The 57,067-nt window shown below is 58.4% G+C and carries 50 protein-coding genes and 3 pseudogenes; 18 read left to right on the top strand and 35 right to left on the bottom strand.

Annotated elements, in window-relative coordinates:
• Positions 1-241 precede the first annotated feature (241 nt).
• A pseudogene (locus AACY18_RS28175) lies at positions 242-1,372 on the bottom strand (HAMP domain-containing protein); the annotation flags it as partial.
• 376 nt (positions 1,373-1,748) lie between these two features.
• Here AACY18_RS28175 and AACY18_RS19315 point away from each other — a divergent pair.
• Complete coding sequence (locus tag AACY18_RS19315) at positions 1,749-2,276, top strand: hypothetical protein (protein WP_339465774.1); 528 nt, start codon at positions 1,749-1,751, stop codon at positions 2,274-2,276.
• Positions 2,277-2,356: 80 nt separating this feature from the next.
• On the opposite strand, the gene AACY18_RS19310 is transcribed toward AACY18_RS19315, so the two are convergent.
• The 6 genes from AACY18_RS19310 to AACY18_RS19285 all read right to left on the bottom strand — a co-directional run bounded on the left by AACY18_RS19310 (position 2,357) and on the right by AACY18_RS19285 (position 9,775).
• Positions 2,357-3,265 carry a GNAT family N-acetyltransferase gene (locus tag AACY18_RS19310; RefSeq protein WP_339465772.1) on the bottom strand — a complete coding sequence of 303 codons (909 nt, stop codon included), beginning with the start codon at positions 3,263-3,265 and terminating at the stop codon, positions 2,357-2,359.
• On the bottom strand, positions 3,253-4,554 hold the full coding sequence (locus AACY18_RS19305) for an AMP-binding protein (RefSeq protein ID WP_339465771.1): 1,302 nt from the start codon (positions 4,552-4,554) through the stop codon (positions 3,253-3,255). The genes AACY18_RS19310 and AACY18_RS19305 overlap by 13 nt, the downstream gene beginning before the upstream one ends.
• Before the next feature lie 26 nt (positions 4,555-4,580).
• Complete coding sequence (locus AACY18_RS19300) at positions 4,581-6,983, bottom strand: acyl-CoA reductase (protein ID WP_339465770.1); 2,403 nt, start codon at positions 6,981-6,983, stop codon at positions 4,581-4,583.
• A gap of 1 nt (position 6,984) precedes the next feature.
• Positions 6,985-8,115 carry a LuxE/PaaK family acyltransferase gene (locus AACY18_RS19295; RefSeq protein ID WP_339465768.1) on the bottom strand — a complete coding sequence of 377 codons (1,131 nt, stop codon included), beginning with the start codon at positions 8,113-8,115 and terminating at the stop codon, positions 6,985-6,987.
• 10 nt (positions 8,116-8,125) lie between these two features.
• On the bottom strand, positions 8,126-9,373 hold the full coding sequence (locus tag AACY18_RS19290; RefSeq protein WP_339465767.1) for an MFS transporter: 1,248 nt from the start codon (positions 9,371-9,373) through the stop codon (positions 8,126-8,128).
• Between the two features lie 261 nt (positions 9,374-9,634).
• Positions 9,635-9,775, bottom strand: coding sequence for a hypothetical protein (locus AACY18_RS19285; RefSeq protein WP_221731630.1), 141 nt, complete (start codon positions 9,773-9,775; stop codon positions 9,635-9,637).
• A 157-nt stretch (positions 9,776-9,932) separates the two neighbouring features.
• Here AACY18_RS19285 and AACY18_RS19280 point away from each other — a divergent pair, with 157 nt between their 5' ends.
• Positions 9,933-10,121, top strand: coding sequence for a hypothetical protein (locus AACY18_RS19280; protein WP_221731631.1), 189 nt, complete (start codon positions 9,933-9,935; stop codon positions 10,119-10,121).
• A gap of 18 nt (positions 10,122-10,139) precedes the next feature.
• On the opposite strand, the gene AACY18_RS19275 is transcribed toward AACY18_RS19280, so the two are convergent.
• Positions 10,140-10,517 (bottom strand): fe2+ zn2+ uptake regulation protein, encoded by a 378-nt coding sequence (locus AACY18_RS19275; protein WP_339465762.1) that lies wholly within the window; start codon positions 10,515-10,517, stop codon positions 10,140-10,142.
• A gap of 301 nt (positions 10,518-10,818) precedes the next feature.
• Between AACY18_RS19275 and pvdQ the strand changes: the two genes are divergently transcribed.
• Positions 10,819-13,164: a bifunctional acylase PvdQ gene (gene pvdQ, locus AACY18_RS19270; RefSeq protein ID WP_339465760.1), complete on the top strand. Its 2,346-nt coding sequence runs from the start codon at positions 10,819-10,821 to the stop codon at positions 13,162-13,164.
• A gap of 53 nt (positions 13,165-13,217) precedes the next feature.
• Here pvdQ and AACY18_RS19265 read toward each other — a convergent pair whose 3' ends face one another.
• Both AACY18_RS19265 and AACY18_RS19260 read right to left on the bottom strand, forming a co-directional pair.
• Positions 13,218-14,219 carry a FecR family protein gene (locus AACY18_RS19265; RefSeq protein ID WP_339465758.1) on the bottom strand — a complete coding sequence of 334 codons (1,002 nt, stop codon included), beginning with the start codon at positions 14,217-14,219 and terminating at the stop codon, positions 13,218-13,220.
• Positions 14,220-14,409: 190 nt separating this feature from the next.
• Entirely contained in the window at positions 14,410-19,260 is a 4,851-nt protein-coding gene (locus AACY18_RS19260; protein ID WP_339465757.1) for a dermonecrotic toxin domain-containing protein, read from the bottom strand.
• Positions 19,261-19,474: 214 nt separating this feature from the next.
• Here AACY18_RS19260 and AACY18_RS19255 point away from each other — a divergent pair, with 214 nt between their 5' ends.
• Complete coding sequence (locus AACY18_RS19255; RefSeq protein ID WP_339465756.1) at positions 19,475-20,515, top strand: Ldh family oxidoreductase; 1,041 nt, start codon at positions 19,475-19,477, stop codon at positions 20,513-20,515.
• A gap of 61 nt (positions 20,516-20,576) precedes the next feature.
• Here AACY18_RS19255 and AACY18_RS19250 read toward each other — a convergent pair whose 3' ends face one another.
• The gene (locus AACY18_RS19250) at positions 20,577-20,894 is read right to left on the bottom strand and encodes a DUF883 family protein (RefSeq protein ID WP_339465752.1); all 318 of its coding nucleotides are present in this window, start codon (positions 20,892-20,894) and stop codon (positions 20,577-20,579) included.
• A gap of 154 nt (positions 20,895-21,048) precedes the next feature.
• Between AACY18_RS19250 and AACY18_RS19245 the strand changes: the two genes are divergently transcribed.
• Positions 21,049-21,303, top strand: coding sequence for a hypothetical protein (locus AACY18_RS19245; protein WP_038363082.1), 255 nt, complete (start codon positions 21,049-21,051; stop codon positions 21,301-21,303).
• Between the two features lie 6 nt (positions 21,304-21,309).
• Here the strand turns inward: AACY18_RS19245 and AACY18_RS19240 are convergent, their stop codons facing one another.
• A complete protein-coding gene (locus AACY18_RS19240) occupies positions 21,310-22,218 on the bottom strand; it encodes a LysR family transcriptional regulator (RefSeq protein ID WP_339465745.1) in 909 nt (302 codons plus the stop codon).
• 84 nt (positions 22,219-22,302) lie between these two features.
• Here AACY18_RS19240 and AACY18_RS19235 point away from each other — a divergent pair, with 84 nt between their 5' ends.
• Positions 22,303-23,226, top strand: coding sequence for a carbon-nitrogen hydrolase family protein (locus AACY18_RS19235; protein WP_339465743.1), 924 nt, complete (start codon positions 22,303-22,305; stop codon positions 23,224-23,226).
• Positions 23,227-23,348: 122 nt separating this feature from the next.
• On the opposite strand, the gene AACY18_RS19230 is transcribed toward AACY18_RS19235, so the two are convergent.
• The 4 genes and pseudogenes from AACY18_RS19230 to AACY18_RS19215 form a co-directional block, all read right to left on the bottom strand.
• On the bottom strand, positions 23,349-23,894 hold the full coding sequence (locus AACY18_RS19230; RefSeq protein WP_339465741.1) for a GNAT family N-acetyltransferase: 546 nt from the start codon (positions 23,892-23,894) through the stop codon (positions 23,349-23,351).
• Between the two features lie 53 nt (positions 23,895-23,947).
• Positions 23,948-24,421, bottom strand: coding sequence for an LEA type 2 family protein (locus tag AACY18_RS19225; RefSeq protein WP_339465738.1), 474 nt, complete (start codon positions 24,419-24,421; stop codon positions 23,948-23,950).
• 66 nt (positions 24,422-24,487) lie between these two features.
• Positions 24,488-25,954: a nucleobase:cation symporter-2 family protein gene (locus AACY18_RS19220; RefSeq protein WP_339465736.1), complete on the bottom strand. Its 1,467-nt coding sequence runs from the start codon at positions 25,952-25,954 to the stop codon at positions 24,488-24,490.
• A gap of 232 nt (positions 25,955-26,186) precedes the next feature.
• Positions 26,187-26,513, bottom strand: a pseudogene (locus AACY18_RS19215) (LysR family transcriptional regulator); the annotation flags it as partial.
• 1 nt (position 26,514) lies between these two features.
• Here AACY18_RS19215 and AACY18_RS28170 point away from each other — a divergent pair.
• The 3 genes from AACY18_RS28170 (at position 26,515) to AACY18_RS19195 (ending at position 28,795) form a co-directional block, all read left to right on the top strand.
• Complete coding sequence (locus AACY18_RS28170; RefSeq protein WP_445261493.1) at positions 26,515-26,832, top strand: arginase family protein; 318 nt, start codon at positions 26,515-26,517, stop codon at positions 26,830-26,832.
• An 89-nt stretch (positions 26,833-26,921) separates the two neighbouring features.
• A complete protein-coding gene (gene zapE / locus AACY18_RS19200; protein ID WP_339465734.1) occupies positions 26,922-28,040 on the top strand; it encodes a cell division protein ZapE in 1,119 nt (372 codons plus the stop codon).
• Positions 28,041-28,303: 263 nt separating this feature from the next.
• Positions 28,304-28,795, top strand: a complete 492-nt coding sequence (locus tag AACY18_RS19195) for a GNAT family N-acetyltransferase (RefSeq protein ID WP_339465732.1) — start codon at positions 28,304-28,306, stop codon at positions 28,793-28,795.
• Between the two features lie 136 nt (positions 28,796-28,931).
• On the opposite strand, the gene AACY18_RS19190 is transcribed toward AACY18_RS19195, so the two are convergent.
• From AACY18_RS19190 to AACY18_RS19180, 3 genes are all read right to left on the bottom strand, one after another.
• Complete coding sequence (locus tag AACY18_RS19190; protein ID WP_339465730.1) at positions 28,932-31,175, bottom strand: TonB-dependent siderophore receptor; 2,244 nt, start codon at positions 31,173-31,175, stop codon at positions 28,932-28,934.
• Between the two features lie 144 nt (positions 31,176-31,319).
• On the bottom strand, positions 31,320-33,068 hold the full coding sequence (locus tag AACY18_RS19185) for a phosphoethanolamine transferase CptA (RefSeq protein ID WP_339465728.1): 1,749 nt from the start codon (positions 33,066-33,068) through the stop codon (positions 31,320-31,322).
• A 202-nt stretch (positions 33,069-33,270) separates the two neighbouring features.
• The gene (locus AACY18_RS19180; protein ID WP_221731650.1) at positions 33,271-33,453 is read right to left on the bottom strand and encodes a DUF6026 family protein; all 183 of its coding nucleotides are present in this window, start codon (positions 33,451-33,453) and stop codon (positions 33,271-33,273) included.
• A gap of 273 nt (positions 33,454-33,726) precedes the next feature.
• Between AACY18_RS19180 and gnd the strand changes: the two genes are divergently transcribed.
• Genes gnd through AACY18_RS19165 form a run of 3 tightly spaced genes read left to right on the top strand, consistent with a single transcriptional unit; the run spans position 33,727 to position 37,045 of the window.
• On the top strand, positions 33,727-34,707 hold the full coding sequence (gnd, locus tag AACY18_RS19175) for a phosphogluconate dehydrogenase (NAD(+)-dependent, decarboxylating) (protein ID WP_339465725.1): 981 nt from the start codon (positions 33,727-33,729) through the stop codon (positions 34,705-34,707).
• Positions 34,704-36,227 carry a glucose-6-phosphate dehydrogenase gene (gene zwf / locus AACY18_RS19170; protein ID WP_339465722.1) on the top strand — a complete coding sequence of 508 codons (1,524 nt, stop codon included), beginning with the start codon at positions 34,704-34,706 and terminating at the stop codon, positions 36,225-36,227. The genes gnd and zwf overlap by 4 nt, the downstream gene beginning before the upstream one ends.
• On the top strand, positions 36,224-37,045 hold the full coding sequence (locus AACY18_RS19165) for an HAD family hydrolase (protein ID WP_339465721.1): 822 nt from the start codon (positions 36,224-36,226) through the stop codon (positions 37,043-37,045). Before zwf ends, AACY18_RS19165 begins: the two co-directional genes overlap by 4 nt.
• Positions 37,046-37,160: 115 nt before the next feature.
• Here the strand turns inward: AACY18_RS19165 and nhaB are convergent, their stop codons facing one another.
• The 3 genes from nhaB to AACY18_RS19150 form a co-directional block, all read right to left on the bottom strand.
• Positions 37,161-38,663 (bottom strand): sodium/proton antiporter NhaB, encoded by a 1,503-nt coding sequence (nhaB, locus tag AACY18_RS19160; protein ID WP_339465720.1) that lies wholly within the window; start codon positions 38,661-38,663, stop codon positions 37,161-37,163.
• Between the two features lie 61 nt (positions 38,664-38,724).
• On the bottom strand, positions 38,725-40,014 hold the full coding sequence (locus tag AACY18_RS19155) for a hypothetical protein (RefSeq protein ID WP_339465719.1): 1,290 nt from the start codon (positions 40,012-40,014) through the stop codon (positions 38,725-38,727).
• Between the two features lie 282 nt (positions 40,015-40,296).
• The gene (locus tag AACY18_RS19150) at positions 40,297-40,563 is read right to left on the bottom strand and encodes a hypothetical protein (RefSeq protein WP_221731656.1); all 267 of its coding nucleotides are present in this window, start codon (positions 40,561-40,563) and stop codon (positions 40,297-40,299) included.
• A 345-nt stretch (positions 40,564-40,908) separates the two neighbouring features.
• On the opposite strand from AACY18_RS19150, the gene AACY18_RS19145 reads away from it, so the two are divergent.
• The gene (locus tag AACY18_RS19145) at positions 40,909-42,234 is read left to right on the top strand and encodes a sigma-54 dependent transcriptional regulator (protein WP_339465718.1); all 1,326 of its coding nucleotides are present in this window, start codon (positions 40,909-40,911) and stop codon (positions 42,232-42,234) included.
• A gap of 65 nt (positions 42,235-42,299) precedes the next feature.
• Here AACY18_RS19145 and AACY18_RS19140 read toward each other — a convergent pair whose 3' ends face one another.
• The 10 genes and pseudogenes from AACY18_RS19140 to AACY18_RS28160 all read right to left on the bottom strand — a co-directional run.
• Positions 42,300-43,598 carry a hypothetical protein gene (locus AACY18_RS19140; protein ID WP_339465717.1) on the bottom strand — a complete coding sequence of 433 codons (1,299 nt, stop codon included), beginning with the start codon at positions 43,596-43,598 and terminating at the stop codon, positions 42,300-42,302.
• A 45-nt stretch (positions 43,599-43,643) separates the two neighbouring features.
• Complete coding sequence (locus AACY18_RS19135) at positions 43,644-44,390, bottom strand: hypothetical protein (protein WP_339465716.1); 747 nt, start codon at positions 44,388-44,390, stop codon at positions 43,644-43,646.
• A 42-nt stretch (positions 44,391-44,432) separates the two neighbouring features.
• Entirely contained in the window at positions 44,433-45,113 is a 681-nt protein-coding gene (locus AACY18_RS19130; protein ID WP_339465715.1) for a C39 family peptidase, read from the bottom strand.
• A gap of 63 nt (positions 45,114-45,176) precedes the next feature.
• On the bottom strand, positions 45,177-46,166 hold the full coding sequence (locus AACY18_RS19125) for a heme utilization protein (RefSeq protein WP_339465713.1): 990 nt from the start codon (positions 46,164-46,166) through the stop codon (positions 45,177-45,179).
• A 72-nt stretch (positions 46,167-46,238) separates the two neighbouring features.
• Positions 46,239-46,814, bottom strand: coding sequence for an adhesin (locus AACY18_RS19120; protein WP_339465711.1), 576 nt, complete (start codon positions 46,812-46,814; stop codon positions 46,239-46,241).
• A 1-nt stretch (position 46,815) separates the two neighbouring features.
• A complete protein-coding gene (locus AACY18_RS19115) occupies positions 46,816-47,265 on the bottom strand; it encodes a hypothetical protein (protein WP_339465709.1) in 450 nt (149 codons plus the stop codon).
• Between the two features lie 343 nt (positions 47,266-47,608).
• The gene (locus AACY18_RS19110; protein ID WP_339465707.1) at positions 47,609-48,145 is read right to left on the bottom strand and encodes an AAA family ATPase; all 537 of its coding nucleotides are present in this window, start codon (positions 48,143-48,145) and stop codon (positions 47,609-47,611) included.
• Entirely contained in the window at positions 48,142-48,705 is a 564-nt protein-coding gene (gene pnuC / locus AACY18_RS19105) for a nicotinamide riboside transporter PnuC (protein WP_339465706.1), read from the bottom strand. Before pnuC ends, AACY18_RS19110 begins: the two co-directional genes overlap by 4 nt.
• 118 nt (positions 48,706-48,823) lie before the next feature.
• Positions 48,824-49,558 carry a methyl-accepting chemotaxis protein gene (locus tag AACY18_RS28165; protein WP_401138962.1) on the bottom strand — a complete coding sequence of 245 codons (735 nt, stop codon included), beginning with the start codon at positions 49,556-49,558 and terminating at the stop codon, positions 48,824-48,826.
• A 123-nt stretch (positions 49,559-49,681) separates the two neighbouring features.
• Positions 49,682-50,368, bottom strand: a pseudogene (locus AACY18_RS28160) (cache domain-containing protein); the annotation flags it as partial.
• A 394-nt stretch (positions 50,369-50,762) separates the two neighbouring features.
• Here AACY18_RS28160 and AACY18_RS19095 point away from each other — a divergent pair.
• Together AACY18_RS19095 and AACY18_RS19090 are read left to right on the top strand one after the other, a co-directional pair.
• Positions 50,763-51,593 (top strand): undecaprenyl-diphosphate phosphatase, encoded by an 831-nt coding sequence (locus tag AACY18_RS19095; RefSeq protein WP_339465704.1) that lies wholly within the window; start codon positions 50,763-50,765, stop codon positions 51,591-51,593.
• Positions 51,590-52,018, top strand: coding sequence for a DUF1294 domain-containing protein (locus AACY18_RS19090; protein WP_339465703.1), 429 nt, complete (start codon positions 51,590-51,592; stop codon positions 52,016-52,018). Before AACY18_RS19095 ends, AACY18_RS19090 begins: the two co-directional genes overlap by 4 nt.
• 75 nt (positions 52,019-52,093) lie before the next feature.
• Here AACY18_RS19090 and AACY18_RS19085 read toward each other — a convergent pair whose 3' ends face one another.
• Both AACY18_RS19085 and AACY18_RS19080 read right to left on the bottom strand, forming a co-directional pair.
• Positions 52,094-52,453, bottom strand: coding sequence for an MmcQ/YjbR family DNA-binding protein (locus tag AACY18_RS19085; RefSeq protein ID WP_339465701.1), 360 nt, complete (start codon positions 52,451-52,453; stop codon positions 52,094-52,096).
• Positions 52,450-53,358 (bottom strand): LysR substrate-binding domain-containing protein, encoded by a 909-nt coding sequence (locus tag AACY18_RS19080; RefSeq protein ID WP_339465699.1) that lies wholly within the window; start codon positions 53,356-53,358, stop codon positions 52,450-52,452. Before AACY18_RS19080 ends, AACY18_RS19085 begins: the two co-directional genes overlap by 4 nt.
• Before the next feature lie 128 nt (positions 53,359-53,486).
• Between AACY18_RS19080 and AACY18_RS19075 the strand changes: the two genes are divergently transcribed.
• Positions 53,487-54,098 (top strand): FMN-dependent NADH-azoreductase, encoded by a 612-nt coding sequence (locus AACY18_RS19075; RefSeq protein ID WP_339465698.1) that lies wholly within the window; start codon positions 53,487-53,489, stop codon positions 54,096-54,098.
• 236 nt (positions 54,099-54,334) lie between these two features.
• Positions 54,335-55,372, top strand: coding sequence for an alpha/beta hydrolase family protein (locus AACY18_RS19070; RefSeq protein WP_339465697.1), 1,038 nt, complete (start codon positions 54,335-54,337; stop codon positions 55,370-55,372).
• A 30-nt stretch (positions 55,373-55,402) separates the two neighbouring features.
• Here the strand turns inward: AACY18_RS19070 and AACY18_RS19065 are convergent, their stop codons facing one another.
• The gene (locus AACY18_RS19065; RefSeq protein WP_339465695.1) at positions 55,403-56,584 is read right to left on the bottom strand and encodes an MFS transporter; all 1,182 of its coding nucleotides are present in this window, start codon (positions 56,582-56,584) and stop codon (positions 55,403-55,405) included.
• Positions 56,585-56,868: 284 nt separating this feature from the next.
• Between AACY18_RS19065 and AACY18_RS19060 the strand changes: the two genes are divergently transcribed.
• The coding region (locus AACY18_RS19060; protein ID WP_339431018.1) for a helix-turn-helix domain-containing protein at positions 56,869-57,067 on the top strand (199 nt) is incomplete at its 3' end.

Below are 57,067 nucleotides of genomic sequence, written 5' to 3'. Positions count from 1 at the left end.
GAGAGCGATCGGCGTTTTCGTTGGCACGCTGTGTAAACGCTGCGGTTTCGGCGGCATTTTGCGCCACACTTTCCGCGGTGGAACTCATCTCGGTGATAGCGGTGACGGTTTGATCGGTTTCCGAGGCATGGCGCAGCAGGATCTGGCTGGTATGCGCCGAGGTACGTTGCAGGTTGTCGAGGCTTGAGGCCATGGCCCCTGTGGCCTGCGTGACTTCCCCGATCATGTTTTGCAGATAGGCAATGAAGGTGTTGACCGCGTGGCCGATGGCACCCAGTTCGTCTTCGGCGCGGATGGTGATGCGGCGAGTCAGGTCGGCATCGCCGCTGGACAGCAAGTCGATGTTGGCTTTCAACGCCTTCAAGCGCGAAACCAGTTGGCGGATGGCATAAACCTGCAAGAGCACCAGCAGCAGCACCAGCGGAATCTGCAGCAGGCTCAGTGTGCTGAGTACGTCATCACGCTGGGCGGTCAGCATTTTGGTCGGCAGGGCGGTGGCGAGGAACCAAGGGGTGCCTTCGATCGGCCGCATGAAGAAGGTGCTGTCCTGACCGTTGTTGTCGAACTCGACGCGCTGCGCCTGATCGCGGTTTTGCAGGCCAGCCTTGACCTGGCTGGCGAAGGTCGAACTGGCGGCCAGTTCACTGATGTTTTTCAGCACGATCGGCCCGCTGATGCGCGAGCTGTTGCTGATGATCTTGCCGTCGGCCTCAACGATGAGCATCTCGGCGTTGAGGTCTTTTTCCTGGCGGGCGACCAGATCATTGAAGAAGCCGAGGGTCACGTCGATGGTCGACACGCCCCAGGCACTGCCGTTTTTCTGGATGGCCATGGCGCAGTTGGTGCGCGGTTCGGCGCTGGCATCGTCTTTATAGGCCGCGGCCCAGGCGCACTGACCGCGCGGGGTCTGCATGCCGCCCTTGTACCAGCTCTGGTCGTAATAGTTGGGCGCGGCGTCGCTGTTCCAGAAGGTGTTGACCGCCAGTTTGCCCGAGGCATCGCGGTGCCAGAAGGTGCTGAATTTGTTGCGCCCGGCCTCACGCTGCCCCGGCAGCGGCCAGATCCCGCCGCCGAAGACTTTCGGCTCGCCGTATTGATCCACCAGGCCTGGCAATACCGTATCGATGGCAGCGCTGTCGAGCAACGGGATGGTTTGGGTGATGCTGCGCTGTTGCGCCTGAACCTTGTTCAACTCGCCCTGAATCTGCTCGGCGACTTCGGCGATACGGTTGAGCACAACCTGTTCTTCGGTATGACGCAGTTTGGGGGCGACCAGTTGACTGATGCCGACCACGGTCAGTATCGATAACGCCAGAATGAATAGAACCAGAAACAGTGTGTAGCGGGCCTGAATAGTGCGCAATGCGGGCATGGAGACCGGTCCTTGAGCTGCGTTTCTTGTTGTGGGGGCGGAAAAGTGGCGGGGCTATTCCAGCGTATCGTCGGCGAGTTGCGAAGCTTTAGGTACTTTCGTGCAAGAAAAACCTGAATCGACCAGCGGCAAGTATCAGGTGAGATACAAAGAAGCTGGCGAACCTAATAATTCGAGCAAAAAACCATTCGCCAAGATTCGACGTACGTAGCCAAGTCAAATCGCTGTAGGCCTATTCCGGGTTGTATCGAAAATGTACATAAATTGTAAGTGCGTGGATTAAAAAGCTTGGTGCCATTAGTTGTCAGGCGGATACTTGCTCCACTCAAATCGTTCAATAGGGACATTTCATGGTCATTTTGCAGGGAGTTTTCTCATGACAATCGGGTTTGCCGGCGGCTGGGAAAGTAAGGCCGGGGTTCTGGTACGCAATACGGGCGCAAAAAAGCAGGTGTCCCAGAGCGTCAAGGTGCAGCAGATGTTGACCATGGTCGGCAACGATCCGAACGCGCTGAACACGGCTGAAATGGACAAGCAGAATCTGCGTAAGCAGATCAAGGGCTTCGACCCTGCAAACGTTTCGGCGAAGCAGTTGGGCAACCTGAGCGCTTTCTTGCGCGGTCGAGGATTGATCTCCGAGATCACGTCCTTCACGCTGATGAATGCCGGTGACAAGTTCGATCGTTTTGGCGTGACAAACGACGTTGATGCCAAATTCAACGCACTGGAGTACTTCGCCACTCAACTCGACGCCATTCAGAATAACGGCCTCAATGGCAACGCTTACGGCAAGAATTTGATCCCTGAATATAAAAAAGCCATTTACGTTCTTCAGAATCTGAAGACTTACGGCGAAGGTAACGCGCCGATTGCGAACGACGGCGCTTTCCAGACCAAGGCTTGATGAGAGGCGGATATAGAGGCCCGCTACACAGTCGAGCGGGCCACATTCGTTTGTCGCACGGGATTGAGTGTTGCACTCAGTCAACGCTCATGTTGTTGAGCCTGATCATGCAGCCGCTGCATGTGTGGGCAGTGCAATGTCAGCTTGCGCGGGCGATAACCCCGATGAAACAGCGCCACCCATCCTTCGCATCGGTCATCCGGGGCAATGCCGGTGAAGACGAACCCCATCGTCGACAAATCCTGCATCGCGCTCGCAAGACCTTGAGCCAGCCTGAGCTTGAGTGAAATCATCCAGTGTCGCGGCAATTGGCGCAGCTGTCTTACCAGTTGCCTGTCGAGTTTCTCAAGAACCACGTCATAACGTCCCATCACGTGTTCAAAACGTAGCGCTGGGCCAATCCAGCGAACTTCCTTTTCCTGGGTTCCGAAAATACTGCACAAATGCTGCATGAAGACGCGGTTGCTCTCTGGCCATTCCAGAGCCGGAAGTGGCCGATGGTAGTCATTGATGGGGGTATAGCCGATGATGATCGACTCGGGCAGTGGTTCGCCAAAAGGTGAAGGCACATAGTCAAGCAACACACCGGTGCTACAGAAACCAAGCGTGTCTGCCATGCGCTGAGTGTAGGGGTGTTGCGTGACTTGCTTGATTGTCACACCTCGGCAACCCAGTGCCTGCGCATGAATCAGCAAATGCCTGCCCAGTCGTGTAGCGACGTTCTGTCCTCGGGTCGTCGGATGAACCACGCTCAACGCCAACTCGGCGGTGTCTGCTCCCGCACTCCTGAACAGTGTCGCATGCCCTACCAGTTTTTTACCCGACACGGCTACCAGCGAGTGCCAGCGGCCGTCGTGATGATTCTGGCTGATCATCAGCGGCAGATACACGTGGGGTTGAACGTAGTGGTCACCGTAGATTTCCCGGAACAGACGACTGACGGCGCCAGCATCGGTATTGCGATAACTGCGCAGCGTCAGGTCGTCCATGGACGTTGCTCCGGGTTGGGAATGTCGTAGCGGCGAAGGTCCGCTATCCGCTGACGCTTGCCGGAGCGCGGATGGCGGATCAGGTCATCGGCCGTGCAATCGACAACGTGCAGATCGAGCAGGTGATCAGCGGCGAGTTGCTCGATCAACGGGTAGCGCCGGACAAGTGCCGCGCGCAGCGTTGTGTTTTTCCGGGCTGTCTCGCGGTCTGGCGCATCAGGCAGCCATTTGAGGTTCAAAACGTCCCGGCTTGCAGACTGGTCGATTACCAATTGCCAGTCATGGCTACCAGTGATGGGCTGTACGATCGCGTCTATGTCATCCATCATCAGTGTCAGAATGCCCACCCGGACACGTTGGCTGTTCGCGCATCGTCCCATCAGGGCAAACTTGCGCATCGGTGTCTTGTCGGGTTCTTGCCAGCAGGCAAGGTCGCCTACCGGATAGCGGATCAGGGGCATGAGGTAGCGTGTGAGGTTGGTGATCACTAACCGGCCGGTACGGCCGCAGTCGTCGATCACTTTGCCGGTGTGCTCATCAAGGATCTCCAACACGCTGTGCTGTTCCAGCATGCGGTGTTCACCCAGCGCACAGTCGCGAGCCGTGCCTCCGATGAGCCCCGCGTCGACGCTGGCATAACCGATTGAGGCGATCCGGGCATTGGGAAATACCCGGCGTAGCGTCTGCAGTTGTCCGCTGAATAGGCTTTCACCGCCATAAAGCAGGGTTTCGACACCGTCGAGGGTGCGTGACTGGCTCTCCAGCCAATTGGCAAACGTCAGCAGATGCGCGGGCACCCCGGCCAGAACGTTGATCTGGTGCTGCACGATCGAATCGGCCAATACGGCAGAATCGACATTGCCCGTAAAAGGGAACTCGGTGACGCCTGCTATTTCGTGGGCCAATGCGTCGTGTATGAATATGAAACTGGCATACAGATCCCCGACAAAAAAAAGGTTGGCGAACCGATCTCCTGAATTGAGTTGCGTGGTGAGAAAACTTCCAAAGTCGCTCACGAATGTCTGCCACTCCTTACGGGTGAAGACGGAGAGTTTGCCGGCGGTAGTTGTTCCACCTGTTTTAAATACCAGTGCACTCTCTACCGCAGCGGTGAGTACGGGCCATTGATTGATGTTCTGGCTTGTTTGCCAATACGCTGTCGGATCAACCAAAGGCAGTTCTTCAAGTGTTGTTAGGTGTTGTGCAACGTTCTGGTAAAGCCTGGCGTAATAACTGGAGTGCAGTCGGACAAAACTGACCAACTTATTTAATTCTTGGGTGATGTTCATACGTAACTCTTGAAATGTGACAGGGATCAACGGCGGGAGTCGATTAACAGTGGCGTTTTTCCGCTGTGCTTGTTTTTGCAGAACTGCGCGGGCTGGCACACTTCAACTTCAATAGTGAGTAACCGGGCCAGGATCAATTCGGCCAACTTTGGATAGTTCTGCAGTCGTGCATTGATCAGCATTGGTTGATCGGGAGTGCGCAATCGCAGGCGCTCCAAGCCATCGGCGGCGTGATCAAGGAATAACTGAAACGGGACTTGCAGGTGCCGGGCCAGTTCATCGAGACAAATAAAGTCAGTGCCGATACGCACGAGCCTGCCGTGCCGCTGCCGTAACTCAAAGCGCGGAGTCTTCAGCCCGCAGGCACACTCACCGGTCAACCAGCGTCCGCTGTCGCCGACGTCGTAGCGCTGAATTTGTTGGGCCTCGCGTGCTGTCGAGGTGAACAACAGCCGTCCGACTTCACGGCCTGTGACCGGTATGTCAGCCGTGAAAGAGACGATTTCCAGATGCTGGATTTCGCTCATCAAATGAAACTCGCCATCGGCGGTTGATGCGCAGGCATGCCCAAACGGCCCTGCATCGACGCTGCCGTAAAGCGCCGAGCGAATGCAGGTAACGCCGCAACTTTGCAGCAGTTCGCGAGTGTGTTCGCTGAGGTGCTCGCCACCGAGGAAGACTTTCTCGAGTCCCCCATAGCAGCGCAGTGTTTGCTGTTCGTTGAGGAACAATCGATGCAGCGTGCTCGGCATACCGATCAGTACGTTGACGCGTTGTTCGACGATCATTTTCGTAATTTCGCTGTAGTCATCGTCGCCGGGTGCACCCATTGGCAGGTGTGTGGCGCCCAGTATTTCCAGTACTTTGGAGAAGCTGAAGAAGCCGCCGTACAGCCCGCCGCTGTAAAACAGATTCATCACCTTGTCTCGATTCGGGTTCAGGCCTGCGGCGAACAAACCATCGGCCGCTGCCCGCATCTGCCGCTCGAAGTCGTGATAGCTGAAGGCCGACAGTGTCGGTGTGCCGCTGCTGCCACCAGAGCGGAAAAACAACTGCGCCGTCGGGGCGACAGGCTGCTTGATAAGCGTCTGCTTATCGATGATCGAAAGGTCCGCCAGCGGCGGGGCGCAGCGCGGTCGATCAAGCGTCATGTGGGTGTGCAATTGTGTCGCCGAGACACTCACCGATACGCGACGGCTCAGGCGTTGCAACGCGTAGACCCCGTCATGGGGTTCGCCGTCGTAGCCGCAGTGGATTGCATTCAGCGGCGCGATGCGCGTAACCCCCGCAGCGATCAGCGCTCGCGACAGCTCGCCCGTCTGCGATGCACTACATGTCAGTGCGCAGCTCTGCAGGACGTTGCGCCACGGCAGCAGGGTTTGGGTGATCTGAGCACGCGGCAGCGGTTTGAGCAGTAGCGTGCGAAACAGCGGCGAGGGCGTCAGTTCCTGGTCGTGGCTCCAGATTACACGCCATCGCGCGCCGCTCCAGATTTCTGCGCTCTGTCCGGAAAAACTCTTGTCCAAACGTGTCATCGCCACATGCGTGGTGATTTGCGACCACTCCTGTAGCGTCGGCGTCAGGGCAGGCCATTGCCCGGCCCGACGTTCGAAAGCGTTAGCCAAGGCTGCTCCGATGTCGCTGAGGATGGCCGGGTTGTCGCTGTCCACCAATAACCACTGCGGGCTGGAGCACGCTTGCTGATCGAGGCGACAGACTTCATCGGCCAGCGCGTCCAGAACCTGGTCCGATGCAGCATCCGGTGTCAGGTAGACAAAACTGATGCGGTGACCCCAATCGATCCAGCGGCATCCGGGCGGGATCTGCTGGCGAATGGCTTGCAGCGCCGTTTCTCCACCCCAAGCCGCAACGCCGTTGGCCAAACTGCAAAGTACACCGATCTGCGACGTCGCCACTGGTAATACCGCAACGTAGTGACACAGTTGACCGCTGGGGTCACACATCAGAAATGCGTTGAGCAAGTGCGCTGTCAGGCCTTGGTCGCTGCTGCTGGGACGCAACCAGTTAACGTTACCGGCCAACAGGCTTTCGATCATTGCGCAGAACCCCAATAGTGGTGCGTTTGCGGGCGTGATGTGCACGACCAATCCCAACGGGCGCCAGCTTTCAAAATGTGCTTGTCGATAGTTGATGCGCCGCAAGGAATGGGGTTGTTTGCCGAGTTCTCGTTCAAGCTTTATTCGTAACGCTTGAGGCTGACAGAAGTCGCGTAGCGCTCGGCGTTGTTCGTCATCCACATTCACCGCTGCTGTGTTGCTTTCCAACTGCTGGGCAAAAATCTGCGCAGCGGTAATGACGGTGGCACTTTCCAGTGGCGTATCGAGATGGTGCGCCAGCGTTCGCTGGAGCAAGTGCAGAGCACTGTCGAGGTTGCAATCGGCGTGAAGTTGTCCGTTGATCAAGTACATATCAGTGACTTCCCAGTAATTCGGAGGCCGCCATGGCGCAGCTCCTGCTTGCCGACGTGCCTGCCCGGCCGTGTAATTCAAACCAGTCCGTGGCCAGTGAGCAGCCGCAACTCGCGCCAGGGTGCAGCGTGGCCAGATCGCTCATGACCACTGCGTGCGCGGGGCTGGACGAGATATAGGGCGAGACAAATCCCAGCAAACCTTGCTGGCCATAAGGCTGAAGAGAAAAGTCCGCCGGGTTGCGTATCAGCACCTTTGAATAGACCGGCACATGGAAATGGTGGTGATCACATTCGATATAAGGCACTGCATGTTCGACAGCGCCATAACCATCGCGACAGCGCGACGTTGCGATGCCCAATTGCCGTTGGATGCGCGCATATAACTGCTGTTTGGGTATCTCTTGGGCCGCTTGGGTTTTCCAGCCACCACCAAAAAATGCCAACGAATCGATGGGCAGTTGCAGATTTGCCGCACCACTGCCTTGCATCTGTTGAAGGGCTTGCCAAAGAAATGCCGGGAAACCGAGGATGCGAACTGGCAGACCTTCTTCGGCAAACGCCTGCAAGGCGGCAATGACACCAAACAGATCGAACTGATGGCCGTCCCCGCTGCTGCGCAGGGCGTAGACCACGCGATTGGCTGGAGCGAAACGGCATAGAAACTGATCAGTGAATGAGGTGCCCAGTGTGATGCGACCTTGCGGCTCATAACTGAGCAGCAGGTAGTTGCACGGGGTGTCCGGGGTGTCCCAGCCGTAGTGACGAAAGATCTGCGCGACCATGAATTGGGCCGCAGACAGGCTGCGTTCGTCATAGCGCATGCGACTTTTCTGGCCACTGGTGCCGGACGACGTCAGTTCCAGAGCCTGCTCCCCAGCGCGGCTGAGCAGCATTTGCTGTTTGAAGAAGTTGGCAAAGATCGGCGGCAGACGTGACCAGTCATCCAGGCTGTCCAGATCGCTGGCCTCGATCCCGTTGGCGTTCAACCAGTGTTCGTAGCCCGGCGTCTGCTGGCAGTGATACCGGCTGATTTCAGCCATGGCCCGGTCAAACAGCCCCGAGGGTACTGAGTCCGGGCAATAGGGCTGTGTCAACGCGCAGAGCGCGTCGCTTGAGGGTAAGTGGATCATCAATAGTCCTTTATCGAGGAGGGGCGAAACAGTTCTTTGCGGCTCGCAAGAACCCGTGAAGCAAGGGCAGGCACATCAGGCCACTGAGCGCGGCGCAAATGGCGAAGAGTTCGAGACGTGTGCCGCCACCGATCGCCGCAATGATCGAGCCGCCGACACCCATCACGGCAATGGAAAGCATGCCGATCATGGCTGAGACAAGACCTTTGCTGTCGTCAGTACTGAATAGCGCCAGGCGATACAGCGCGGCATTGCTGATACCCAGTCCAACGGCGTACAGCGACAGACCGGCCACCACTGGCCCCACACCTGCGCCAGACAGTGCGCAACCTATCAGTGTCAGCAGGCCCAGGCAGAACGGCCAAAGCGCCAGACGAATCAACTGTGGTAACGCGTGAGTGACCAGCAAGCGGTCGAGAATCAGGTTGCCAACGATCACGGCAGAGAAAATCGGGATTTGCCATAGTCCGTACTCAAGCGGCGTCAGGCCCTGCAACTGGATCAGCAGCAACGGTGCCAGGCCGATCCAGGCGATCAAGGGCAGACTCATCAACCCTAGTGCGAGGCTTGCGCCGAGAAACCTCCGGTTGCCGAGCAGGGTAAGGTAGCTCCGGCGGATCTGGCGCAAGGAGAAGGGCACCGGCGCTTGCAGGCTGCCATCTCGGCGCACAACGCCGACGGTCTCCGGCATGTAGGCATAGAGCCCCAGCCACACGGCGGCGGCTGCCAGACCCAGGCCCAGAAACAGATCGCGCCAAGTCAGCCATTCCAGCAATAGACTGCCGAGTATCGGCCCCAGCAGCGGCGACAACAGCGCAACGTTGCCGAGCAGCGCCATCAAGCGCACAGCATCGGCCTCGCTGAACACTTCCTGAAGCGCCGGATAACTGACCGCCACAACAAAACCCACGCCCATGCCTTGCACCAGTCGCAGCACATTGAACGCTTCTATGCTGTGGATGGTGAAAGCGGCTGTGCAAGCGGCGGCGAACAGCGCGCAGCCGATCAACAACACGCGCCGTCGTCCCCAGTGATCGGATAGCGCTCCGATCAACCACTGCAGGCAAACACCCCCCAGTAGATAAAGATTGAAAGCATTGGGTACATGACGGGCATCGGCCTGTAGTTGCGCGGTAACGTTCAACATGGCCGGCATGATCAAGTCACTGGCCATATAAGTCAGTAACTCAAAAGCCGTAAGGGCCAGACAGAATCCGATAACTTGTCGTGGGGCGATTTTAATCAATGTTCTCTGCATGGACTTCCTTGTTTATAGTCGCGGAAAAGTTTGCAGAGACTAGGCGGAGGTGCTCTTGTCACCTAGCGCTTTGCTGAGACATTAAATTTCAAATGCTTGCAGGTTATTTAATGGATCAGAAAAGTTGTGAGGCGCACTAAGTTGTCGGCGAGTTGTTATAAAACAATGCCCGCTGAATGGCGGGCATTGTTTACAGGGTCGGTTTTGTGCGCTTCCACCTGCCGCAATTATTGGTAAACGGGCAGGGTGAACGACTTCCTTCTAACGATGTTGATAATAGCCAGGGCCTCCCTGGTAATGGCGATGGTGATCACCATGCCAGCCGCCGTGGGGGAAAATGATGCAACCACTCAGGGTCAGCAGGGCAAGAACGGGAATCAGCCAGGTGATTCGACGCAGCATTTCAAAAATCCTCATGGTTACGCCGTCATGAAGCCAAAACTCTTCAGCGGCTGTAATATGAGACCCCGTTTGCAGCGGCGCATCCCCGTAAAACGGTAAGCGCATGGCATGCAAACAGATACAAACCGGATACATTCCAAAGTTTCAGGAAGCCGCAATGACCCAGAAGCAACGCTTGATTTTTTCGATTGTGATCGCCGTGTCCGTGCTGGCGATCATGCTCGGCCTGTCCTGGCTGCAAAACGCCGGCATGATCAGTGAGAAGACATTCCAGTACATCGCTATCGGCGTGGCGGTGGTCGTGGTCGTGATCAACGGCGTGATGCGCCGCAAGGTCAAACCCTGACGGCGCTCGCCGCACGCATCAATCGTTGTTGAGAACGGCAGCAGCCTGCGGATGCAGGCTGTAGCTCTTGTCTGCATTGAAGGTGATCACACCCTCGGCGCACAGACGCTTGAGGACTTCGCGCACACTGAGAAACGACAGCGGAATACCCAGATCCAGCAATTGGCTGTGGACGCCGCGCACGCCCAGATGCCGATCATTTTGGGCCGCAACCAGCAGGGCGTCGATGACTTTCAGACGGATCAGGCTGGTGCGCAGACCGAAGCTTTTCAGCAGTAACCGGATACGTTCATTGCCGTGACGGTCGACGCGTTGCCCGAAATCGCTCGCGTGGGGGCTCATGGAAGCTCCTTGTGGGGCCTGGCTACCGTCCGTTGGTAGTTGCGAGTTGTACATTCGATTACTCCTTTTCAGAGCCTGATCGGGAAAGGTTTTTGACGGTCTTTCAAACAAGACGTATCAACGCGACAAATCATGAAAGAAAAAATGTAGAAATTTTGTCGGAAATTCGTCCTCTCTGTGTAATCACGGCACATAAGCGCTGTTGCGAGGGCTAAATTTTTTTCTACAGGTTCGTCTTCATGACAGGCTCATCGCGCGTGGACGCATGGGTGTTTCCAGAACGGACCCTCGGCCCTTCACAGGCCTGGCGCAGCAACGCCGGGTCCGCTCTTCGGTATTTTGATCAGGAGCGAGCGTGATTATTTCCAGGCACTTAACCAGACTGACCTCTGCCGGTATGTTTCTTGGGCTGAGCCTGTCGGCCCATGCGTTCAGCCCGGCCCTCGATACCAGCGCCGAAATCCGGCGCACCGGTTTTGGCGTGCCGCATATCCGTGCGCAAGACGAACGTGGTCTCGGTTTCGGGATCGGATACGCCTATGCGCAGGACAACCTGTGTCTTTTGGCCAACGAGATCGTAACGGTCAATGGTCAGCGTTCACGCTATTTCGGGCCGGAGCAGTTCACCGTCGAACAGCGCGAAAACCGTGTCAGCGATGTGTTTTTCACCTGGCTCAATACACCTGAAGCGGTCAACGAATTCTGGCGGGCGCAACCTGTTCAGGTGCGGGATCTGGTGCAGGGGTATGCCGCCGGCTATAACCGCTATCTAGCCCAGCGCCGTGAGCAGGGCCTGCCGCAACAATGTCAGGGCGAGTGGGTGCGCGATATCACGCCTCAAGACCTGGTGAAACTGACGCGTCGCCTGTTGGTCGAGGGGGGTGTCGGCCAGTTCGCCGAAGCCCTGGCGGGCGCAACGCCGCCTCATGCCACGGCTCGGGTTGAACACGTCAGTCACGCCTACGCGTTGGCCGACGCCCGCCTGCAGCGCTTCGCACTGGACCGTGGCAGCAATGCCGTGGCGGTGGGCAGTGAACGCTCCTTCAACGGTCGCGGGATGCTGTTGGCCAACCCACACTTTCCCTGGGTTGGCGGTATGCGTTTTTATCAAATGCACCTGACCATTCCTGGCAAGCTCGATGTCATGGGCGCAGCCTTGCCGGGATTGCCGATGATCAACATTGGTTTCAACCAGCACCTGGCCTGGACTCACACAGTCGACGCTTCCAGGCACTTCACCTTGTATCGGCTGCAACTCGATCCGAAAGCCCCGACGCACTATTTGCTCGACGGTCAATCAGTGCCGATGAGCAAGCAGACGGTGACCGTGCAGATCAAACAGGCTGATGGGCAGGTAGTGCCGGTCGTACGTGATGTCTACAGCTCGAAGTTCGGGCCGATCGTGCAGTGGCCGGGCAAGCTCGACTGGGATAATCAGTTTGCCTACAGCCTGCGTGATGCCAACCTCGATAACGATCGTGTGCTCAAGCAATGGTATGCAATGAACCAGGCTTCCTCGCTCGAGCAATTGCAGAACTCGGTGAACAAGATCCAGGGAATTCCTTGGGTCAATACGCTCGCAGCGGATGACAAGGGGCAAACGCTGTACATGAACCTGTCCGTGGTGCCGAACGTCAGCCGTGAAAAACTGGCCAGGTGCAGCGACCCGCGAGCCGGTACCAAGATGATTGTGCTGGACGGCGCCAACAGCGCTTGCGCCTGGGACATTGATCCGAAAGCTGCGCAAAAGGGTATTTATGCGTCCAGCCAATTGCCGCAATTACTGCGCAAGGACTTCGTCCAGCACTCCAACGATTCCGCTTGGCTGGCCAACCCGGCGCAACCGCTCACCGGTTTTTCGCCGCTGATCAGTCAGGAAGGCCAGCCGTTGGGCTTGCGCTCCCGGTTTGCGCTGGAGCGCTTGGCGGGCCTGAGTAAAAAAGGGACGGTGGCGGTGCAGGATCTGCAGCAAATGGTAATGGATGATCAGGTCTATCTGGCGAGCCAGGTTGCACCGGATCTGTTGGCGTTCTGCGCCACCGACCTTGGTGCCGATGCGCAAACACTGAAACCGCTGTGTGCCAGCCTCAAGGCGTGGGACGGTCGGGCCAATCTGGATGCGGGCCTGGGTCTGGTGCATTTCCAGAACATCATGCAAGCGTTGCAGACGTCAGGGGATATCTGGCGCGTGGCCTTCGATCCGAAAGACGCACAACACACACCGCGCGGTCTGGCTGTCGAGCAGCCAGCGGTGGCCAAGGCACTGCGTGAAGCGATGCTGGCGTCGGTCGCGTCGGTCGACAAGATGGGCCTCACGCCGCAAACCCGTTGGGGTGATATTCAAGTGGCCAGCAGTGGTGGGCAGCAGACGCCGATTCATGGCGGACCGGGTACGCTGGGGATCTACAATGCCATCCAGAGCGTGCCCCGCGAAGACGGCAAACTTGAAGTGGTCAGCGGCACCAGTTATCTGCAAGTCGTGACCTTCGATGAGAAAGGTCCGCACGCGCAGGGACTGTTGGCGTTCTCGCTGTCCAGCGACCCGGCATCGAAGTATTCGCGGGACCAGACCGAGGCGTTCTCTAAGAAACGGTGGAGTGTGCTTCCGTTTACCGAACAGCAGATTCAGGGGGATGCGCAATATCAGGTGCAAACCATTCACGGTTCGCTGGGCAAGGCCGCAGAAGTGGCTGCGCAATAAGCACAGCGTTAATTGAGCCAGGCATGAAGGCCGCACTCGCAAGGGCGCGGCCTTCAGCTTTTTGGCGGTTGCTTGGGCATCGAATTGATTACCGGGTTGCCTTCCTTGTTGCGCGTCAGGTAGACGGGCAAGACTTTGGGCAGTGAGTGGGCGAGGTTGTCGAGTTCTTTGATGTTGTAAATGCCGCCCACCCGAATCGAACCGGTGTGGGTGTCGGCGAGCATCAACGGCTTGGCCAGATAGCGGTTGATCAGCGGCAACGCGTCATCGAGAGCCATGTTGTCCAGCACCAGTTTGCCGCTGCGCCAGGCCAGTGATGTGTCGTTGGGGTAGGTCTGGCTGACCTGCGGCGTGTAGTCGCCGTGTCTGTAGCGTGCCTGCATGGACGGTCCGAGACGCAAACCATCGCCCGGTAATGCGGTGTTGCTGCTCACCAGCACCGAGCCTTCGATCAGGTTGACCCGCACTTGATCCTCATACTTCCAGACGTTGAAACGCGTACCGGTTACCCGAATCCGGCCCTCGCCGGCACGTACGATGAACGGGCGAGACAGGTCGTGACTGACCGCAAAGTACGCCTCACCTTTTTTCAGGGTGACGCGCCGTTCGTTTTTGTAATTGCTGAAGGTCAGATCAGTGTTCAGGTTCAGTTCGAGCTGACTGCCGTCACTGAGCGTGACCTGGCGGACATTGTCGGTGGCTGAGAGATGCTGATAGCTGTTGGGCAACCAGCCAAGATTCCATCCGGTGTAGGCCGCCAGCGGCAACGTGAGCGCGCAGACCGTCGCCGCTATAACGTATTGACGCCACGAGCGGGCTGGCTGGGCAATCGGCGGAGCAACGGCAGGTTCGGGGCGTGGCAGGTGTCCGGCAACGTCCCAAATCTCCAGCATGGCCTCATACTCGAACGCATGCAGCGGATGCGCGGCGTGCCAATGCTCAAAAGCGCGACGCTCTTCATCTGTGCAGTCAGCGGCGTGCAGGCGCATGCACCAGTGCGCAGCGGCATCGGTGACGGCATCGTATTCGGCTTCCGAGAGAGTGTCTTGGGTCATTGAGTCGTCCTGATTTCGCACATTCTAACCTTGACGGGAAGTGGCCGAGAACATCAGTCATGGCATTTGCCCATCAAAACGGAAACTATTTTTTCTCGGCTACCCAACCAGAAGGACTGATTCGCGTACCCGAATGATGGCTGTGAAGGCGTGCGCAGGTTTCGATCCCTGCGCATTTTTTTGTGCTTTTTCAGGGGCGCGGCACCGGATCCAGTTGCCGACCCATCTCGCAAACGAGGCGGGCGATGGAGTCGGCGTTGCGCAAAATCACATCGATGCGCACATCCGCTGAGTGCCTATCAAGAAACGCATCGCGCGCCTCGTCCATGGTCGGGGTGAGGGTCAGATCGAGAATGTCTTTGCTGATGTCCTCAGCCCCCGGGATTTTATCCAGACTGACAAATGAACCTTTTTTCCTGCTCCAGCGTGCAAACAGCGTTTCGCGCGGGGTCGTGAGCGACAGCGCCTGGGTCTGGAGGTCTACCAACTCCTGCTCGATAGTCTGGCCGTACACCGTGAGGGTTTCGATCAAGTCGTGAAACGGGCGCCGTGCCTCCAGGGTGGCAATATCCTTGGCCTTGGAATACTGGTGGGCAAACTCGTGGATCAGTGTCGCTGCTTGGGCGTGGCCATCAATGTCGAAAGGCTCGATGAGGGACGGTGCATACCAGCTCAACTGCGGGTTGAAAAAGTTTTCGGTGAAGTGAACCATTTTGCGGTGGTCGTCGTTCAGCACAAACGCAATGACGCAGGACTGGAAAGCATTGGAGCCCACAACGAAGCGATCTGTGTTCAACAGATCATCGTCGGGATCCACCAACGCCCGGCAAATGGGCACGATCGCCTTGTTGAGTTTGCTCAGTAAACCGCTATCGACTTGGGCCACGCCGAAAAACACTTTGAGAAATCCATCCAGGCGGGTGCCAGGAACGTTGGCTTTCAACTGGGCCAGATTGTGCAGGCTGTTGAATGCATAGAAGCGGGCAAGATCAACGGCGTGCTGCAGTATTTGCGCTTTCTGGGGATGGTTGCGGCGTATCTCCTTCATACCGATGGCTTCGATGTTCAGCATGACCCTGCGATCCAACTCCAGGGTGTATCGCTTGTGCAGTCTGGAGATTGCTTTACCGTAGTGCACCGCATGGCGATCGGGCGCCAGCAAGAGTCGCGAGCCGGTCAACCGTAACGACGGACCGGGCTTTTCATCGTCAAGAATCTGCCAGACCGCCCCGGGTTGGTCGACACGATGAACCTTGCCGTCGATAGCGGTATACGTGCGCTTGGTGATCGGATCCTCATACGTGCCGTTTTTCGCGTCACGCTTGAGGTCCTCAAGCGCCACAGCCGTGGTTTCAAACGCCTGTAGCTCGGTGCGCCTGGGTGACGTTAAACGGATCTGCGACCACGCCGGGGCCACCAGAGCGGGCGAGTTCGACAATGCGTCAACGTTACCGGCGGTGCTCTCTGTTTTGGTTGAAGAAAGAATGGAGAGCGCGGATTCTGCTGAGGCGGCGCCTTCGCTCGTGAGGCGGCCCAGACTGATCATCTGCACTGCGCCGTCGATAAATGATTTCAGGGCTTGCGTCCAATGATGATCCTGCAGGTTTTCAGCCGAATTCTTGAAATCCTTGTATGCCTGCCAAAGGAATGTCACGTACGAGAGCTTGCCCGGCAGCAACCCCGAGATCGGATGGGGGCCATGACTGAACAGGTTTTTCGCCGCTTCCCAGTCGTCTTGAGCATGGCTGAGCGCCTGGCAACTCAACAATTGCGGCAGCAGTTTGAGATTGTCACTGAAGAGCCTGTGCAACAGGTTGCCGGTAATGGCACGGCCCGACAGTGTCATTTCGCTGGTTTCGCCGACGCTCGCCTGCCAAAGCCCCCGAAATACCGATTGCTGTTCGATCGGCAGCCGGCGAATCACCAGATCCTGAAAGCTGCCTGGCGTGTTCACGGCCGCGATCAGACTCTTCTCATCGGCGAATTCGCGAAAAAGCTGTTGCGCATAGGGCGCATAAAGGACCATTGGCCCCGGCTGACCGCCGCCCGGGCCAATGATGTAAAGACCAAGCGCTTCGACAGCGCTTGCGCCTGCTGTTTTGACCAGCGACAACGGATATGCCGTGGCATGAGCGCCCTCAACGGTTGCCCGTGCTATGCCGTCCGGTATGTCCAGCACTTGGCAAAGGTAATCGAAGGCGCTGGCGGACAATTGCTGTTGCAGTTTCAATCCATGTGCATGTTGCAACAGTTGCCAGGGCGTCTGCCGAATGAAGCGCTCTTTGCGTGCTTGGGCCTGAGCAGGGTCACCGGAGAGCGCATCGGTAATTTTTCTGGCGAAAGTCGTCGGAATCGCCAGCGACAACAACAGTTGCCGGACGGTATTTTGATCCAGGCCTGCAGGGAGCGGTTTTGTCGTCCTTGCGGCGACTTTGAAGCCGGTGCCCTGGGCGATGTTGATGTGGTTCAACGCAAAATCGGTGAGCGCGAGGGCAGGGCCCGCCAAGGCCAGATTGGGGATGATCTCGATGTCTTGCGGCTCGAGCGGGTTGCCTTTGAATCGAGCGTCGAGCAATGACTTCAACGTCTGACTGACGTAATCGGCCAGAGAGGGCAGGCCGCTGAGGTAGTCCTTGTGATCGACCACGCTGCGGCGCCATTGCTCAAGCAGTTCGAGATGCAACTGTTGCTCGTCCACGGGTGCCATACCCAGCCAGGCGGGTAGCGATTGTTGCTGGTTGATGGCCGTTGCCAGGTGAATCGTTCGCAGCAGGTTGGTATCGATTGCCGTTCTTTTGAGCGTGGCCAGGGCTGGGGCGAGTCCGGCGCGGTCCTTCAGGCGTTCGCGTACCGCATCGCAACGTGCAAGGAAGTGCTCAATGCCAGATTGTGCGCGGTTGTGCAGAATATTGTCCTCGATCAACCGTAAGGGACCCAGGGTGTACGCCTGATGGTGCTGGCGTGCCTGGGGCGCAAGGTTTTCCAGAAAAGCCAGACGCGCCACGCTGTCCTTCAGTCTTCGGCCCAGCGCCTGCCGCGCAACAGCAATATTGGGCAAAACTTCCAGCCCCAGTGCGGGTGTCCACACAATCACCCTTCCCGAGTGCAGGTCGTCGAGCCCGCCACGTTCTGTCAGCAAAACGCAATGAGCCAAAGGCAAAGGCTCTTTCGCACCGGGACTTTCCAGGCTGAGTGACCAGGCGTCGGGGCGAAATCCATTGAGTGAACGTCTATTGTCACGGCTGGGCTGATCGGGATGGAACACGGTATCGACAATTGCCTGCTCGGCCGTTTTAAGCGAGCCACTGAGCACCCGCAACGCCGCTTCACCGGTTACCCCGACAAACAGCGAGTGGGCCAACTGTGATCTCATTTTCTCAAGGTAACTGCGCTGCTCCTTTGCGGTGGCGGGCTGCCCCCTGAAGGAGCCCGTGAGCAAGGCATCGATGCCGTCGCATGTTCTCGCGACTTCCCGGGCCCTGTGTGCCAGCACCCTGGACGGTTGTTGCACGCCGGCCAGCACCGGCCTTGTCGACCACCGTTTACCGGCATCCAGCGCCAGCAACCGCTCATTGATCATCGAGCGGATATCCAGGGCTTTATCGAACATGGCATGGATATCAACGCAGCCATCGCTGTGGCGGTAAACCTGCAAGGCAAATTCGATGCTTTGCCTCTGTTTGGTGATGATGGCCTCGAACAACACATTGAAAATATCGCCGCCGATGCTTTCGCCACTCACCTGAGGCCGGTCGAAGCCAATAAAGCGTTGACGCTCTTCAAGGTTCAACAAGCCGTAGAATTCGTCCTCGTGCCCAGGCGCGCGCAGTTTGCTCAACACGGTATCTTTCAGGTCGTTGTAATCCTCAAGCACCTGCAAACCCATGGTCGGTGTGTAAAGACAGGCGTCTGTGTGGCTGATCATCAAAGAGCCCGCCAACTCGACATAGTTGGGCTCGTACTCCCACAGGCGCACTTTTTCGAGGATCGGGCGAGGGGTCGACAAGGCCGCCGGCTGAATCATCTGGTGCAGGGTGGCGAATTGACTGGCGTCGAGGGTGCCGGTTTCGCGCTTGATCATCAGTTCGGCGCGTGCCTGTTCTTTCAGTGCTTCACCGAAGAAGATGCGCCGTGTTGATCCCTGCGTGGCGGGAGCGTTCCAATAGCCTTCCATTTCGTGAAACAGCAGCATCTGCAACTTGCCCGATGCCTGTTGCAGCGCCTCTTCCCAAATTATCTGATCACCTTTGACCGGCACATGCCCGGGGTTGGAGAACTCATGCAATTGATCCGGCGGCCAGCTTCGATGCCGGTAAAGCATCAGCACGGCTTCGCTCAGGCTTGTTGAGTCATGCCAGTGCCGGGCCGGTTCCGAACCTGAGGCGGTGTCAGGGTTGGTGACGGCGGCGTCCGTGTAAAAATTGACTCGGGTTTGCCTCTGATTCAGGTCGGGGAAACCGGCTTTCAACAGATCATCAAGGATCGTTTCTATCAGGGAGGTGAGCGAGGGCAAACGCTTCAACTCGCCAAGCATGGCCGCCGCGTTCAATTTCTGGCACGCCAGAATGGCGCTCTTCTGGTTATCGAAAATATCCCCCTCGATTGTTTCGTAGCTCAGCGTAAGGCTGCTCTGTTCGACCACTTCTCTGCGCTGGGATAAAGCGAGAAAAGCCACCAACTGATCCTCTTCTTTGGCTTCCTCCAAGCGTTTTTCGAGTAACGCCTCTAGGGTCGCAAGGCTGTCGTATTTCTGGATGCCATCGTAAGGGGTGTAGAGGATTGCGCCCTTGTCGTCGGGGGTTTCGCTGATGATGAAACTGCCGGCCAGCCTGATGGGCGCAGCCGTGCCGGCGCTGATGCGAATGTCTCGGGCGAGCATCGGCGGCGATTGCTCGCTGCGTAGCGCGTGTGTGGCCAGTTTCACATGGGCCAGCCATCTGAAGTCTTTGCTGTTGAGGTTGTGGGATTTGCCTGTTTTTTCCCAAAGACCGGGAAAGTTCAGGGTTTCGGGGAACAGCAGTGGGGCGGCTGTCTCAGGCATCATCGGGTCTCGGTAGGGCGCGCTGGGCGCAAAAAATGAGGCCAGAGACTAAGCGGTGTGCTGCGGGCAGAGGCGGTAGATAGTTATCGCATTGCGAGCGCGAGCGCGGGTCATGCTGTTGCAGGGTTGACAGGGGGGCGCTTGGGCGTGGTTAATCGGTTCGCAAGTTGTCGGTACGCTGTTGTTCCCTCCAATCATCATTCTGGAGCTTCAGATGTCTGCGCCACTCAACCCTGTGTCTTCTGCTGCCTCGACCTCGTTAACTTTCGAAGCGCTGACGCAATTGCTTGAAACGATTTTTCTGCGCCATGGCACGTCGACGGAGGTCGCCAAGGTGCTGGCCGCCAACTGCGCCGGGGCCGAACGTGATGGTGCCCACAGCCACGGCGTGTTCAGGATTGCGGGCTATGTCTCGACCCTGAAAAGCGGCTGGGTCAACGGACATGCCATACCGCAGGTCGAAGACGTCGCCTCGGGTTTCGTGCGCGTCGATGCCGGCAACGGTTTTGCCCAGCCAGCGCTGGCAGCCGCCCGGCCGTTGCTGGTTGAGAAGGCCCGTAGCGCGGGGATCGCAGTGTTGGCGATTCGCAACTCGCATCACTTTGCAGCCCTGTGGCCGGATGTCGAACCCTTCGCTGAAGAAGGTCTGGTGGCACTGAGCGTGGTCAACAGCATGACCTGTGTGGTGCCCCACGGCGCTGATCGGCCACTGTTCGGCACCAACCCGATTGCCTTTGCCGCGCCACGGGCCGGCGCTGCCCCGATTGTCTTCGACCTGGCCACCAGCGCAATTGCTCATGGCGACGTGCAGATCGCTGCGCGCAAAGGCGAACGGCTACCGGCAGGTATGGGCGTGGACAGCCTCGGTCAGCCAACTCAGGACCCCAGGGCGATTCTCGAAGGCGGGGCGTTGTTGCCGTTTGGCGGCCACAAGGGTTCGGCGTTGTCGATGATGGTGGAGCTACTGGCAGCGGCGCTGACCGGCGGCAATTTCTCATTCGAGTTCGACTGGTCAAACCATCCCGGCGCCAAAACGCCGTGGACCGGGCAGTTGCTGATCGTGATTGACCCGAGCAAAGCGGCCGGTCAAGGATTTGCCGAACGCAGCGAGGAACTGGTGCGCCAGATGCACGGTGTCGGGCTTAAACGATTGCCGGGTGATCGTCGGCATTTGCAGCGTGCCAGATCGCAGGCCGAGGGCATTGTGCTGGATGAGCAAACCCTGGCGCAGTTGCGGGAACTGGCCGGTTATTGAGTCTTGCGCCGACATGAAAAAGGCGAGTCACCGGACTCGCCTTTTTCATGTCGCACGGGGCTTAGCGGCGACCGAGCAACAAACCGACCACCAGACCGAAACCGGCCGAGATGGCCACGGTCTGCCACGGATGGCCACCGATGTAGTTCTCGGTGGCATCGATGGCCGGTTTGGTGCGATCGCGCACGCTCGATACCGAATCCAGCGCTTGCTGCAGTTTCAGAGTGATTTGGCCGCGCAGGTTCTCCGCTTCCTCGCCAACCAGTGAAGCACTGCTCTTGAGCAGTTTGTCGGACTCTTCGATCAGCGCCTGAAGTTCGCTGAAGGCTTGATCCTTGATTTGATCCTCGGCGTTTTGCGCGGCGGATTTGCGGGCCATTGGGTGACTCCTTGCAGGTGAATGGACAGTGATCAATGGAGTCTGGCGTCGGCCGAAAAGTTGCACTGAATTTAGCTCAGTGACAAAAACCTGCGCGGGAGATTTCCGCCGAACGTGTAAGATGTCGCCATTTTACGCAGCAGGATAATTCCCCATGAGTTTCAATCTGGCCGACAAATCCCTCGCAGAGCGCGCCGCGCTGGAAGACGAGAAATCCCGTCTGTTCGAACTCTGGCAGAACAATCTGGGCAAAGCCAAAGGCGAAGCCGCGCGTTTGTTCGGCGAACGCGCCAAGCGCAAGGGCAAATGGGCCGAGTGGGTCCGGGCTGAGCTGGACGGCATGTCGCCGCCGGAGTTTGCCAATATGGTGCGCAGTGAAGTCAACCGCTTGATGGCCGCCAACAAGTAACGCGTTTTACCTGAAGCAGGCTGCAATCGCCTCGCGGACCTTGACCACCACCGGATCGATCTGTGTGCTGGTGCGCCAGCCCAGTTCAATCGGATAACGCGGCAAGGCCAGCGGGCAGGCCAGCAGCGCCAGACCACTGAGTGCGGCGATGCGCTCGGCGGCATGTGCCGGAATCGTCGCCACTGCCTGACTGCCCTTGAGCAGGTACGGCAGCGCCGCGAAATGCGTTGTCGAGGCACACACCCGGCGACTCAAGCCCAGCGCCGCGAGCCCTTCATCGGTGATCCCGATAAAACCACCGGACGACACCAGAATGTGCTCGCGGGCGACAAACTCTTGCAGAGCAATCTGTTGCTGGCCGGGCGCAAGGCTCACCGGATCGACCAGGCACGCATAACCCCCTTCACCCAACACCTGACGGCTGAGCAGGCGTTCGGCAAAACCGCCAGCGGTGATCGCCAGGTCGATGCTGCGCTCCATCAGGGCGCGGGCGACGATCTGGCTGTGGGTCTGACGGAAGATCAGTCGCAGTTTCGGTGCGCTTCGGGCGATTTCTTCGATCAAGCGCCGGCCGTAGGCGATCTCGAAATCGTCCGACAGGCCCACCGTGACGGAACGGCCTTCATACTGATTGGCTGCGGGATCGACCATCGCCAGACTTTGCCGGCATTTGTTCAGCGCCTCGCTGACCACCGGTTTCAGTTGATTGGCCTTGAGCGTCGGCGCCAGGCCGCGCCCGGTGCGGACAAACAATTGATCGCCATAGACCTCGCGCAAACGGCGCAATGCCGCGCTGACCGCCGATTGCGTCACGCCCAGACGCAGCGCCGCGCGGCTGGCACTCGACTCTTCATGCAGGGCTTCGAAGACTTTGAGCAGGTTGAGGTCGACGGTGGTGATATTCATATGGCTCATATCATTCAGCAGTAAACGGGGCTTTATTCATGATCGCGCCGCGCTGGAGAATCAGCAACACCTGATCTTGATGGAGTGAGCTTCATGCCTAAATCAATCGTTGCTGCGCTGCAAATCGGCGCCTTGCCCGGTGGCAAAGGCGACACCCTGGAACAGATTCTCAGTTGGGAAGCGGCGATCGCTGAATCCGGCGCGGCGCTGGTGGTGATGCCCGAAGCTTTGCTCGGCGGGTATCCGAAAGGTGAGGCTTTTGGCACGCAACTGGGGTATCGCTTGCCCGAAGGTCGCGAGGCGTATGCGCGATATTTCGCCAACGCCATCGATGTGCCGGGGGTGGAAACCGAAGCGCTCGCCGGGTTATCTGCGCGCACCGGGACCAATCTGGTGATCGGCGTGATCGAGCGCGCCGGCAGCACGCTGTATTGCACGGCGCTGTACTTCGATCCGCAGGCCGGGCTGCTCGCCAAACACCGCAAACTGATGCCCACCGGCACGGAACGGCTGATTTGGGGCAAGGGCGATGGCTCGACGTTGCCGGTGCTCGACAGTCAGGTCGGTAAGCTTGGTGCGCTGGTGTGCTGGGAAAACATGATGCCGTTGCTGCGCACGGCGATGTACGCCAAGGGCGTGGAGGTCTGGTGCGCCCCGACCGTCGATGAGCGCGAGATGTGGCAGGTCAGCATGCGCCACATCGCCCATGAGGGCCGTTGCTTTGTGGTCAGCGCCTGTCAGGTGCAAGCCTCACCGAATGAACTGGGCGTGGAGATTGCCAACTGGCCGGCGGATCGTCCGTTGATTGCCGGGGGCAGTGTGATCGTCGGCCCGATGGGCGATGTGTTGGCGGGGCCATTGCGCGGCGAGGCGGGGTTGCTCACTGCCGAAATCGACACTGACGAGTTGGTGCGCGCGCGATATGACTACGATGTGGTTGGCCATTACGCCCGGCCGGATATCTTCGAGCTGAGCGTGGACGAACGGGCCAAACCTGGCGTGCGTTTCACCGGCTGATAAAAAACCTGTGTGAGCGTGTTTGCTCGCGAAAGCGTGTTTACGTTCAACACTGATGTTGTCTGTTACGCCGACTTCGCGAGCAAGCCCGCTCCCACAGGGGTTTTGTGTTGTGTTCGGGGTTATCGCGGGTGCAGCCATTCTTCGCGGGTGATTTCCCAGGTTTCCTGGGGGAAGCGGCCGCTGACGAAATCATCTTCATCGGTACGAATCAGGCGCATCCCGGCACGCTCTGAGAGCTTGCGCGAGCCAATGTTCGGTGCCGCTTTTGGCACACGCATCAGTGGGCGCCCAAGGGTTTTGAACCAGTAATCGTTGACCACCGCGCAGGCCTCTGTCATCAAGCCCTGACCTTGCCACTGCGGCGTCAGCCAGAGCCCTCGGTTGTTGTCCTGTTGATCCATCAGGCTGATGCTGCCGATCAATTGTTCGGGGGCGGACTTCAGCCGAATCGACCAGTGCCATTGCGTGCCGGCCGCTGCTGCCGGCAACGCAATGTCGCGCAGGTAGGTGAGGGCGCCATCCTCGGGGTACGGCCACGGGACGGCGGCATTGAGGTAGCGAACCACCTCCCAATGTGCAAATGCTTGCTGCACGGCTTCTGCATCCGCCAGTTGCAGTGGGCGCAGGACCAGCCGTTCGGTGTTTAACGTCGGTGTTTCTTCCATGAAACTGCGGCCTCAATGAGTGTCTTTGTTCAACGTGCCAGGTTAACGCATTTTTACCACGTCGCGGCGCTGGTCTTGGGCAGGCTGAGTTTGCCGCTGTCGACAAAGCGCATGGTGCCGAACAAGCCGCCCGCGAGCTTGCCGCGCAGCACGTAGGGCAGGTTGTCGAGGGTTTGCGTCTGGCTCAGGCCGAGGGTCTGGCGCAGAACGGAAAACGCCGAAACGCTGACCGGTACGCTGACGATGGCTTCGGAGAACCGCGCAATCGAGCCGCTCTGGTCGCTCACGCCGGAGGCCAGTGAATGGCCGTTGACCTCCAGATCCAAGGCAATGCCGTTGTAGTCGATCGCGGTTTCGTTAGGGTTTTGCACGCGCAATTTGATGGCGAAGCGTACTTCCAGATCCTGACTGGCCAGCGGTTCGATACCGACCACATTGATGTTCACCGGGTCGCGGTTGGGGAACAGCGCGCAGGCACTGAGGGAAAGCACAAGCAGGGACAGGATGACGGCGTGGAGGCGGCGCATAAACAGTCTCTCAACAAAAAAGGGCTGAACCGTTGCCGGCTCAGCCCTTTTTCGCAGGCGTAGCGTTTAGCGGTTCAACTGTGCGACAGCCGCCAGTGAGGCAGGTTCACCTTTGGCCGCAACGTCCGGGTTTTCCATGACCTGAAGAATAGAGGCTTCCGGGTCGAAGTCATCTTCTTCCAGTTCGATGAATTCTTCCGGCAGGAAGATGTTCAGCACGATAGCGCACAACGCACCGACGGTGATCGGCGATTCGAAGATGTTGCGCAGTGCTTGTGGCAACTCGCGCAGGACTTGCGGCACGGCAGCGATGCCCAGGCCCATGCCGAGGGAGATCGCCACGATCAGCATGTTGCGCCGATGCAGGCCAGCCTCGGCGAGGATCTTGATCCCGGCCACGGCCACGGTGCCGAACATCACCAGTTCGGCGCCGCCGAGTACCGGCTTGGGCATCAGTTGCAGCACCGCGCCAATCATCGGGAACAACCCCAACACCACCAGCAGGGCGGCAATAAAGAACGCCACATAGCGGCTGGCCACGCCGGTGAGCTGAATCACGCCGTTGTTCTGGGCGAACGTCACCATCGGCATGCTGTTGAACACGGCGGCCATGGCCGAGTTGAGACCGTCGGCGAGCAGCCCGGACTTGATCCGGCGGATGTACAGCGGGCCTTTGACCGGCTGCCGGGAGATCATCGAGTTGGCGGTCAGATCGCCCGCCGCCTCCAGCGGTGACACCAGGAAAATCACCGCCACCGGCACGAACGCCACCCAATCGAAGTTGAAACCGTACTTGAACGGCACGGGCACGCTAACCAGCGGCACTTGGGGTAAACTGGCGAAATCGACGGTGCCCATCAGCCACGCGACGACGTAGCCGAAGGTCAGGCCGATCACAATCGCGCCCAAACGCAGGAACGGCACATCGACCCGGTTCAGCACCACGATGGTGCCCAGTACCAGCGCCGCCAGAAAGAGATGGCTGGCCGCGCCCAGATCCGCCGCGCCGAAGCCGCCGGCAATGTCGGTCATCGCCACTTTGATCAGCGACAGGCCCATCAGCGTGATGATCGTGCCGGTCACCACCGGGGTGATCAGCATGCGCAACTTGCCGATGAATTGGCTCAGCACCACTTCAATGAACGCGGCGAAAAAGCACACACCGAAGATCGTTGAAAGAATCTCGTTAGTACCACCGCCCCGTGCCTTGACCATGAACCCGGCACTGAGGATCACGCTGATAAAAGAAAAACTGGTGCCTTGCAGGCATAACAGACCTGAGCCTACCGGGCCGAATCGCTTGGCTTGCACGAAAGTGCCGAGGCCGGAGACGAACAGCGCCATGCTGATCAGGTAGGGGATTTCGCTTTGCAGACCGAGAGCACCGCCCATGATCAGGGTCGGCGTGATGATGCCAACGAAGCTCGCCAGCACATGTTGCAACGCGGCAAATACCGTGGCGGTGAGGTTCGGTCGGTCGTTTAGGCCGTAGATCAGATCGTTGGTGCGCGGGGCTTTTTCAGAGGCGGTCATGGTGTTTTGCGCGCCGTGAGGCGGGGCCGGGTCAGAAAATGGAGGCGCAGAATGCCGGAAGAGGGCGGCGAGGGCAACGCAATAAAACTGCCTGAAAGGTCAGCTTTTGTGGGGCGCCTGCCAAATCGATTCAAGCAAACGCGTGGAGCAAATCCTCTTCAAAGGCAATCTGCGCATCGCTGGGGGCATCGTCGGTAAACAGCGGGTGACCTGTTGCGCACAGCCGCTGTTACAGCAGCAAACGCTCCATCTCGCCGGGCATCGCGCTGATCAACTCGATGCGCACAGATTCATCTCGCTCGCGAAAGCGTCGGATCGTTTCGGCGACCCGCTGCAAGACCGATTGATCAACGGCCAAGCAAATGCCCAAACGCACCTCACCGATCAGGCGCCCGGCAACACCGTTGGATTGATGACGAAAGACTTCAATCGATTCAAACAACGTGCGGATGGCGATCAGCAGTTGCTCGCCCTTGGGCGTGACGCTGCACCCGCTATTGCCACGGCTGCACAGGCGATAACCCAAGCGAGTTTCCAGTTTGGCCATTTGCTGGCTGATCATGCCTCCCCTATCCAGGCTGTGTTTCCCCGCGCTGTTGTTGTCCGTGGCCATCCATGCCCACGCTGAGGACAAGACCCTCAACCTCTATAGTTGGGCCGATTACGTGCCGCCGGCAACCTTGCAGCGTTTTGAGCGGGAAACCGGCATTCATGTGCGCTATGACACCTTCGATACTTGCGAAGTGCTGGAAACGGGCATGGACGTCGTTGAAGTGGCCCCGGCTTACGATCATGCGCAAGTGACTTCCTTGGCGGCAGCGACATTGGCCATGGAAATGCTCTGCCTGTACGCCGCCAAACACAAAGTCGACCTCTAAAACATCAATGGCCCCTGTGGGCGCGAGCAAGCCCGCGCCCACAGAAAAAGCCACAGGATGCAGAAGGCCATCGTGGCATACTCCCGCGCATGACTTTCGACTCCCCTCTAAGCGCCTGGCAGCATGCCATCGAACACAAGGGCTTCATCCAGGATGAAGCTCAGGAACATGCCGTCTTTGCGCTGCAAAAATGCCATGAAGCCCTGCATGCCGATGCGCGTTCGGTCACTGGCGTCTATCTGTGGGGGCCGGTCGGGCGCGGCAAGACCTGGCTGATGGATCAGTTTTATCAGAGCCTGCGAGTGCCGGCGCGGCGTCAACACTTCCATCACTTCATGGGCTGGGTGCACCAGCGCTCGTTTCAATTGACCGGGATCGCCGATCCGCTGCGGGCGCTGGCTAAAGAGTTAGCCGCCGAGGTGCGGGTGCTGTGTTTCGATGAGTTGTTCGTCAACGACATCGGCGACGCGATCATTCTCGGTCGGCTGTTTCAGGTGATGTTCGACGAAGGCGTGGTGATTGTCTGTACCTCCAACCTGCCGCCGGATGATTTGTACGCCGACGGCTTCAATCGCGACCGTTTTGTCCCGGCAATCGCCGCGATCAAAACGCATATGCAAGTGGTGGCGGTGAACGGCGCCGAGGATCATCGCTTGCATCCGGGCGCGATCCAGCAGCGTTATTTTGTCGCTATACAAGGCGAGGCCAGCGCCTTGAAACAAGTCTTTGAAGCGCTGACGGAGGGGCAATCCTCTCGTACTGATCCCGTGACGGTCGGCCATCGGCTGTTGAACGTGGTGCAAAGCACTGAAACGGTGTTGTGGTGTCGTTACGCTGATCTGTGCGAGCAACCCTTCGCCGCCATGGATTTCATCACGCTGTGCGACCGTTACCGGGCTATTGTGGTGAGCGACGTGCCGAACCTCAGCGCGCAGAAACGCGAGGGCCGTATCGCTCGTGGCACCGAAGATGGCGCCGAGCGGGTAGTGGCGGGCGATCGGCAATTGCCGCAGCTGTCGGTTCACGACGATGGCGTACGGCGCTTCATCGCCCTGGTTGACGAGTGCTACGACCGCAAGGTGCCGCTGTACGTCGAGGCGCAGGTGCCGATGGAGGCGCTGTATACCGAGGGCTATCTGCAGTTCCCGTTCCGCCGCACGCTCAGTCGCTTGCAGGAGATGCAGTTGCAGCGTTTTGCCGACGCTTGAATGAAAAGGGCGCCACCATGACCATGACCATGACCATGACCCCGCCGCCATCCATCATTCGAACGAATTCCTTTGCGTGGGCGATGCTGGGTTGCGTGCGCAGGATTTCGCCGAAGCCGGTTGGACACAAGAGTTGATCCTGGGGCTCTGAACAATAATTTTTGACGTGCCGGTTGTCGCCGCGCAGGCCCCCGCGCTAATGTCGCAGCAGCCTTTCAGTACGCACTTTGCGCGCCGGGGCTTTTGTGTGTTCGGGGATGGAAATGGATTCCGCAGAAATTCTTGTGCTTCAAGCCAGCTACACCAATCCACTGCATGCCGAGGCCATCGGCGTGGTGCTCAACCACTATGCCGAAGACCCGATGGGTGGCGGCCATTCGCTCGATCCTGAATTATTGCGACGGCTACCCGAAGAACTGGCGCGCCGCCCGCACGCATTCAGCGTGTTGGCGTTTGTCGGTGGCGAGCCGGCAGGGCTGGTGACCTGTTTTGAAGGGTTTTCCACGTTCGCCTGCAAACCCTTGATCAACGTCCACGATGTGGCAGTGATCAGCACATTTCGCGGCTTGGGGTTGAGCCAGAAGATGCTGCACAAAGTCGAGGAAATTGCCCGGCAGCGCGGCTGCTGCAAGATCACCCTCGAAGTGCTGGAAGGCAACGCCGTGGCACAGAACGCCTACAGCAAATTCGGCTTCGCCCCTGGCATGTTCGACCCGGCTCATGGGCGCATGCTGTATTGGATCAAGGAACTGTAGTCGTAAAAAAAGGCGCCTCGAGAGGGCGCCCAACTGTCCATCTCCAAGCCATAACGGGACTATCAGATCTTGGGCGGCAGTCTGTTCACAGTGGATTTTGGGTGAGGGAGCAAGCCCCTCGTCCCGCCAATCAGCGTCAGAGCCTCCAGTCCAGACTCAACGTCACCGTGCGCGGATCGCCCCAGAACACACCGTTGTAGAAGCCCACATTCTCGTAGTACTTCTTGTCGAACAGGTTGTCGACGTTCAGCGAGGCCGAGAGGTTTTTGTCGATTGCATAGCGCGACATCAGCTTGACCACGGTGTAAGCGCCCTGGTGAATTCGGGCATTTTCGGTGACGAAGTCACCCGCAGCATTGCGCCTGACCGGGCGATTCGAATCGCCGAAAATACGGCTTTGCCAATTCACTGCTCCGCCTACGGTCAACGCTTGCCATTCGCCCGGCAAACGATATGCCGTGGACAGCCGCAGCAGGTGCAGTGGCTGGTTTTCATGGGTGCGCTTTTTTTCGCCGTTGGCCGAGTGGGTGTAGGTATAACCGGCGGTCACATTCCAGCCGTTGAGGATTTCGCCGGAGACTTCGGCTTCGAAGCCATTGACCTTGTTGCCCTTGCCGCCGGATTTGTAGAACTGCTCGCGGGTGACGGGGTCTGGCGGCACCGAATTGTCGACTTCGGCAACGTTGTCCTGCTTGCTCCAGAACAGCGCCGTTGCCATGTTGAGGCGTTCTTGGAGCAAACTGCCTTTGAGTCCCACTTCGTAGTTGCTGCCAACGACCGGTTCCAGATAATTGCGGCTGCTGTCACGGTTGCTCTGTGGTTTGAAAATATCGGTGTAGCTGATGTAGGCGGTGTATTGCGGCGTCAGGTCATAGAGCAGGCCGGCGTAGGGCGTCCAGATGTCGTTTTGGTGTTGGCGGGTTGTGTCAACGCTGGTCAGTTGCAGGTTCCCGTCATAGTAGTGATCGGCATTTTTGCCTTCCCAACTGCCATAACGACTACCGAGCACGGCCTGCAGTTCGTCTGTCAGGCTCAAGCGGGTAGCAATGTAGCCAGCCTTCTGACGGGTGCTGCCCTTGGAACCGGTCAGTCCGGTGACGGTATCGGGGAACCTGGCGATATCGCCCATGTATTTCCAGTCGCTTAGGCTGCCGTAATCCGCAACGCGCGGACCATTGACGGTTTTGGGGGAGTAGGAGCGGTGCTGGGCCTCGCCGTAACCGAACATCATTTCGTGCTCGCGACCGAGTAGCGAATAAGGGCCTGAAACGTTGAAGTCATAGACGTTCATTTTCTGCGTGCCGATCATGTGCGAGCTATAGGCGACCATGCCGCTGCGGTCAGCCTCGGGAAAACCTTCACCACCGTAGTAGACCTTGCCGTCTACGTCGCTTTGGCGGTGAGTGTAAGCGGCTTTCAGGTGCCATCCTCCCGCCAGTTCCTGATCAAGGGTGGCGAATGCGGTCTTGTCCTTGAGCGGCCACGAACTCCAGGATGTCGCCATATTCGTCGATCGACCGAGCCTGGCCTTGCTACCGTCTGCGTTCCAGTAGGGCACGGTGCCCCAGGACGAGCCCTGCACCTGTTTGTCCTGATAGTCATAACCCACCGCCAGCACGGTGGATTCGCTCAGATCCGCCTCAATAATCCCGTAGCCGACTTCGCGTTGCAGCGCGTACTTGTCGCGAAACGATTGGCTGTCGCGATAAGCCAGCACGGTGCGCCCACGCAAGCGACCCTCGAAGGCCAGCGGGCCGCCGACATCCACGTAGCTGTAGTAATCGTCGTAACTGCCGCCACTGCCCCCCGCGAGCGTCTGCCATTGCGCCGTCGGGCGCTTGCGCACCATGTTGATGGTCGCCGAGGGATCGCCCGCGCCGGTGGTCAGGCCTGTGGCGCCGCGCACAACTTCAATGCGGTCGTAGATGATGGTGTCGGCGTCGGTCTTCATGCGATCAAAGGTGTTTAGCATCCCGTCGATCTGGAAATTGTTGATCGAGTAACCGCGTGACGAATAGCTGACACGGTCCGAGTCGTTGTGTTGCACCACAATGCCTGTGGTCTGGCTCATGGCTTCGGATAACGTGCTGAGCTTGAAATCATCCATCTGCTGGCGGGTGACCACGGACACCGATTGTGGGGTTTGCTTGATCGACAGATTAAGCCGTGTCGCGGTGCTCATGGCTCCGGTGGTGTAGGCGTCGGTGTTTTCGGTGGTGCGACCCAGGCCTTGGGCGGTGACGTGGGTCGATGCCAGTTCCAGCGCAGACGCTGGCGGCGGGGCTTTATCGGGCTCGGGCTCAGCCAAAAGATCGGGGCTCAGAGCGGTTGCACAGAAGCCGAGAGTGAGGGTTATGGAACGGGTGATGGGCGCAAGCATCGCAGCCGACTCCTTGTCTTTGAGAAAAAATCCGTTTGTTCAAAGACGAAGCGAGGAACTGCTATTTAGTGATAAACGCGAATTATTATTATTTGTGGATATTTCGTTCATGAAAAAGGGGCCAGTCTCGGCCCCTTCTCGGTTTTATTGCTTAACCACTGCGCGTGTCGGACCTTCGGGCGTTTTCGGCTTCATCAGGCTGAAGTCGATCAATGCCTTCTGCTGGCGCTGGTAGGGGTTACCGATCAGCAGTGGACGAGGTTTGAAGCTGTCACTGACCAGGCTCTTGCTACGGTCGAGCTCATCGAAGCTCAAACCTGCCATGTCGGCCCAAGTGTGGATCAGATGCGAGCTGCTGTAAGGGCGCTGAAGGTCGCCGGCGAGGTTCCAGTCATGGTTTTCGCGCCATTTCGGCGAGGCCCAAGCCATGAACGGAATGGTGTACATCGGCGCGGTCGGCTTGTTTTCGTTGCGTCCCAAGGTCTTGTGGCCCACCGAGTCGAACACGTCTTCACCGTGGTCCGACAGGTAAAGCAGGAAACCATTCGGATCGGATTTGGCGTAATCCTTGATCAGGCTCGACACCACAAAGTCGTTGTACAGCACGGCGTTGTCGTAGCTGTTGTAGGTCGGCACCTGATCGTCACGCACACCGGCCGGCACCCCGTTGCGATCCTGGAACTTGTCGAAGCTCGGCGGATAGCGGTACTGGTAGCTCATGTGGGTGCCGAGCAGATGCACGACGATCAGCTTGCGCGGCGCAGCGTCGGCCAATGCTTTGTTAAATGGCTCGATCACGTCGCCGTCGTACTGGGCGGCGTTCTGATTGCGGTTGTTGTTCAGGTACACCTGCTCGTCGGCCTGTTCGGAGAAAGTCGTGAGCATGGTGTTGCGCTTGGTCATGGTTTGCTGGTTGGTGATCCAGAAGGTCTTGTAACCCGCCTGTTTCATCATGCTGACAAGCGATGGCGTGGCCAGGTACAGATCCGGATGTAATTCGTCAGCGAAAGTCAGTACCTGCTGCAACGCCTCGATGGTATATGGGCGAGGGGTGACGACGTTGTCGAAGATCGCCAGTTGATCCTTGAGTTTGTCCAGCTCAGGCGTGGTATTGCGTGGGTAGCCGTACAGGCTCATGCGCTGACGGTTGGTCGATTCACCGATCACCAATACCAGCGTGGAAGGCTGATCGGCATTCGCAGCCTTGAGGTTGTGCAGCGGAGGAATCTTGCTGGCGCTGTGCAGCATGTCCTGCATGTCGGCCAATGTGTCGAGATAACGGTGATACGCCACCGCCATCTGCCATGGCACGGCAGGCTCGATGCGGGATTCGAACTTCTCGAAACCCTGGGCAACGTTGCCCATGCGCAGGGTCTGCTTGACCAGCGGATAACCCACTACGGCGATCAGAATCGCCATTGCGGCCACGAACGCGCGGCCACGGGGCATGTGCACCGGACGCAAACGCGTCCAAAGGAAATAGGCAAATGCGGTGTGAGCGAGGAACGCCGGAACCATCCACCAGGCAAAGTACTGGGTCATGTACTCGCCGGCTTCGGACACGTTCGACTCGAACATGATGAAGATGACGCTCTGCGAGAATTCCTGCTGATAGATGAAGAAGTAGCCCAGACTCGCCATCGAGCAGGCCCACAACACTACGCCAATAATGGCAGCGAGCATTTTTGTGCGCTTGGGGAACATCAGCATTGGCGCCAGCCACAGCGCGCTCATGAAGAAGGCCTGGCGGAACCCGGAGAAACCGGATGTGCCGGTCAACTGGATCAGCAGTTGGGTGATACCCGAGAAGTACCAGAAAAACACGAACAGCCAGAGAAGTCCGGCCCAATCAAAACCTGTCGCAGTCGTTTTGCTGCGTTTGAACAATGCCATTCGGCGCTCCAGCTCACTCGTGACAACCACCGCCGGAGCATCCCTGTAGCCGACGAACGAAGGCCGCACGCGTACGTACGGCCAGAACGGGCGCAGTATTACCAAGGGAATGTGAAAAGTTTGTGAGGATCTGGCGTGGTGCGGGGCAGGTCGTTTCGGGAACAGCGTCTGCCGTTCCCGGGGGGCTGGCGGGGGCGGGGATTCAGGCCTGGGGGTTACGCTGAACGACCGGCAAAGGTTGCGGCTGGGCACCTTGGGTCAGCAGGCGCAACTGCGCCAACTCCTGCTTCAATTGGTCGCGTTCGTTTTTCAATTGACGCAGTTCATCGCGACGGATTGTCACGTACAGGGTTTGTGGCGGCATTGCTGTGTGTACTGTGCCCATTGCTCACCTCGCAAATGGCGTGTCTCAACTGTAAGTCGTCCCCGATTCGGGGTGCTGACTTACTATCGGCGCCAATTTTGGTTTCTTTTGTCGGTGAATGGAACTTTTTTATTTTTCATGGTCGGTGTGTCTTCGCCACGATTCAAGGCGTTATCAGTCTGGATCGGGCACAATGCCCGGAAACTTCATCGCAACGCTCTGGACTAACCTCCATCAGTCGCGTTGGGCTATAACCAATGACACACATTTATTTGCAGTAAGGAGCATCAGCACATGCAACTCGGGATTATTGGACTGGGCCGCATGGGCGGCAATATTGCGCGGCGCCTGATGCTCAACGGTCACACCACCGTTGTTTACGACCGCAATACCGCCTTTGTCGACACCCTGGCCGCCGAGGGCTCTACGGGCGTTGCCGATTTGCCGGCACTGGTCGCCGGCCTGGCCAAGCCGCGTGCGGTTTGGGTCATGCTGCCGGCCGGTGCGCCGACCGAAGACACTATCGAAACCCTGAGCACCCTGCTTGAGGCCGGCGATACCATCATCGACGGCGGCAACACCAACTATAAGGATGACATTCGCCGGGCGAAGACCCTGGCCGAGAAAGGCTTGCATTACATCGACGTGGGCACCTCCGGTGGCGTCTGGGGCCTGGAGCGCGGCTACTGCATGATGATCGGCGGCGACGCCGAAACCGTGACGCGTCTCGATCCATTGTTCGCCGCCCTGGCGCCGGGCATGGGCGATATTGCGCGCACCAAGGATCGCAAGTCCGACGATCAGCGTGCCGAGCACGGCTACATTCACGCCGGTCCGGCCGGTGCCGGGCACTTCGTGAAGATGATTCACAACGGTATCGAGTACGGCATGATGGCGGCCTTTGCCGAAGGCTTCGACATCCTCAAGACCAAGTCGAGCGAGCGTCTGCCGCAAGATCAGCGTTTCGACCTCAACGTGGCCGACATCGCCGAAGTCTGGCGTCGTGGCAGTGTGGTGTCGTCCTGGCTGCTGGACTTGACCGCCGACGCCTTGGCCGGTGACCCGAAACTCGACGGGTTCTCCGGTTCCGTCGCAGACAGCGGCGAAGGTCAATGGACCATCGAAGCGGCCATGGAACAAGCGGTGCCGGTGCCCGTGCTGTCGAACTCGCTGTTCTCGCGCTACCGCTCGCGCGGTCAGGGCACCTTTGGCGACAAGATCCTGTCGGCCCAACGCTTCGGCTTCGGCGGCCATGTGGAGACTCCAAAGAAATGACCCATACGATCCGCAGAAAATCCAAGGCAGAACCCGCACCACCGACCACGCTGTTTTTGTTCGGTGCTCACGGCGACCTGGTCAAGCGCTTGCTGATGCCGGCGCTGTATAACCTCAGTCGCGACGGTTTGCTTGATGAGGGTCTGCGGATCGTCGGTGTTGACCACAACGCCATTACCGATGAAGCCTTCGCGCAAAAGCTCGAAGACTTCATCCGTACCGAAGTGGCGGCGAAAGTCGGCAAGGGCGATCAGATGCTTGATCCGGCCTTGTGGGCCAAGCTCGCCAAAGGTATCAGCTACGTTCAGGGCGATTTCCTGGACGACAGCACTTATAGCGCGCTGGCGGCAAAAATTGCCGACAGCGGCACCGGCAATGCGGTGTTCTACCTGGCCACCGCGCCACGTTTCTTCAGTGAAGTGGTGCGCCGCCTGGGTGTCGCCAAATTGCTTGAAGAAACCCCCGAAGCATTCAGAAGGGTGGTGATCGAGAAGCCGTTTGGCTCCGATCTGCAAACGGCCGAAGCGTTGAACGCCTGCTTGCTCAAGGTGATGTCCGAGAAACAGATCTTTCGGATCGATCATTACCTGGGCAAGGAAACCGTGCAGAACATTCTGGTCAGCCGGTTTTCCAACAGCCTGTTTGAGGCCTTCTGGAATAATCATTACATCGACCACGTACAAATCACCGCCGCCGAAACGGTTGGTGTCGAAACCCGTGGCAGTTTTTATGAACACACCGGCGCCTTGCGGGACATGGTGCCCAATCACCTGTTCCAGTTGCTGGCGATGGTCGCCATGGAACCCCCGGCGGCGTTCGGCGCCGATGCGGTGCGTGGCGAGAAGGCCAAAGTGGTCGGTGCCATTCGGCCATGGACGGTTGAAGAGGCTAGGGCAAACTCGGTGCGTGGGCAGTACAGCGCCGGTGAAGTCGCAGGGAAGCCGCTGGCCGGTTATCGCCAGGAAGCCAACGTGTCACCCGACAGCAGCACTGAAACCTACGTCGCGCTGAAGGTCATGATCGACAACTGGCGCTGGGTCGGCGTGCCGTTCTACCTGCGCACCGGCAAACGCATGAGCGTGCGCGACACTGAGATCGTCATCTGCTTCAAGCCAGCGCCGTATGCGCAGTTTCGCGATACAGAGGTTGACGAGTTGCAACCGACCTACCTGCGCATCCAGATCCAGCCCAACGAAGGCATGTGGTTCGACCTGCTGGCCAAGCGCCCGGGCCCGGCCCTCAACATGGCCAACATCGAGTTGGGGTTTGCTTACAAGGACTTCTTCGAGATGCAACCGTCGACCGGCTACGAAACGCTGATCTACGACTGCCTGACCGGCGACCAGACGCTGTTCCAGCGCGCCGACAACATCGAGAACGGCTGGCGCGCCGTGCAGCCGTTCCTCGATGCCTGGCAACAGGACGCCAGCGTGCAGACGTATGCCGCCGGTGAAGACGGCCCGACCGCCGCCGAAGATCTACTGACTCGCGATGGTCGCGTCTGGCACGGTCTCGGATGAACGACGCGCGGCAACAACCCATCCGTTTTTTGCTCAGTGACATGGACGGCACACTGTTGCTGCCCGATCACACATTGAGCCAGCGCACCATCGAGGCCGTTCGTTCATTGCGCGAAGCAGGCGTACTGTTCAGTCTCGCCACCGGGCGCCCACCCAAAGCCATGTTGCAGCAAATCGAGGCGTTGGGCGTCGATCTGCCGACGGCGGCCTTCAATGGCGGCACCATCGTCAATCCTGACGGCAGCCTGCTGGTGGCGCATTATCTTCCGGCCACCGCTGCGCTGACGGCACTGGCAACGTTCGCCGATCAGCCCGATGTCGAAATCTGGGTGTTCAGTGGTGGCGACTGGTTACTCAAGGGTCCGCACGGCCCGATGGTCCCGCGCGAACAGCATGGCCTGGGCTATCCGCCGGTCGTGGTCGAGAGTTTCGAGCCGTATCTGGAGCGTATCGACAAGATCGTTGCCACCAGCAATAACACCGAACTGCTGATCGAACTGGAGGCGCGTTTGCTGCCCAGGGTTGAAGGTCAGGCACAGGTGTCGCGTTCGCAACCGGTGTATCTGGACGTCACGGCGCTGGAAGCCCACAAGGGGACTGCGCTGGCGACGATCGCCGCGCATCTTGGCATCCCGTTGGAACAGACAGCCGCGATCGGGGATGGTGGGAATGATCCGGCGATGTTCCATTGCGCAGGATTGTCGATTGCCATGGGGCAGGCGGAGGAGGCGGTGCGGCGTCAGGCTGATGTGGTCACTGCGCCAAACACCGAAGATGGCGTCGCCCAAGCGATCGAAAAATACATCCTGCCTCGCTGATTCACGCATAAAAAAGCGGGAGCGGACTTGCTCGCGAACGCGGCGTTTCAGTCAACGTATCGTCGAATGACACACCGCGTTCGCGAGCAAGCCCGCTCCCACAACAGTTATGTGTTTACAGCCAGTAGCTGACGGCGTACCAGCCCAGGGAACCCATCACAACGGTGTAAGGCACTGCCATCCACACCATTCGGCCATAAGACAGACGCACCAGCGGTGCAATTGCCGAGGTCAGCAGGAACAGAAACGCCGCCTGACCATTCGGTGTCGCAACACTCGGCAAATTGGTGCCGGTGTTGATCGCAATCGCCAGCGTCTCAAAGTGCTCGCGGGTCATGTGCCCAGCCAGGAATGCCTGTTTCACTTCGGTGATGTAAATGGTTGCCACGAACACGTTGTCACTGATCGCCGAAAGCACGCCATTGGCAATGAACAACATGCCCGGTTGCTGGTCAGCCGGCAGCGCCAGCACCCACTCGATCAGCGGCGCAAACAAGTGTTGATCGTGAATCACCGCCACCACGGCAAAGAACACCACCAGCAAGGCAGTGAACGGCATGGCGTCCTTGAACGCGCTGCCCAGACGATGCTCGTCGGTGATCCCGGTAAACGCGGTGATCAACACGATCACCATCAGGCCGATCAGGCCGACTTCCGCGACATGGAAAGCCAGCCCGGCAATCAGGATCAGCGCGGCGGCGCCTTGCACCAGCAGGGCGGCGCGTTGACGATTCGTGCGCTTGGCGTTGTCCTCGGCGGCATAGTTGGCGAGGACGGCGCGCACGTTCTCCGGCAGCAGTGTGCCGTAACCGAACCAGCGCAGCTTCTCCAGCAAAACGCAGGTCACAAGACCTGCCACCAGCACTGGCACGGATACCGGGGCGACTTTCAAGAAGAACTCGGTGAAGTGCCAGCCCATTTCATGGCCGATCAGCAGGTTCTGTGGCTCGCCGACCAATGTGCAGACGCCACCCAGCGCCGTGCCCACCGCGCCGTGCATCAACAGACTGCGCAGGAACTCGCGGAACTGTTCCAGATCGTCATGTTGCAGGGCGGGCAGGTGTTGGTCATCACTGATTTCACTGTCCTGCCGTGGATCGTTCCCCGAGGCAACGCGGTGGTAGACCGCGTAGAAACCGACACCCGCGCTTATGATCACTGCTGTGACGGTCAATGCATCGAGAAACGCTGAAAGAAACGCCGACAGGAAGCAGAACATCAGGGACAGCAGCGCTTTTGAACGTACGCCCAATAACAGCCGCGAAAACAGAAACAGCAGCAGATCCTTCATGAAGTAAATGCCGGCCACCATGAACATCAGCAGCAGGATCACCGGAAAGTTGTGCACCAGCTCATCATAAAGTGCCTGCGGCGTGGTCATCTTCAGCAGCAGAGCTTCAATCAGCAACAGACCGCCGGGCATCAACGGATAGCACTTGAGGGCCATGGCCAGGGTGAAGATAAACTCGATCACCAGCAGCCAGCCAGCCGCGACGGGGCCGGCAGTGAACAGCACGACAGCATTAAGGATCAGGAATCCAACGATGGTCGCTTTATACCAGCGTGGTGAATGCCCTAGAAAGTTATGCGCGAACGCCTGGGCCATTGAACCGGACATCGGTTGCTCCTTGTCTTGAGAAGCGCGCAAGTTGCCGGATGTGAGAACGAAGATCAAGCTCTTAGGCGTTCAGATACCGCGCGATCACGGCCCGGTAACGGCCATTCAGCGAATAACCACCGACGAGGATAGCGCCATCCGCTTGCACAGCCAGTGAGTTTGCCGTGTCGAGACTGTGTCCCAGACGGGTGCGCAGCCAGCCATTGCCATGGCCGAAGCTTGGGTCCAGGCGGCCATCGGCGTGGTAGCGGGCCACGATGAAATCTGCTTCGATCCCGCCAATGGTTGCACCTGCGGCGATGATTCGGCCATCTGCCATGCGCTGGGCGGCGCTCCATTGGCAGCCGCTGGGACCGATGTCCAGCAGTTGCGGCTGGCCGTTATTGCGATGCAGGTCGGGGCGACCATTGGGGTGAAGGCTGAAAGCCAGGCAGCGGAGCGGGTCGAAACTGCTGCCGAAACAGTGCAGGGCGTCTTCGGACTCAAGGACCCGACTGATCTGAGCGCTTCGCCCATCAGCCTTGATGGTCATGAAGCCGTCTACTGCAAAACGCTCGTCAAGACGACCATCGGGCAGATAGCGCGCCAACAGGCCTTGCTGAGGGAAATCGATTGAACCGCCCACCACGATCCGCCCGTCTTCCTGCAGCAGCAGACTACTGAGCCAGGTATTGAGCAACAGATGGCGGATCATCACGAAGCCGCGACCGTTGAGGGTTTCATCCAGGCTGGCGTCGGGTTTGAGTCGAATCAGCATGCCGGCATGGTCAGCAAGTTCGAAATGGTGGTTGGCGATCAGCAGAATATGCCCGTCGGCCTGTACCGCTAAATCGCAGGCCTCAGCACCCGGTACGCCCGGAGGCAGCCAGGGGTCACGGGAGCCCATGGACAAATCGCCCGGCAGGCATACAACTTTGCGGCCATTATCCCCAAACGTTTGATCCGGTCTGCCTTGAGCGTCGAACAGAGCGACGGCGGGCAGTGTGCGATGGGTGTTTTCATAGTGCAGGCCGGCCAGCAGGATGCGTCCATCGGGCAACGCCTGCACTTTGCCGCCCATGGCCTCGAAACCAGGTGCAAAGGTGCCGATCACGCAGCCTTGATCACCGAATGATAGATCGGTGGAACCATCGGCGAGCAACCGAGCAAGGCCGAAACGGCTGCCTTGTGCAAGGCCGACTTTGGCTGCCACAAGAATCCGCCCTTGCGCATCCAGGGCAACCTCTTGAGTCAGGCTGGACACACTGTCGGGAAAATAAACCTGGGCGACTCCGTTGGCGGCAAATGTCCTGTCGAGTTGACCGGCATTATTAAATGGCGTCGGGAGCAGATAAGTATTCAACGTTGACATGCACGCATCTCCTTGCGAGTTGACCAGAACCGGGTGCCGGTCGGGTAACTGCATGAGCGGAACATTCAATCCCTGAACAGAGGGAAGTACAACTGTAAGAACTAACAGGTAGAGGGTCACACTGTGCCAGAACAGTGTCTTTTTGAACCAATGGCAAGCCTGCCAAGCAGTTACGTTGCCGCGCGTGGCTGAAAGTTGTACAGAAGTATGGGGAGTAAAATAGAAACAGCAACTAAGAACAGGAGAGCGGATGACCTCAAAGTCATCCGCCTTACCCGGCTATCAATGTGGCATCGACCACGATTGTAACGCGTAACCTTCTTCGCTCAGTTCGGCGCGAGCCTGCTGCAGCAACTGTTCCAGCTGTGCCGGGTCGGAGTAGGCGGTGCTCGGAATCTGTTTACGGCCGATACGTGAATTGGTGCGGTCGATAACAGTCAGGCTCAATTCGCCATTGCCGTCTTGTGGGGCCCAGGCCACGCACTGGAAAGGTTGAAACGCGTGGTTGGCAATCAAAAGAGCTTCGTTGATACGGAGCGGGGCGGTCATGGGGTTTTCTCTCTTTAGTGCCCAGTCAAGTGATAGGCCGTCGGTTGGGCTCACCGATCGGCTGGTTACTTGTACTGATGCACGCAACCGGGGAGCAGGTCACACTTGAAACAAAGAAATTTCAAATTTCTTTTATGCAGTCGGATTTTCTGGAGAACTTGAAAGTTTGCTTAAAGAGACCAAGTCGATAGCTAGCTAATAATTACGTTTCTTATAACGTATTTGCCGGTAGATCTATAAGCAATCGATACAAGGCGCCGTCAAATTCTTGCTAGTGTTACAGCCAGGTCTGCCAAATGACTGTTTTTAAAATAAATTCCTTAAATTTGGCGCCAAGGAACAGTCATGAGTGAAGCGCCCGCATTACGACGTTTATTGGTGGTCGATCCCTGCGACGACTGTCACCGCTTACTACCCGGTTTGCGCGCGGCAGGCTGGGATGTCGACAGCTGCAGCCTGGAAAACGCCGCCGACCGTAGCTGTGATGTCGGCTTGCTGCGTTTGCAGCCTTTTCACCTGGAACGTCCCGAAGCCGTCAAGGAACTGATCAGTCGCAGCGGCACTGAATGGATCGCTGTGCTCAATCAGGAAGTCCTGCGCTTGCAGAACGTCGGTGACTTCGTCTGTGAATGGTTTTTCGATTTCCATACCTTGCCGTTTGACGTGTCGCGGGTGCAGGTCACCCTCGGCCGCGCGTTCGGCATGGCGCGCTTGCGCGGGCAGGGCACGGTCCACATCGATCAGCCGGAACACGAACTGCTCGGCGACAGCAAACCGATACGCGAACTACGCAAACTCCTCAGCAAACTGGCGCCCACCGAGTCGCCCGTATTGATCCGCGGCGAAAGCGGCACCGGTAAAGAGCTGGTTGCACGCACGCTGCATCGTCAATCCCAGCGTAACAACAAGCCGTTCGTGGCGATCAACTGCGGTGCAATTCCTGAACATTTGATCCAGTCCGAACTGTTCGGACACGAAAAAGGTGCGTTTACCGGCGCTCATCAGCGAAAGGTCGGGCGCATCGAAGCGGCCAATGGTGGCACGCTGTTTCTTGATGAAATCGGTGATCTGCCGCTGGAACTGCAAGCCAATCTGCTGCGCTTTCTTCAGGAAAAACACATTGAACGGGTTGGCGGCAGTCAACCGATCCCGGTTGATGTGCGCGTTCTGGCGGCGACTCACGTCGATCTCGAAGCCGCCATCGACAAGAAGCTCTTTCGCGAAGACCTGTATTACCGTCTCAACGTTCTGCAAGTCGCCACCGCGCCCCTGCGTGAGCGCCACGGCGATCTGTCGATGCTGGCCAACCACTTTTCCCACTTCTACAGTCACGAAACCGGACGCCGGCCGCGCAGCTTCAGTGAAGATGCGCTGATTGCCATGGGCAAACACGACTGGCCGGGCAACGTTCGCGAACTGGCCAACCGCGTGCGTCGAGGCCTGGTATTGGCTGAAGGTCGGCAGATCGAAGCGCGCGACCTGGGTTTGATCAGCCAGCACGCAATCGCCACTCCGATGGGGACGCTGGAAGACTACAAAACCCGTGCCGAACGCCAGGCGCTGTGCGATGTGTTGAACCGGCACAGCGACAACCTCAGTATCGCGGCCAAGGTGCTTGGCGTTTCGCGGCCGACTTTTTATCGCTTGTTGCACAAGCATCAGATCCGCTAGGGCGGGGGAAACGAACAAGGCCCGCTGCGACGTAATCGCAGCGGGCCTTGTTCGTGGTCGAGCGGTCAGAAGTAGTACGGGAATTTCAGGCTGAAGGAAAAGTCCGGGGCATCATCAGTCAAGCCGATAGACAGGTTGGGAACGATGGTCAGGTTATCGGTGGCCGCAACGGTCATGCCGATGTTGAAGTAGCCGGCGTTGGCATCACTGGACACCACCGACTGCCAATCCCCACCGTCTTGTTTGAGCTTGCTTTGACGTTGCACCAGATCAGATACCGAGAACGACATGCTCATCTTTTCGTTCAAGGCGAAGGCTACACCGGCGCCGATCTGGAAGCTGTCGCCGATTCGCACTTTGCCCGGGGTTTTCTGGTTGACGGTCGAGCTGATGTCGTCGAACGACTCCTCAAGGTTATGTGTGTAGGACAAGCTGCCGAACAACACCGCCGGGTCGAAGGTTTTGACCAGCGAGATGCCTGGCGTAATCGACCAGACGCCGTTGCCGGTCGGCAGGGTGTCAGGCACGAACAGGTTGGTGTTGGCGTCGGTCTGGCGCAACTTGATGCCGAACGGGTCCTTGCCGGTCGGCGCCTTCACGCGCAAGGTGACCACGGCGTCCGGGGTGTTGACGGACTCGTCCATGAATTTATAGGCGATACCGAAGTTGACGTCGCCAATGGTGGGATCTCGCGTAACGTCCTGCTCGGTTGTTACGCCGGCAGCCCCCTGATTGCCGCCACCGGACTGATAGGTCGATTCGCGGTACACCACTGGCACGTTCAGATCAAACTGCCAGCGATTGTTGAAGTTGTAGCGGCCGGTGACGTCCAGCGTCCAGGTATCGGCCTTGATACGGTCAAGGTTGATGTTGCCCAGAAAAATCGAATCCAGTGCGAGAAAACCATTCAGGATCAACTGACGGGTGTCATAGCGCGAGTAGGTAATGCCGGTTTCGAGACTGAATTTACCGCCGCCAAAAAAGCCACTGGCTTCGTCATACAGGTTGGATACGCTTTGCGCCGGTTGTGAATCGTCGGCCAGCGACTGCCCGTAACCACTGCCACCTGCAGCGCCTCCGGATGCAGTGGCAGAGCCAGTGCGGTTTGCAACGGCATTGCGTTTCATGTCTGCAGGCGATTTGACCAGGCGCTTGGGAGGTGGGGCTACGGGTTGCTCCTCAACCTGGCGGACTCGTTGTTCGAGCACCGCCAGGGCCTTTTGTTGTACTTCGTATCGTTGTTTGAGTTCCAGAAGTTCTTGCTTGAGTGTCGCGACGTCCGCGTCGGGTGCTGCTTGCAGCATGGCGGCGGGAAGAAGCGTACTCAAACAAACCGCTGTACGCAGTGATACTGATCGATACATGAATAAGCCGTCCCTTTAAACCCAATGATCGAGACCAAGCGTAGTTCAATATCCGATATTGCGTAGGGCCCTGAGTTGACTCAGGTTACAGTCCAATGCGCCGGCGCTCATGCCGTTGTTGTTCAGAACTACGTTGAGTTGGGTCATGTTGTTGACCACGTTGGCACTGCCGAGCAAGCGGGTGTTTTGCAGCAAACCACCCTGGGCGACCTGTTGCAGGGATGTACCCTGATTTCCGGAGGCCTGAATAGCCATTTGAATGCCACTGCCGGTGGCCGAAACGGCCACATTCCCGGCAGCATTACCACCGGTGATGGTTTGTCCGGCCATCAACGCCTGCCCTTGAGCGGGTACCAGCGCTGGAGCCCTGGAAGCCTCTGAGACATTGATTGCGACGTTATTGTAGGCCGTGTTGCTGTCGCCAGCGGCGCGCACGCTTTGCGTCACGCCCTGGCTGCTGTTGAGGGCGGCGCCACCGGTAATCGTGCCGGTGCCGGCTGTCAGGGGGCTGCCGTTGCCGTGCTCCTTGATGGTCTGAACATAGAATTCGGGTTTAACGGTTGCTGCTTGAAGTTGCATTGAGGTCGATGCCCCGATCAGGTCACCACTGGCATTGCGCCAGGTACTGCTCATGACAATACCGAAGCTGATGATTCGCCCCGGCATGACATAACGACCGCGCAGCTCGGCGAGCTCCTGGTCCTTGACTTCGATGGGTTTGAATCCTGCATTGGCGTAGCCTGAAACGCTCGCTGCCAGGCAGGCAGCGGCCAGCCAGTATGAGGTTTTCATCTGCTGCTCCCGGGACGTCCAGTCCCATTCTTTTATCGGCGATTAAAAGAAGTCGCTCTGTATGAATCCGAAATCCATCAACTCGGCGTCTCGGACAGGGTTGAAACCATCGAGTTTGTTCTTGGCGGTCAGCGGTGTCGGAGGGCTTCGTAACGCATTGGTTTTGTCATATCCGGGACCGACGATGGCGAAGACAATGCCGTTCCAACCTTTGACAAAGTCATCGTGGCCGTAGCGTTTATGGCCTAAAACCGGGTCTGCGATGTAAACCCAATCCTTGTCCGCACGCTGCAACACCACGAAATGCTTGTAGCCGCGAATCTCCATCAGTACCACCACCGGAATGGTCACCGCTTCGAGTTTCTCGGGCGGAATCCGGTAACCCCTGGCACGCATGCCGATGCTTTCAACGTAGCGCTTCATGTCCAGCATGGAAAAACCTTGAGTGCGAACAAGGTCCGGGTCGGAATTGACCAGCATGCCTTTGATGATGTGCTCCTCATCGACGTCGAGCCAATAGGCCTGGCGTAACACCGTGGCCAGTGCGGCGGCGCCGCAACTGAAATCGGTTTTCTGTTCGACGATGTCGGAAAACTTGCGCTCACGAATGCTTTGCACGTTCTTGTAGACGAGTGTGCCGCCGGGAAGGGCAGCCACAGGCATCTGGGCAGCCTGGGACAGGCCGGACAGGCAAAGCAGAGCGATAAGGGCAGTCTTACGCATGATCGATACGCCTTTGCGGACTGAGGAAAAGCCCCGTTGCCGGGGCTTTCGTTTCGATCGCGATTACATGCAGGCTTTGCAACCTGCAGCGATGGACAGCGAGTTGCTTTGTTGGTTGCCCACACCGGCCGAGACGTTGGCTCCACCGTTGCCGGAGAAGTTGTTCATCGAACCAGTCATGTTGGCAGTGTTGGTGACTGGGTTTTTCCAGCCATCTTTGGTCAACACTTGCTGAGTGGTTACGCCAGCGAGGCCAAAAGTACCCACGGCTTCGAACTTGGCTTTTTGATCGTCATTGCCACCACCGTGACCACCTTTGTTGCCGTACCCACCGTGGTGGCTGTCATCGCCTTCGATGGTTGCAGTGCCTTTGGCTTTAAACACACCAGCGGCTGCAAAAGTGCCGGTGAGGGTGTCTTTTTTGTAGGTTTGCACACCTTTGTTTTCGACCACCAGGCCAGTGGAAGACTGGTTGGCCGCGGCTGCGGCCTGAGCGACACGACCGCCCGATACAGCGATAGCCAGGTTGTTTTTCTGTTGGTTGAAGTTGCCAGCCGTCACGTTGACGCCGATGTTGCCGGAGCCGTTGTTGCCTGCATTGTTAAGTGTGGCGTTGTTGACGGTCGACGAATTTTTTACGTAGTTGTTGTTGTTGACCTGAGTTGCACTCGAGGCAGCAACAGCAGTGCCGAAGATGAAGCTTTCGTCGGCGGTCGCCAGAGCGGCAGCGTTGTCTTGTTGGTTACCGTCGCCTGCTGCGGTGTTGGCACCCATGTTGCCGTTGGAACCGTTGAGCGAGTTGTCGGTGGTGGCGTTGTTTTTGGTGCCCTGGTTTTTCACCACGTTGCCGTCGCTGTTCTGTGTATCCAGTACAGCGGCGCCGGCACCGGCAGTGATTTGCAGGAGCTGCTCCAGGGTTGGGCCTTTTGGTGGAGGAGGCTGGTGACCATGACCGCCGTTGTTACCATGATCGTTACCGCCTGCCTGAGCTGCCATTGCCATTACTGCTGCAAGAGCGAAAACCAGTGGTTTAAGAGCCATTGTAGGTTTCATGGTGTTTCTCCGTGCTTATTAGTTGGTTAAGTGTTGGGACTTTTCTAATTGCACTGCTTTTTTTTGTTTGGGTCAGTCTGCGACCCGGATGCTCAGGGTGTTAGCCATACGGTTCCCCACCCCGGCACTCTGGTTCACCTGGATGACCCCTCGGCTGCCGGTGAAGGCCTGATCACTTGTCGTGACCTGGCGACTGCCGGGTGAGGTACCAGTTGCTCCTGAGCTCGGTAACAACGCCACGTTCTGTTGAGAAAGGGCGCTATCGTCAACGCTCTGCGGGGCAGCACTGATGCTGACGCGCGTCACGTTGGCCATCTGGTTGTTGGCCCCGGCGCCCTGGTTTACTCCCAGGATTCCGTTGCCATTACTGAAAGAGGTGCCGCCAATGGTGGCGCTGGCATTCATCGACCGGTCGGCCGGCGTGTCGATTCGCTGCCTGACGATGGTGCTGGCGCTGGCGTCGGTGCCAATCGCGATGGCTTTGGTATTGGCTTGCTGCATCTGGTCACCGGCGGCCTGGTTGACGTTGAAGTTGCCGCGGTACTGCACACCAGAATCCTGGATGTTGGCGTTGTTTACCGAGCCAGGGTCGGCCGCCATAGCGCTGGTGCAGCCGATGAAGGCGAGCAGGAGCAGGGAGCGATTCATCTCATTGGCCTCCAGCCATGCGGGTCAAAGGAGCCAGTCCAGTGCTCATCGCACGGTTGACCGTGTTGGAGATCGAGCCGCCGGCACCGCCGCCATGGCCGGCACTCATGCCTGGCATACCGCTGGGGTTGGTCAGGGTGTTCATGCCGGGCAGATTCGAATTGGGTGCGGTGATGTTGCCGCGAATCGACGAGCCGCTGGCGACGCTGGCAAAGTCACCGTCGCTCAGTTCGGTATTGCTCAGAGTCTGGTTGATTCGCGCCGATGGGTTGGCGTTGACGGTGGTCGGGTAGGGGTCTTTGCCACCATTGCGCCCGATAGGAATCGGCTGGACATCGCGATTGAGGACGATCACGCCATTGCCTTCGGCCTGAACGTTGAAACTGAGGATGGTGCTGGCGGCTGATCCGATCAGCAGAAGGCAGGTCAAGCTTTTTTTGAAATTCCCCACGGCTGCAATTCCTTCTTCAGTGGGCTGGCCCTAGTCAGCGTTGTGAAGGAGATAGCGAATCCTGTGCCGCTTTATGATTGTTCTGGAATTTCAATGGGTTACTGGGAATGGATGCGACGCTGACACAGGAACTGTTTCAGCGTTGAAACAGGCCGGCTGGCAAGTATCCGACCAAAGTCGATACAAAGCTCTGGAAGAAGGGTTTGCGCCAATGTGTTTCAGCCGCTTAACAACTGGGATGACAACGCGGTGAAGGCCACTGAGACGGGCGCTTTGCACTCAGGCAAGTGTTTCAGAAACGGACACTTTGGCCCGCGAGACGGTGGCAATGAGGCCGGCGTCCCTATGAGTCGGCTGATTCGGCCAGCAATCGCTCGACCGCAGCAAAGGCTTGCGCCTGGCGCTCGGTCCAATGGCCTTGAATGATCTGAAACGGTTGCCGGTGCTGCTCAAGCCAGTCGTGGGTAGCCTGGTAAAACCCTAAACGCTCGCCAAGATCCGGCTGGCAGCGTTGCCCGTCATCGGTCCAGTCGATCTGCTCCGGGCACAACAGCAGGTGCAAGTCGTAATGCCGGGCCAGCAACTGCGGCTCCAGCCAGGGTGGGCAATCGCCGAACAGGGTCTGGCTCCACAGGATGTTGCTCAACAGGTGGGTGTCGAGAATCAGCAGTGGCGGTTGCTGCGCCCGCGCATGATCCTCCCATTGCAGTTGGCCGCGGGCGATCTCGGGGATATCGGCCAGACACGTCTCCCGAGGGTTCTGTTCGATGAAAAAGCGTACGTATTCGTCGACGCGCAGGCCACCGAAATGCTGCTGAAGGCCGGCCGCCAGCCAGCTCTTGCCGGTGGACTCGGGGCCGGTCAGAACCACGACTTTCATGTGCGCAACGCCGGATCAGCCCGCCATTCACGCCAGCCTTGTACCGCCAGCAGGGTGAACAAGCCGTACAACGCGGCGGTGAGGTAAAGCCCTTTGTAGATAAACAATCCGACAAAGATCACATCAAGCACGAACCACAGAGCCCAGCATTGCAGGCGTTTTTGCGCCATCCACAGCTGTGCCACCAGGCTGAAACCGGTGAGTGCTGCGTCCAGCCACGGTTGTGCAGCGTCGGTCCAGTGGGCCATGGCCGCACCGAGCAACACACTGCCAACCGCGCCAGCGCACAGGCCAAGGAAAATCGAGCGGGTGTCGAGGCGGGTCACTTCGCGCCCGTCATGCATCGTCCCGGCACGCGTCCATTGCCACCAGCCGTAGATCTGAAGGGCGGCGTAGATCACTTGCAGCAACATGTCCGAATACAGCTTCACTTCAAAGAAGATCCAGCTATAGAGCAACACCATGACCAAACCGATGGGCCAGCACCACGGGTTCTGTTTGACCGTCAGCCAAACGGCGATCACACCGAGGGCGGCAGCAAACAGTTCAAGCCCGGACATGTAGGTTCCTTTGGGGGAGTTGAAGGGGGGCGGATTGTACCCAAAAACACGACCGAGGCATTAAGCGCTGCGCCGCCTGACCTGAGGGAGCGAGCTCACTCCCTCAGGGGCATGGTTGTCAGACGCGGAACTGGCGCAGCAGGCTGTTCAGTTGTTCGCTCAATTGCCCCAGCCGCGCACTCGCCGCACTCGACTGCTCTGCCGCCATTGCGGTGCTGTGAGACAACCCGGCTGCTTGCGTGACGTTCTGGTTGATGTCCTCAACCACATGCGCCTGTTGCAGCGTCGCACTGGCAATCGACGCGTTCAGGCCATTGAGATTGCGCAATGCCTGGCCAATGGCGTTCAGGCTGGCACCGGCCAGCCCGGCCTGTTCGATGGTCAGTTGCGAAGCCTTGCTACTGTCGCCGATCACCTTGACCGCCGCTTCGGAGTGATTTTGCAGTCGCTCGATCATCGATTGGATCTCCGCTGTCGACTTCTGCGTACGCTGCGCCAGCAAGCGCACTTCATCCGCCACCACGGCGAATCCGCGGCCCTGTTCGCCAGCGCGCGCCGCTTCGATGGCCGCGTTGAGCGCGAGCAAGTTGGTTTGCTCGGCAATCGAACGAATCACTTCCAGCACGCTGCCGATCTGGGTACTTTCGTCAGCCAGGGTACGAATCACTTCAACGGCTTGATCAATGGTGCCGGACAACTTGTCGATCTGTTGCAGGCTACCGTCGATATTGATCTGGCCCTGTTGTGCCTGCGCCTCGGCGTCGCGCATTTCGGCGGCGGCATGCTCCGCGTTCTTAGCCACATCCTGCACACCGTAAGTCACCTCGTTGATCGCGGTGGCGACCAGTTCCATCTGTTGCGATTGTTGCTGGCTGCGTTCCTGGGCCTGCGAGGCATCGTTGCCCAGTTCGCAGGACGACTGGCCGAGGGCGCTGGCCGATACCTGCAAGTCACCGATGACCCGGCGCAATTTGGCAGTGAACGCGTTGAAATGACGAGCCAGCTCCGTGACCTCATCCTTGCCGTGGGTATCGAGGCTGCGGGTCAGGTCGCTTTCGCCGCTGGCGATGTTGGCCATGGCGCTTACGGTTTCCTGCAATGGCCGTACGATACTGCGGGCAATCAGAATCACCAGCAGGGCCATGATCAGCGAAATCGCCAGGCCGACGACCGACGCCTTGATGACTTGCCCCTGGAACTCGACCTGCACATCGTCGACATACACGCCAGAGCCAATCACCCAGCCCCAAGGCTCAAACAACTTGATGTAGGACGTTTTGGCAACAGGCTCGGTGGCACCGGGTTTTGGCCAACGGTAATCGACCATGCCGGCGCCCTTGGCTTTGGCGATGGCGACCATTTCGTTGAACACTGCAAAACCGTCCGGATCGCGGATCGCCGAGAGATTCTGGCCTTCAAGCTTGGGGTTGGTGGGGTGCATGACCATCACGGGCGTGAGGTCGTTGATCCAGAAATAGTCACTCTGGTCGTAGCGCAGGCCACGGATGGCGGTGACTGCCTGTTTTTGCGCGGCTTCTCTGGTCAGAGTGCCGGCGGTTTCCAGGTCATGGTAATAGGTCAGCAATCCGCTGGCGGTCTGTACCACATGCTGGGTTTTCTGGGCTTTGGCGTGATACAGGTCATCGTGAATCTGCTTGAGCATCAACACGCCCAAGGTTAGCAACATGACCACGGCCACAATCAAGATGAGCCACAAGCGTCGGCTGATCGACACACTGCGCAAGCTGTTCATAACGCTGTCACTCCTGATTCTTTTTCTTGTAATAAACGACCGCCAGCATCCAACCACGATTTCGTGAGCGGGCATACGCGACCCAAGTCGTATAACGCGGCAGCGCTAATAAGGCTTGTCTGTTAGGATTTCGGCCCCGCGTGTGAAAACCTGAATCCAAATTAATATTTCACGGAATTTTGACCCCTTCGTGTGGATCCTGAGCGCGCGGAATCGGTACCGCAATATCCGGCCACGCTGATCGCAGTGAACGTTAGAAAATACTATCGGAGCATGCCTGAGCGCATCGCTCTTTGGGGGATTGATGGATCTTTGGACTGCCTTGCAGGCACTGATACTAGGCGTTGTAGAAGGGCTGACGGAGTTTTTGCCCATTTCCAGTACCGGACACCAGATCATCGTTGCCGACCTGCTCAATTTTGGCGGCGAGCGGGCCATGGCGTTCAACATCATTATTCAGCTTGGCGCTATCCTCGCAGTGGTCTGGGAATTTCGTCGCAAGATCCTCGACGTGGTGGTCGGTTTGCCGACTCAGCCCCGCGCGCGGCGCTTTACCGCCAACCTGCTGATCGCTTTCATGCCCGCCGTTGTGCTGGGCGTGATCTTTGCCGATCTGATCCATCAGTATCTGTTCAACCCGATCACCGTGGCTACGGCGTTGGTGGTGGGGGGCGTCATCATGTTGTGGGCTGAACAGCGACAGCATGAAGTGCACGCGCAAACGGTCGATGAGATTCGCTGGACCGACGCGCTGAAAATCGGTTTTGCGCAATGCCTGGCAATGATCCCCGGCACTTCGCGCTCCGGCTCGACGATCATTGGCGGCCTGCTGTTCGGCCTGTCACGCAAAACCGCCACCGAGTTCTCGTTCTTCCTCGCCATGCCAACCATGGTCGGTGCTGCGGTTTACTCCGGTTTCAAGTACCGCCATCTGTTCGTGCCGGCCGACTTTCCGGTGTTCGCCATCGGTTTCGTCACTGCGTTTATCTTCGCGATGATTGCGGTACGCGGTTTGCTCAAGTTCATTGCCAGCCACAGTTATGCAGCGTTTGCCTGGTATCGAATCGTCTTTGGTCTGGTGATTCTGGCAACGTGGCAGTTTGGTTGGGTGGACTGGTCGGCGGCCAAGCCGTGAGTGATACCCGCGCACGCCGCCCCGAAGGTCGACCTTCGGGCGGCGGTATTCAGAACCTGAAACTGAAACTGGTTGTTCTGGCTGTCGTCTGTGCGTTGCCGTTGTACGGCTCGCTGTCGATGGGGGGGCGCGGGATATCGCTGGTGCCGTTGGCGGCTTATGGCGTCGTCAGCGTGCTGGCGTTCTTCATGTATTGGGCTGACAAGCGCAAGGCCCGCGCCGATGCGTGGCGCACGCCGGAGAACATTCTTCATGCGGTTGAACTGGCCGGTGGCTGGCCCGGTGCGTTGATCGCCCAGCAGGTGTTCAGGCACAAGACACGCAAGGTCTCGTATCAGATTTTGTTCTGGGTGATCGTCCTGTTGCACCAGGTGTTCTGGATCGACCAGATCTTCCTCGGCTCCAACCTTTTGGCACTGCTCTAAACAACACGTTGAAGTCGTGTGGGAGCGGCTTGCTCGCCCCCACAGTTTCGAAGGGTTGTTTTCAGCCGGATTCGGTTACAACCGCAGGCCGACTTGAGTTTTCTTCGGCAGCTTGCTCACCACCAATTGATGCGAACGTTGCAGCAAACCCCGCAACTCCTCAGCGGCCAAAGGGTAGGGCGGGTGCATGATGATCCACTGGGCCCTTGCCAGATAGGGCGCCGGATGAATCCCCGGTCGGTCGCAATGGCCCAGAAACAGATCCTTGTCTACCTTGAACGCCAGCGAATCGCCGCGAAGCCCTTGCAAGGCAAACATCTTGTTGCCAGCAATCGAAAACACCCGAACGCCACCCCACTTGTAGTCTTCGTGCGCGCCCGGCAATGCCAGACAGAACGCGGCCACGTCGGCTTCGCTCATCTTTCCTTGTTTCATAACAACCGCTCCCCACAGGCACTGAACGATTCGACCAGATGATCGATCCACGCGCGCACGGCCGGCATCACGCCGCGCCGATGCGGATACACCGCTTGCAGCCAGCCGCCGGTCAGCGACCATTCGGGCAGCAACTGCACCAGCGTGCCGTTTTGCAACTCGTTTTCGCAGTACATCATTGGCAGCAAGGTGAAGCCTTGGCCCGCCAGGACACAGGTCTTGCGCACGATAAAGTCATCAATGCCCAGGCGCGCCTCCATGTTCAACTCGAAACTTCCGCCATCCTGATCGAACAGTCGCACATGCACCAGGCGATCAGCCTCAAGCGCCCCCAGCACCGGCAGGTTTCTCAAGTCCTGCGGGTGGTTGATTGTTTGCCCCTGGATAAACGCCGGGCTGGCCACCAACACCGTTTGCGCCTGGCGCAAGCGTCGGGTCACCAACAGCGGGTCTTCATCACCCGGTTCACGCACACGCAGGGCAACGTCGAAACCCTCGGCGACCAGGTCCACACGGCGGTTGAGCAGGACTATTTCCAGTTGGACCTTAGGGAATTTGCCAAGAAACTCACTGATGACCGACGGCAGCATTTCCCGCGCCAGACCGGTTGGGCATGACACCCGCAAACGGCCGCGCGGCTCGCTGGACATGCTGGCCACGGCTTCGTCAGCCATTTCTGCTTCCAGCAGCATTGCCTGGCAGTGGCGCAGATATCGTTCGCCGACGGCCGTCAAATTGAGTTGGCGGGTGGTGCGTTGCAGCAAGCGCGCACCGAGACGCTCTTCCAGTTCAGCAATGCGCCGCGACAGCCTTGACTTGGGAATGCCCAGCAAACGCCCGGCCGCCGCGAAGCCGCCAGCCTCGACGACTTTGGCGAAGTAGTAGAGATCGTTGAGGTCTTGCATGGTTGAGATCCGACTGTTCTATCAGTGGGACGAACTATCGCATTGTTGGCGGCTAATCAGCTATTGGTTTGTTGCGTAGGATTGTCTCCATTCCGTCGCCACCGGCGATTCATTCCAGGAGATTCCACATGAAACTGCTGCATATCGATTCGAGCATTCTGGGCGACAACTCGGCTTCCCGTCAGTTGAGCAGCCAAGTCGTCAACGCCTGGCAAGCTGCAGAGCCAAGCGCCGTAGTGACCTATCGCGACCTGGCCGCTGACGCCATCAGCCACTTCTCGTCGACCACGCTGGTTGCTGCCGGTACGACCGCTGAACTGCGCGACGCCGCACAACAGCATGAAGCCGATCTGAGCGCTTCGACGCTGGCCGAGTTCATCGCCGCCGATGCTATCGTGATCGCCGCGCCGATGTACAACTTCACCGTGCCGACCCAACTCAAGGCCTGGATCGACCGCGTTGCGGTTGCCGGCCAGACTTTCCGTTACACCGAAGCCGGCCCAGAAGGCCTGTGCGGTGGCAAGAAGGTGGTCATCGTCTCCACGTCTGGCGGTATCCATGCCGGCCAGGCGAGCGGCATTGCCCACGAGGAATATCTCAAACTGGTGTTGGGTTTCCTTGGTATCACAGACATCGAGATCGTCCGTGCCGAAGGCCTGGCGTATGGTGAAGAAGTGCGCAACAACGCCATGACTGCTGCTCAAGCGAAGATCAGCGAGCAACTTTTCGCCGCCGCGTAAGGCTTGCATAAAGAACTGCTCAAGTTCAGGCAATCCCCCGAAAACTCTGTATTCTGGTTCTGCAAGGGCCGAATACGGAGTTTTTTGTTTCTGACTGTTACATAATCTGGCCCAGGTTATGCAGTCAAACGATCAGCGTCTGGATGCATTGTCGTCACAGTTCGTCGAATTCCCGGCGTACCGGCCTCACAAAGCAACGGATCTTTCGATTGAGTAACAACAGGGTGGGGCACCCCATGATGCGTCTTAGTGCAGCGTTACTGATTTGCCTGCTGGGCGGCCTGAACTCAGTGCAAGCTGCGCCTGGGGTTCACCCGGTCTGGAGCGTTGGCTACCACGAGATGACATTCCTCGATCCGCTGGATCTGCAACCGATGCGCGCCATCGCGTTCTATCCCTCCAGTGAGCGCAAGCACATGAGCCTGCTTGAGGGCTACTCGATTGAAGCCGGCGAAGACACCAAGGTCGCCATGGGCCGTTTTCCGATGCTGATGCTGTCCCACGGCAACACCGGCACCCCCTTGGCGCTGCACGATCTTGCCACCTCGCTGGCCCGCAAAGGGTTTGTGGTGGTCGCGGTGATCCACCCCGGTGACAACTCCAAGGATCACAGCCGACTGGGCACCCTGAGCAATCTCTATGGGCGGCCTATCCAGATTTCCGAAGCGATCACCGCCACCCTTGGCGACCGCATGCTGGCGCCGTTCGTCAATGCGGATCAGGTCGGAGTCATCGGATATTCGGCGGGTGGTGAGACAGCGTTGATTCTCTCTGGCGCACAACCGGATCTGGATCGCCTGCGCCGCTATTGCCAGGAGCGCCCGGATGATCGGGACGCCTGCAACACCAAGGGCGAGCTCATTGTTGATCGTGACGACTTGCAACCGGTGGCCGACCCGCGTGTTCATGCCTTGTTGCTGATGGCGCCGTTGAGTCTGAAGTTCGGTCGTCAAACGTTGGCCGACGTGCATGTACCCGTGCTGCTGTACAGCGGCGATGGCGACAAACTCGTCGCATTCGATAAAAACGCGGCGGCGCTGGCGCGTAAACTGCCGACTGCACCGGACTTCAAGCTACTGGCCGGAGCAGGGCACTTTGTGTTCATGGCGCCGTGCAGCGAAGAGCAGATTCTCGCCATGCCGGCGCTGTGTACCGATGCTGATGGCGTGGATCGTGAAGACATCCACCGCAACCTGATTTCCGAGGCCGGACGATTCTTCGCCCATACCTTGGGCAAACCGAGCCGAGCGGGGATGCAGACAGCGGATCAATAAATATCGTCGGTTCATCACGATCGAAGCACTTCAGACCTGAGATTCTGCCCGCCGCTTGAGCAGCAGCGTCAACCCCAGCCCGGTCACCGACAACAGCGCCGCACTGAAGAAAATCCACGAATACCCCAGATTCAACGCCACCGCGCCCATCAACGGCCCGGCAATCGCCAGCGCCAGATCAAAAAACACCGCATAAGCACTCAACCCGGCACCACGGCTGGAGTTGGGCACCTGTTTGATCGCCTCGACCCCCAGTGCCGGATACACCAGCGACAGGCCGAACCCGGCCATGCCTGCCCCCATCAACGCGTACGCCGTGGAGGGCGCCAGCCAAAGCATGACCAGGCCAACGGTTTCAATGGTCATGCAGGCAATGGCCGAATTGAAACCGCCGAAGCGACTGATGGCAGAGATGAACAGCAGGCGCGACAGGATGAAACACACGCCGAAAACGGTCAGGCAATACGCGGCGCCGCTCCAGCCACGATTAAGGTAATAGAGGGTGATAAAGGTGGTCAGCGTGCCGTATCCGATCGAAGCCAGACTCAAGCTTGCGCCAAACGGTGCAATGCGTCCGAACACAGCCCAAAAAGGCAGCCGTTCGCCGCGCACCACCGGCACTGAAGGTTTATTGCGGATCAACAGCAGCGCACCGATAGCCAGCACCGACAGTGCGATGCCGAGACTGGCAAAACCGTAATCGGCGACCATCACCACACCCAGCGGCGCGCCGATGGCAATCGCGCCGTAAGAGGCGATGCCATTCCAGCCGATTGATCGGGCCGTATGTTCGACCCCGACCTGGCCCATGCACCAACTGATGGTGCCCACCCCGATCAAGCCTTGGGCGATGCCCAGCAGCAAACGCCCGGCAATCAGAATCAGCAGGCTCGGCAGCGCAAAGCTTTGCAGCAGCGTCGACACCAGCGTCAGCACACCGCTGAACACAATCCCCAGCAGCCCATAAACAATCGCCCGTTTGGTGCCGATGGTGTCCGACACGCGTCCGGCCATCGGCCGACTGAGCAGCGTGGCCAGGTACTGCGAGCCGATCACCAGCCCGGCAATGATGGCGCTGAAACCCAATTGTTCGTGAACATAACCGGGCAGCACCGCAATCGGCAGTCCGATGCAGAGAAAGGCAATAAAGGTATAGAAAACGATGGATACGATCTGCAGGGTGATCGCCATAGAGCTTTGCGGAGCAGACATGAGGACTCGTTCGCGGGCGGCGGTGGGAGAGTTCGCATCATGGCGTGGGCGCAGAACAAAAGAAAGCAGGCTAACTATTTTCCTGAGCGCTGATTTCGTTGCGGCGCGCTACAGGTTCAATGCGCTCCCCTGTGGGGGCGGGCTTGCTCGCGAAGGCATCTGAACCGCCATGTTCCTCACGTCAGATTGCAAAAAGCCCCGTCACAAAGGACAGGGCTTTTCACTGGCAGCTGTCTCGTCCTGAATAAGGTTTACACCTTCTGGCTTCTTATCAGGAGGGTGCAATGGATACGGGCGCAAAACGTAGTCAGCGCGATTACACGCTGACTTTTAAATTGTCAGTTGTCGACCAAGTAGAAAAAGGCGAGTTGAGTTATAAAGAGGCTCAACGGCGCTACGGGATCCAGGGCCGGTCGACGGTGTTGGTTTGGTTACGCAAGCATGGTCGACAAGATTGGAGCCAAGGCGCCTCCATCCGTACCC

Source organism: Pseudomonas sp. EA_65y_Pfl2_P74, from assembly GCF_963970575.1.
Taxonomy (GTDB): Bacteria; Pseudomonadota; Gammaproteobacteria; order Pseudomonadales; family Pseudomonadaceae; genus Aquipseudomonas; species Aquipseudomonas baetica_A.
Note: the sequence above shows the minus strand (reverse complement) of the source record. Positions and strands in the feature narration are given on the sequence as shown.

Excerpts from the sequence above, each read along its gene's own strand:
- AACY18_RS19185 (WP_339465728.1), bottom strand. The coding sequence starts at position 33,068 with ATGGCATTGTTCAAACGCAGCAAAACGACTGCGACAGGTTTTGATTGG.
- AACY18_RS19260 (WP_339465757.1), bottom strand. The coding sequence starts at position 19,260 with ATGCCTGAGACAGCCGCCCCACTGCTGTTCCCCGAAACCCTGAACTTT.
- AACY18_RS28170 (WP_445261493.1), top strand. The coding sequence starts at position 26,515 with ATGCCTCCCCTATCCAGGCTGTGTTTCCCCGCGCTGTTGTTGTCCGTG.
- AACY18_RS19110 (WP_339465707.1), bottom strand. The coding sequence starts at position 48,145 with ATGAAAGTCGTGGTTCTGACCGGCCCCGAGTCCACCGGCAAGAGCTGG.
- AACY18_RS19305 (WP_339465771.1), bottom strand. The coding sequence starts at position 4,554 with ATGAACATCACCCAAGAATTAAATAAGTTGGTCAGTTTTGTCCGACTG.
- AACY18_RS19155 (WP_339465719.1), bottom strand. The coding sequence starts at position 40,014 with ATGTCAACGTTGAATACTTATCTGCTCCCGACGCCATTTAATAATGCC.
- AACY18_RS19265 (WP_339465758.1), bottom strand. The coding sequence starts at position 14,219 with ATGACCCAAGACACTCTCTCGGAAGCCGAATACGATGCCGTCACCGAT.
- AACY18_RS19120 (WP_339465711.1), bottom strand. The coding sequence starts at position 46,814 with ATGAATCGCTCCCTGCTCCTGCTCGCCTTCATCGGCTGCACCAGCGCT.
- AACY18_RS19150 (WP_221731656.1), bottom strand. The coding sequence starts at position 40,563 with ATGACCGCCCCGCTCCGTATCAACGAAGCTCTTTTGATTGCCAACCAC.
- AACY18_RS19130 (WP_339465715.1), bottom strand. The coding sequence starts at position 45,113 with ATGCGTAAGACTGCCCTTATCGCTCTGCTTTGCCTGTCCGGCCTGTCC.
- AACY18_RS19180 (WP_221731650.1), bottom strand. The coding sequence starts at position 33,453 with ATGGGCACAGTACACACAGCAATGCCGCCACAAACCCTGTACGTGACA.
- AACY18_RS19275 (WP_339465762.1), bottom strand. The coding sequence starts at position 10,517 with ATGTACAACTCGCAACTACCAACGGACGGTAGCCAGGCCCCACAAGGA.
- AACY18_RS19125 (WP_339465713.1), bottom strand. The coding sequence starts at position 46,166 with ATGAAACCTACAATGGCTCTTAAACCACTGGTTTTCGCTCTTGCAGCA.
- AACY18_RS19140 (WP_339465717.1), bottom strand. The coding sequence starts at position 43,598 with ATGTATCGATCAGTATCACTGCGTACAGCGGTTTGTTTGAGTACGCTT.
- AACY18_RS19080 (WP_339465699.1), bottom strand. The coding sequence starts at position 53,358 with ATGCAAGACCTCAACGATCTCTACTACTTCGCCAAAGTCGTCGAGGCT.
- AACY18_RS19315 (WP_339465774.1), top strand. The coding sequence starts at position 1,749 with ATGACAATCGGGTTTGCCGGCGGCTGGGAAAGTAAGGCCGGGGTTCTG.
- nhaB (WP_339465720.1), bottom strand. The coding sequence starts at position 38,663 with ATGTCCGGTTCAATGGCCCAGGCGTTCGCGCATAACTTTCTAGGGCAT.
- pnuC (WP_339465706.1), bottom strand. The coding sequence starts at position 48,705 with ATGTCCGGGCTTGAACTGTTTGCTGCCGCCCTCGGTGTGATCGCCGTT.
- AACY18_RS19135 (WP_339465716.1), bottom strand. The coding sequence starts at position 44,390 with ATGAAAACCTCATACTGGCTGGCCGCTGCCTGCCTGGCAGCGAGCGTT.
- AACY18_RS19190 (WP_339465730.1), bottom strand. The coding sequence starts at position 31,175 with ATGCTTGCGCCCATCACCCGTTCCATAACCCTCACTCTCGGCTTCTGT.
- AACY18_RS19085 (WP_339465701.1), bottom strand. The coding sequence starts at position 52,453 with ATGAAACAAGGAAAGATGAGCGAAGCCGACGTGGCCGCGTTCTGTCTG.
- AACY18_RS19240 (WP_339465745.1), bottom strand. The coding sequence starts at position 22,218 with ATGAGCCATATGAATATCACCACCGTCGACCTCAACCTGCTCAAAGTC.
- AACY18_RS19220 (WP_339465736.1), bottom strand. The coding sequence starts at position 25,954 with ATGACCGCCTCTGAAAAAGCCCCGCGCACCAACGATCTGATCTACGGC.
- AACY18_RS19230 (WP_339465741.1), bottom strand. The coding sequence starts at position 23,894 with ATGGAAGAAACACCGACGTTAAACACCGAACGGCTGGTCCTGCGCCCA.
- zapE (WP_339465734.1), top strand. The coding sequence starts at position 26,922 with ATGACTTTCGACTCCCCTCTAAGCGCCTGGCAGCATGCCATCGAACAC.
- AACY18_RS28165 (WP_401138962.1), bottom strand. The coding sequence starts at position 49,558 with ATGGAACTGGTCGCCACCGCGATCAACGAGGTGACTTACGGTGTGCAG.
- AACY18_RS19300 (WP_339465770.1), bottom strand. The coding sequence starts at position 6,983 with ATGTACTTGATCAACGGACAACTTCACGCCGATTGCAACCTCGACAGT.
- AACY18_RS19225 (WP_339465738.1), bottom strand. The coding sequence starts at position 24,421 with ATGCGCCGCCTCCACGCCGTCATCCTGTCCCTGCTTGTGCTTTCCCTC.
- AACY18_RS19255 (WP_339465756.1), top strand. The coding sequence starts at position 19,475 with ATGTCTGCGCCACTCAACCCTGTGTCTTCTGCTGCCTCGACCTCGTTA.
- AACY18_RS19235 (WP_339465743.1), top strand. The coding sequence starts at position 22,303 with ATGCCTAAATCAATCGTTGCTGCGCTGCAAATCGGCGCCTTGCCCGGT.
- AACY18_RS19070 (WP_339465697.1), top strand. The coding sequence starts at position 54,335 with ATGATGCGTCTTAGTGCAGCGTTACTGATTTGCCTGCTGGGCGGCCTG.
- AACY18_RS19075 (WP_339465698.1), top strand. The coding sequence starts at position 53,487 with ATGAAACTGCTGCATATCGATTCGAGCATTCTGGGCGACAACTCGGCT.
- AACY18_RS19250 (WP_339465752.1), bottom strand. The coding sequence starts at position 20,894 with ATGGCCCGCAAATCCGCCGCGCAAAACGCCGAGGATCAAATCAAGGAT.
- AACY18_RS19065 (WP_339465695.1), bottom strand. The coding sequence starts at position 56,584 with ATGTCTGCTCCGCAAAGCTCTATGGCGATCACCCTGCAGATCGTATCC.
- zwf (WP_339465722.1), top strand. The coding sequence starts at position 34,704 with ATGACCCATACGATCCGCAGAAAATCCAAGGCAGAACCCGCACCACCG.
- AACY18_RS19310 (WP_339465772.1), bottom strand. The coding sequence starts at position 3,265 with ATGGACGACCTGACGCTGCGCAGTTATCGCAATACCGATGCTGGCGCC.
- AACY18_RS19295 (WP_339465768.1), bottom strand. The coding sequence starts at position 8,115 with ATGATCCACTTACCCTCAAGCGACGCGCTCTGCGCGTTGACACAGCCC.
- AACY18_RS19290 (WP_339465767.1), bottom strand. The coding sequence starts at position 9,373 with ATGCAGAGAACATTGATTAAAATCGCCCCACGACAAGTTATCGGATTC.
- AACY18_RS19145 (WP_339465718.1), top strand. The coding sequence starts at position 40,909 with ATGAGTGAAGCGCCCGCATTACGACGTTTATTGGTGGTCGATCCCTGC.
- AACY18_RS19245 (WP_038363082.1), top strand. The coding sequence starts at position 21,049 with ATGAGTTTCAATCTGGCCGACAAATCCCTCGCAGAGCGCGCCGCGCTG.
- AACY18_RS19285 (WP_221731630.1), bottom strand. The coding sequence starts at position 9,775 with ATGCTGCGTCGAATCACCTGGCTGATTCCCGTTCTTGCCCTGCTGACC.
- gnd (WP_339465725.1), top strand. The coding sequence starts at position 33,727 with ATGCAACTCGGGATTATTGGACTGGGCCGCATGGGCGGCAATATTGCG.
- AACY18_RS19095 (WP_339465704.1), top strand. The coding sequence starts at position 50,763 with ATGGATCTTTGGACTGCCTTGCAGGCACTGATACTAGGCGTTGTAGAA.
- AACY18_RS19195 (WP_339465732.1), top strand. The coding sequence starts at position 28,304 with ATGGATTCCGCAGAAATTCTTGTGCTTCAAGCCAGCTACACCAATCCA.
- AACY18_RS19165 (WP_339465721.1), top strand. The coding sequence starts at position 36,224 with ATGAACGACGCGCGGCAACAACCCATCCGTTTTTTGCTCAGTGACATG.
- AACY18_RS19280 (WP_221731631.1), top strand. The coding sequence starts at position 9,933 with ATGACCCAGAAGCAACGCTTGATTTTTTCGATTGTGATCGCCGTGTCC.